This is a genomic window from Paenibacillus koleovorans NBRC 103111 (assembly GCF_004000845.1).
Classification (GTDB): Bacteria; Bacillota; Bacilli; order Paenibacillales; family NBRC-103111; genus Paenibacillus_AA; species Paenibacillus_AA koleovorans.
Genome location: NZ_BIMA01000048.1, coordinates 1 through 51,364 on the forward strand (window position 1 = coordinate 1; position 51,364 = coordinate 51,364).

Consider the following 51,364-nt stretch of genomic DNA (forward strand, 5'->3'; position numbering starts at 1 on the left):
GCCTTGAAGACGGATTCCTTGTCAACCTGTCCCCAGTCCCCGAACGCCATAACCACTGGATGCAGTCCGAAAAAGTCGGACTGCAAGGCCGCTCCTAGGCAGATTAGGCTCCTCAGTCCGAGTTTGCCGAATTGGAGCGGGGGTTTCTGTAAGAGGTGCGTAATAACGCCTCTGTAAATGGGTAAACTCGGACTGGAGCACCCTTACATTTAGCGGATGCCTCCCATAGTCAGGAAAAGTCGGACTACATCACAATGGACAATGGAGGCCGTTGTCTCCGTCCCTAAAGAGGGAAACCTTTGGGTTCGCCCCAAAAAACTTATACTTTCTTAATGAAACCATAAAAAAAGGCCCCGAAGGGCCTTCCTTGCCTAACGTCCTTACAAAATCTTAAAGTCCCGCAGCCGCGAACACCTTGTCGAAGCCCGCCTTGGAGCGGCTGAGCAGCTCTTCGGCCGGCGCTGTCGGCGGCGACTGGGTCAAGATCTCCTGCGAGATCGGCCCGGAGTAGCCTGTGCGCTGGAGCGCCTGCAGGAACGCCGGCAAATCGATTACGCCTTCGCCCGGATAAAGCCGGCCGTTGTCGAGCGCTTCCTCCACCGGCACATCCGGCGCATCGTTGATGTGGACGTGCACGATTTGGTCCGCGCGCAGAGCGGCGAGCTCGTCGGCTGTCTGTCCCGTCGTGTACCAGTGGTACGAATCGAGCAGCAGGCCGACGTTCGGCGCGCCGATCGCGTCGATCCAGTCGTTCGTCTGGTCGAGCGTCCAGACGAACGGATTCGCCCAGCGCGTGCGCAGGTGATGCGGCCCTACATACTCGAGGCCGAAGCGGATGCCGTAGGCGCCGAGAATGTCGGCGCATGTACGCAGCCGCCGCGTGGCCAGCGCCATGAAGTGCGCCGCGTTCAAGTCCGTCGCCGGCAGCACATACGTGCAGCAGCGCGTGCAGCCTAACTCGGCCGCCGCCGCCGCCGTAGCGGCCAGCTTCGTCAAGTCGCTGCGGAACCGCTCCTCGGTCGAGCGCCACTCGACCGGCAAGCCGATCGAGCCGATGGCTACGCCAGTCTCCGCCAAAACAGCAAGCGCCGTTTCTTTGCCTTCCGCCTCGACCCAGCCCAATACGTCATTCAGATCCACCGCCTGAAAGCCGTACTCCCGTGCCAGCTTGACGAACCGCTCATTCGACCCGACATCGCCCAGTCCCATTCTTGTCAATCCTCTTGTCAGCGCCATATCCTGCCTCAGCCTCCTATTCGCTTAGTAGCTCCAGTCCAGCTTCACTTCATTGCCCGTACGGGATGACTCGTAGATCGCTCCAAGAATCAGGTTGTTCGTGAAACCCGTCATCACATCGGTAAGCGGCTTTTTGCCATTTTGTACGCAATCGAGGAAATGCTGCGTCAACCGGGTGCGAGAGCCTGCGTCGTTCGTTGGAGCATTCAGCTCGACTTCCAATGGCTGGTCGAATTTCTCTGTGAGGAACTTGCCCTTCGACCCGTGCAGCGCCACGCCGCCTTCCGTCCCCATCAGGTGAATGAACGGCGTATTGTCCGTATCCATATGAACTGCCCAGCTCACTTCCAGCGTTAAGGAAGAACCGTCCTCCATGCGGATGAAAGCAGTCGCCAGGTCCTCTACATCATAATAGCCGTCCCAGTTCGGCTTGCCCCAAGTGCCGATCCCTTTGCGATTCGGTCCGAACTCGGAATAAGTAGCTCCGGAGACCGCAACCGGTTTCGGGCTTCCCATCAAGTGCAGCGACAGGTCGAGCATGTGTACGCCGATATCGATCAGCGGACCGCCGCCGGCTTCCGACATTTTCGTAAACCAGGTGCCCCAGCCCGGGATACCCTTGCGGCGATACCAGCCGGCTTTGGCGGTGTAGATGCGGCCCAGCTCGCCTTTGTCCACTTGCTCCTTGATTTGCAGAGCCAGCGGCTCCCAGCGCATCTGATGCGCTACCATCAGCGTCATGCCGGTCTTCTCCTGGGTGCGGACAATACCTCGTGCAGCATCGGCGCTAATTCCCATCGGCTTCTCGAGCAGCACATGTTTGCCCGCTTCCATCGCGCTGACGGCCAGCGGAGCATGGAAAGCATTCGGCACGCAGATGACGACCGCGTCAATATCCGGGCTAGCGATCATCTCTTCCGGGCTTTCGTATACTTTAGCAATGCCATATTGCTCCGCACGGCTCTTGGCGAGCGGCAGGAACGTATCCGTAACGCCGACTACCTCGCACAGCTCCGTTTCCTTCACGAACCCCGCCAAATGCACATTGCCGATATTGCCTGCTCCGATAACGCCTACGCGAATTCTGCTTGCGCTCATAATGAGATGACCTCCAATGATTATAGGAAAATTGGGTTGGAAAGCTAGTTCATCAACTCTATCGCCTATGATAAAATGAATCGAACCCAAGTGCACGACATTTTTTACGGAAAGCACCCCAAAAATTACGGCCGCCAGAACCGGAAGGAGAATCGACAAATGACCGTTTTCCCTACATATCTACGTTTACACCGGAACGGCGAAAGAGAGCTGCCTTTGCACTTCAGCATTCATACGATTCTTCGCGGGTATGCGGCACATCGGCACGATTTTCTGGAGTGCTCCTATGTGCTCGAGGGCTCGGGCTGGGAGTGGATCAACGGCATCCGGTACCGCAAAGAACCAGGCAGCTTCACCTTCGTGCTTCCTTATCAGGTGCATGAATTTCAGACGGATCCGGGCTCTTGCCTGAAACTGTACAATGCCGAATTCGCCATGAGCCTATTGATGGGACCCGATCCGGCCTACGGCCTCCGCGATCTGTTGATCGGCGACTCCAGCACCCTTCCGTCCTATGTGCAGTTTCACGGCCAAGCCCAGCTCAGAATGAGGCGTCTGCTGGACGAGCTGATGGAAGAATTCCATACCGAGGGGCTATGGAAAAATGCGATGGTGAGGGCCAAGCTGATGGAGGTGCTCGTCCATTTCGACCGGCAGCGCCGCTCGGACAATCCGCAGCTGGCCGGTTCAGCTTCGCCCGTCATCCCTTCGGGCAATCCGGTTCACGGTGAGCGCGCCTTGTGGAACGTCATTCAGTACATTCACATGCACTATCAGGAGGAGCTTTCTTTGCCCGGACTTTGCGCGACGTTCCATATTAGTGTGTCCCACTTGAGCGAAATGTTCAAACGGCATGCCGGCCAAACGTTCCTCCAGGTGCTGCACGACGTAAGAATTCGGCATGCTTGCGCCCTGCTCGCTTCTACCGACATGACGATGGAGCAAGTGGCGCTCGAAGTCGGATACGGCTCTTACAAGACGTTCGCCCGGCTGTTCAAGCAACGCAAAGGCATGCCGCCAAGCGACTTCCGGCAAACCGCCTTCACCGAGGAAGCTTACCCCTGACAGCACCGATCCCGCAAGAGGAGCATATGATGATTTCATGATAATCTTAACATTTTACGTCTTGTGCACTGGATCAATCAAAGGTTATACTAGATGGGTCCCATGGACTTGTACTTTTTCTCACAAAGCACCATCACTAATCGTATCATTCGCCAAGAATGGAACCAAAGGAGGAAGCGCCGCATGGACGGAGACCGACCCAAGCCGACCCATAAACTGCTTAGAGCAGGACGTTCGACCGCTGCGTGCGCCTCGTCAGTCTTCTTTGGCCTTACCCGCTACTGACTGAAGTTCGCTTGCGATGCCCCTCGCGGTTTCACCACAGTCCCTCTATAGCAGTTTAGTGCCGACATGGCACTGCTTGCATCGGTTGCAGCATGATGCGCCCCGGATGAATGTCGAGATCCGCGAGAGCGCGTGATGCTTATTTCCAATTTTCTGCTGAAACCGATCCTATTGGGGGAAACTGCTAAGGGGGGATTGAACGATGAAAGTACGCCTCGTACAAAACGGCTTATTCACACCGATCGAAGACACACTGCAAATGCTCATCCCGCCGGAAAACGGCTTTTATTGGATCGACGCGGACGTGGAGGACCTGGAGATGCTCCAGCCTCTGTTCAACCTGCATGATCTTGCCGTCGAGGACTGCTTGTCCGAAGAGGGCCAGCGGCCGAAGATCGAAATTTATGACTCGCACTATTTTATTGTGATTAACAGCATCCGGTATGACGACGAGGAAATTTTCCTGCGCGCCCTGAACATCTTCCTGTTCAAACATGCCATCATCACCGTCACCCGCAAAAAAATCAACGAGATTCGCTCAATCAAACCGGTTCTATGGGATGAGGAAGTGAATTCGGCCGACCGATTCCTGTATCATCTCGTCGATATGGTCGTGGACAATTACTTCAGCGTCGGCGACCGGATCGAGAATAAGATCGAGCTGCTCGAGGAAGATATTTTGATTCATACGAAGAAATCCCATCTGAACGAAATCGTCGGGCTGCGCAGCGAAATCCTGTGGCTGAAGAAAATGCTCGTGCCGCAAAAGGACGTCATCTGGACGCTCAACAAAAAGGAACTCAAGTTGATCGACGATCAATTGCAAAAGTATTTCAGCGACATCTACGAGAACGCCGTGAAAATTACGGAGACATTCGAGACGTTCCGCGATCTCGTCGGGAACTTGCGGGAAGCTTACCAGTCCTCGGTTGCGAACCGCGCGAACGAAATTATGCGCATCTTCACCGCGCTGACGACGATTTTCATGCCGCTGACCATTATCACCGGAATCTATGGGATGAACTTCGAACATATGCCGGAGCTGCAAACGCGTTTCGGATACTTTATGGTGCTGGGCTTTATGGTGCTGACCGGCGGCTCGATGTTTTATTTCTTCAAGCGCAAGGACTGGTTCTGAATCCGCCACCTGTCCGCTGCAGATTAGCGACAAAACGGACTAATTCCCGTGCAAACACTGTTCCCGAGCCGAATTAGTCCAAAATTGGACCAACACCCGCTCAACCTGCTGCTCACGTGCCGAATTAGCACCAGTCTTTCCTTATTTTTACTGCCCGCGACCACCCATGGTCGCGGGTTTTCCATTATGCTCATTCCCCCTTTCACATATACACTGCTGCTATCCCCCATCATCCCCCCATTCCATTAGTCTGCCACTGCAATTGCCACCGTCATCGTCAACCGAATTAAGCCGACTGCTCCGCAGTCAGCGACCCTAGCGGGGCCTTTCCCGCAGCTACTCCTGCTGTTCCTGCGGCTCCTGCCGCTTGCGCCTGCGCGCCCGATGCCCCGCCGGCCGCCACCGCCCGGCGGTAGCGGAGCCGCAGCAGCCGCAGCCACTCGTAAGTCCGCTCCAGCTGGGCGCCTGACAGCTCGTGCTCCGCCCCGTACAGCCGCGTCACGATCGGCTTCAGGAACCGGTCTCCGGCTTCGCCGAACGCCTGCCAAGCCTGCTCCCGCTCTGCCTGCGGAACGCCGCGCAGGGCGGAATCGATGAGCGGCTCCATGTCGTAGCCCTCCTTGTCCAGCTCCTCGATGCGCGAGAGCAGCTCCCGCGACGGCAAGCTCAGCCGCTGCTGCACCGCAGCCAGCTCGAGCCCTTCCGCCGCGGCCTCCAGCAGCCGCAGCCGCGCTTCCCGGCGCTCAGCCTCGCTCCTCGCGCGCAGGTCCCACTGCTGCCGCAGCCAATCCTCGAAGCCGGCCGGGTCGATCCGGTCCGCGACCCAATCGAGCGGGAACAGCGTATCCCGCTCAACAACCGCCGTCAGCCGCATAATCGGCTCGGCGTACAAGCCGGTCTTGTACTCGCCGAAGCCCGGCACCATGCGCAGCTCCTCGACCGTACGCGGCACGAACGCGCTCAGCATCCGCAGCATCCGGTTCGAAGCGATGATGAACGGCGACTTGCTCTCCTTGGCCGCCTGCTCATTTCGCCACTTGCGCAGCTCTTGGAACAGCTCCTCGCGGCTGTTCAGCTCGCTGTAATACTGGAGCATCTGCAGCGTCCTCGTTTTGCCGCCCGCCAGGAAGCTATACTCGCCCGTCGCTTCCACCATCGCCCGGAACCCTTCGCTCCGCTTCGCCTGCAACTGGCTGCGGAACTGCTGCATCATCTCGCTCCAATTCGAGCCGGTATACCAGCAAATGCGGGTCGGATTCAAATCTCCGCCCATCTCGTGCCAATCGACCGACCATTCGCCCCCTTGCTCGGAAATAGACACCTGCGCGGATGTGACGCTTTTGTCCTCCCCCTGCTTCTCGAAGCTGTTCAGAAACACTAAATTCATAACTCGCTCGCCTCCCGGGCCTAATTTATACCATCCGCCAGACGCAAAAAAGCACCCCTCCTACGTCACGTAGAAGAGGTGCTTCCCCTTTGGTTGATGATTACGACCAATATACCATATTCCTCCATCCCTTACAAGGGGCAGGACGCCGATCATTCGACTCTTTTCGGAAATGTGCGACAACTGGCGTAGACAGCAGACATGCCCTGCCGGTTGCCTAGACCGTCTGCATTATGGTAACATAAATTGATTATTAAGAGCAGGCGAAATGGCGGAATGCATATGAGTACGATGCGACGGTACACGGACAATCGCATATGGCGCAAAAAATTGAAGATCTTCAACCTACCCGGTTGAAGATTTTTTGTTTCCTTAGGGAAATAATGATGGCAGGGGGAACAAATTGTGCAGGCAGAAAAGAAACAGTCTTGGCTGGCCATCTGGCTTAGTCTGATCAGCAATCTTCTACTTACCTTCATTAAAATAATCATCGGCGTCACGTTCAAAAGTCAAGTGCTGATCGCCGATGGCATCCATAACGCCGGGGATGTCATCGCTTCGGCCGCCGCCTTCGGCGCGATGCGCATTTCCAACCAGCCTGCGGACGACGACCACCCTTACGGGCATGGCAAAGCCGAGGTGCTCGGGGCCAGCTTCGTAGCCGTCATCCTGGCGCTCGCCGCGATCTGGACCGGCTATCACTCCGTCGCCGCCCTGCTCGGCCCGGCTCCGGAAGCGCATTGGCTCGCATTGGTCGCCGCCGTCGTCTCGCTCGTCTGGAAGCAAGGGCTGTATTTGTACACGCTGCGAATAGGCAAGTCCGTCAACAGCAAAAGCCTGCTCGCCACCGCCTACGATCATCTGGCGGACGTGTATGCTTCCTTGGCCGCCGTCATCGGGATCGGGCTTGCACTCATCGGCGAAGCTTACGAACTGCCCTACCTCGTCTATGGCGACCCGGCTGCCGGTATTATCGTCTCGATCCTCGTGATGAAGCTGGCCGTTGATATGGGTCGAGAAGCGGTCGACGTCTTGATGGAGAAAAATGTGAAGCAGGAGCAAATCGAGCGATACACCAGCCTGATCCAGGCGATTCCGGAGGTGAAGCGAATCGATCGCCTGCGGGCGAGAGAGCATGGACACTACGTGCTGGTCGATCTGCGAGTGAGCATCCCAGGCGAAATGTCGATCCAGGAAGGCCACGACGTCAGCCGCAAAATCAAACGCGCCGTCATGGATGCCGATTCCCAGGTGGACGAAGTGCTGATTCACATCAACCCTTGGTACAACGAGTGAGCCTGCTTTCCTTTGCCGATCGGACCCGCATCATGTATAATCAAGAGCATGTTTGACTAGGAGGGGCTCGCGATGTCTGCCGAATTCGATTTTTTATATGATCATAGAGAAGATACGATTACCCGCTTCGTCTGCTTCGTCGGGGAGTCGCTGCAGCGGTTCGATCTCGCCATTACGTCGACCAACCGGTTTTACGGCAAAAAGCTCGTTACCGACATCCAGTCCGGGCGCACGGCCATTCTCGGACCGGACGATCTGGAGGAGCCGGGATACCTGGAACACGTATACAGGCTAAACGAGGAGCAAGCGGAGGAGCTTCGCTCGTTTCTGGTGGAAGTCATCGGCATGATTCATTTTACGGATATTTAGGATGGCAATAGTTAAACGAGGCTCCACCGGTGGGTGGGGCTTCTTTTTTTCACGGAAATGTTACATAACGACAGGCGGGCTGTGGCAAACTAGCAAACAGGACCCAATCGGCAGAAAGCGAGGAACCCCTATGCACGAAGAAGAGGAGCAAATGCAGCCGCACGCGGAGGTAGAGGAAGGTTTTCTATACGAGGAGCGAGATGCCTATTCGGATTTGGCGACGGTAGAATCGCAGCGGAACGATTTGGCGGTTGAGGAATTTCCCGAAGGGCCTTTTGGCAGCAGCATCATTTCCAAGACGCTCGGGAAAAGCACGCCATGGAGGCGCGGCCAACGTTCGACCAGCGCTTTCACGTATGAGAACCGGGAGCTGCACGAAGGATTGGACCGCGGAGGGTACCCCGGGGAGCACGATACGCACGACGACGAATAATGGCAAGACTCTGTAGTCCGAATCGCCCGAATTAGAGCGGCATTTTCCAGAGGGAGCGTGCGGAACCGGCCCTGCAACTGGGAAAATTCGGACTAGAGACCGCTTCACCCTTCGCTCCCCCCACGCAGTCCGAATAAATCGGACTAGGGTCAGACCAATAACGCTCTCGCGTAACGCTATTTCGCCGTTCCGGCGCTGTTGCGGCCCAATAGCGTTACCCCCGCCATACCGTTATTGGGGGTCGGAACCACCATTTCTGGGGTTGCGGGTGCAATAGCATGATCCCGGATCCCCGAGTGTTGCACTTATAGTTTCTTTACTATCCAAAGAGACAGCATCGCTGCTGTCTCCCCATCCTCATGCCTGCGGCTGAGGCTTTTCTTTTGTCCGTTTCGCGGTGTTCCCGGCGGTGGCGGCGGCAGAATTCGAAGCGGCATCGAACCGCTTGCGCTCCGTCCGTTCGATCTGCACGATCCGGCCGTCATGCACGACGATTTGGACCGTACCGTACTCCAACCCATTGACGCTTTGGACGATTCGATCCGCCCAGTGCTCGTCGATTTCCAACGGTTTCGCCATTTCCAACTCCTCCTCGCTTATATATGGACCGGCATCGGGTCGATCTTCAATCCATTTTCCTGCATGACATGCCCGTTCTGATTGAACAAATAAATCCGATGGATCAGTACCCGCACCTCGTCGCCCGCTTGCAGCACCGGCAGCTCCATCGAGCGGTAAGCGAACAGGCGGCTGCCGCCGGCTTCTACCTCTACCTGCCAATTCGTGCCGCGAAAATACACGTTGCGCACCGTCCCTAACTCGGATGCAGTGGCTAGCGAAACCTCGTTCGGCCGACCTACCTCGATAAACTCGGGGCGGATCATCGCCTTGGCGTTCGTCAGCTGCGGCTGCTCGAAGCCTTTCAACCGAGACGGCTCCTCTACCTGATTCGACTCCCCGATAAAGCCGGCCACGAACGGGGTCTCCGGATGCGAATAAATCTCGAGCGGAGTCCCTTGCTGCTCCAATCGCCCGGCGTTGATGATCATAATCTCGTCGGCCACCTCTACCGCTTCCTCCTGATCGTGCGTGACGAAGATCGTCGTAATGCCGACCCGATCAATCATGTCCTTCAGCCAAGTGCGAAGCTCCTTGCGCACCTTGGCGTCGATCGCCGCGAACGGCTCGTCGAGCAGCAACAGCTGCGGCTCCGGAGCAATCGCTCTGGCGAAGGCGACCCGTTGGCGCTGTCCGCCGGACAGCTGATGCGGCAGCCGCTTCTCGAAGCCTTTCAGCCCGGTCAGCTCGATCAGCTCGTTCACGCGAGCCTTGGTCTGCTCCTTCGTCCGCTTCTGCACCTGCAGCCCGAAGGCGATATTTTCGAACACGGTCATATGGCGGAACAAGGCGTAGTTCTGGAACACGAACCCGATGCCCCGCTGCTGAGGAGGCAGGTCATTGACCCGTTTGCCGTGGAACAGGATATCGCCCGAATCGGGCTGCTCCAAGCCGGCGAGCAAACGCAGCACTGTTGTCTTTCCCCCGCCGCTCGGACCGAGCAGGCCGATCAGCTTTCCTTTCTCAATGCCGAAGCTGATATCCTTCGTAGCTTGGAAATGGCCAAAGCTTTTCGTCAAGTGTTTGGCTTCGATATGCATGGCGGGTTACTCCTTCTCGCGGCTATGCCGGTCTTGAAATTTCCACTCGACAATACTTTTCACTACCAGGGTCACAACGGCAAGCAGCACGAGCAGGGATGCCATCGCGAACGCCCCGGCGAAATTATATTCGTTATACACGATTTGAATATGCAGCGGTACCGTATTGGTCGAGCCGCGGATATGTCCCGAAACGACGGAGACGGCACCGAACTCTCCCATCGCTCTCGCGTTACAGAGGATCACACCGTAGAGCAGCCCCCATTTGATATTGGGCAGAGTGACTCGCCAGAAGATGCGCCAGCCCTTCGCACCGAGCGTGACGGCGGCCTCCTCCTCCTGCGTCCCCTGAGCCTGCATGAGCGGGATCAGCTCCCGGGCCACGAACGGGAAGGTCACGAAGATCGTAGCCAGCACAATACCCGGCAACGCGAAGATGACTTTGATGTCGTGAGCCGCAAGCCAAGGGCCGAACCAGCCATGGGCGCCGAACAGCAGCACGTAGATGAGGCCCGCGATTACGGGTGAGACGGCATACGGCAGATCGATTAGCGTAATCAGTACGTTTTTGCCTTTGAAGCGGAACTTCGTGATCGCCCATGCGGCCGCGATGCCGAATATCAAGTTCGCGGGCACCGCGATCGCCGCAACGGTGAGCGTCAGCCGAATCGCGGCGGCTGCATCTGTTTCAACGAGCGCCGCCATATACACTTCCACACCTTTGCGGAACGCCTCTGCGAAGATGCTCACAAGCGGCAGGATAAGCAGAAATCCAAGAAACAGCAGAGCTATGGTAATTAGCAGGACGCGGACCAACCGCGGCTCCGTCGTATGTGTAATTGTGGACTTGTGAAGCTTGGGACCTGAAGCGTTCTTGGGAACTGTCGTCACATAACCGGCCATTGTCGACTCGCCCCCTATACCGTCACGGCGTGACGATTCGTCCGCCATTGCAGGAAGTTGATGATCAAGAGCAGGATGAACGAGATGATGAGCATGACCATCGCGATCGCCGTCGCTCCCAGATAGTCGTATTGCTCCAGCTTCGTCATAATGAGCAGCGGCGCAATCTCCGTCTTCATCGGCATGTTGCCCGAGATGAAGACGACCGAGCCGTACTCGCCTACGCCTCTGGCGAATGCAAGCGCGAAGCCCGTCAGCAGCGCCGGAAGCAATTGCGGGAACAGGACGCGACGGAATGTTCTCCATCGATTCGCGCCGAGGCTGACCGCCGCTTCCTCGACTTCCTTCTCCAGCTCTTCAATGACCGGCTGCAGCGTCCGCACGACGAACGGCAGGCCGATGAATGTCAAGGCGAGCATGATGCCGAGCGGCGTGAACGCCACCTTGAAGCCGAGCGGCTCCAGCAGCTTGCCGACCCAGCCGTTCTGCGAATAGATCGTTGTCAGTGCAATCCCTGCAACTGCTGTAGGTAAGGCAAACGGGAGGTCGACCATGGCGTCGATCAGCTTTTTGCCGGGAAATGTGTACCGCACGAGCACCCACGCAACGATAAAGCCGAATATGGAATTTACCAGCGCGGCACCGAACGCCGTCCCGAAGCTGATTTTATACGCCGCAATGACTCGAGGATCGGTCACCGTAACCCAAAACTTTTCCCAGCCCATACCGGACGTCTTGATAAAAATCGCAGAAATCGGCACGAGCACGATCAAACTCAGGTATAGGATCGTGAACCCCATCGATATGCCGAATCCAGGAATAATGCTGCGCTTGCGAGCCAATCTGGCCATAAGTACGTTCTCCCCGCTTCAAGAATCCCCACGCGGGACGGTTGACCGCCGATTTGCTGCCAGTAAGTGTCGCTTGTCTCTGGCTCGCGCTGGTCGCCGTCCCGTCCGCAGAATCCCGCTTTGTTTAGCCTCTCTGGTTTATCCTTAAGGCTTGTAAATTTGGTCAAACACGCCGCCGTCCGAGAAATGCGTCTTCTGAGCTTTCGTCCAGCCGCCGAAGAGCGGATCGTCGATCGTCAGCAGGTTCAGCTTCTTGAATTGCGCTTCATACTTCTTGGCCACCGACTCGAGGCGAGGACGATAGTAGTTTTTAGCCGCGATATTTTGGCCTTCTTCCGTGTACAGGTACTCCAGATAGGCTTGCGCTACCTCGCGCGTCCCCTTCTTGTCGACGACTTTATCTACAATTGTGACAGGTGGCTCTGCAAGGATACTGACCGATGGGTAGACGATCTCGAATTTGTCTTTGCCGAACTCGTTGATCGAGAGGAACGCCTCGTTCTCCCAAGCGAGCAATACGTCGCCGATTCCGCGTTGCACGAACGTCGTCGTGGAATCCCGTGCGCCCGAATCGAGCACCGGCACGTTTTTGAACAGCTTTTGCAGGGACTCCTTGGCCTTCGCCTCGTCCTTGCCGTTCTTGTCGTAGAAGTATCCATAGGCCGCCAAGTAGTTCCAGCGCGCGCCGCCCGATGTTTTCGGGTTCGGGGTGATGACTTGCACGCCTGATTTCACGAGATCGTCCCAGTCTTTGATTCCTTTCGGGTTGCCCTTCTTCACCAGAAAGACGATCGTCGATGTGTACGGAGAGCTGTTGTTCTTAAGCTCGCCTTGCCAGCCGCTCTGGATCAGCCCGGCGGTTTGAATCGCGTCGATGTCGTACGCTAGTGCCAGCGTCACGACGTCCGCCTCCAGCCCGTCGATGACGGAGCGTCCTTGTTTGCCGGAGCCGCCGTGCGATTGTTTGATCGTGACGACTTGGTTCTTCTTCTCTTTCCAGTACTTCGCGAAGGATATATTGAATTCTTGGTATAGTTCACGAGTAGGGTCGTAGGACACATTCAGCAGCTCTACAGGCTTCAGTTCAGGCGCCGCGCTGCCGCCGGATGCGTTGGTTTTGGAGCCGGCGGTTCCGCCTCCGCCGCAGGCGGTCAGCCCGACGAGCGAGGCGACCAGGGCGGTCGTAATCGACCATTTGCGAATAGACCGGAGCACTTGGTTGGATGTGGAGCTGGATGTTGGATTCGAATAACTCATAATGATAACTCTCCCTTTAGATAAGAATTGATTATAAATCCACGTCAGTTTATCGATCCAATTCTACGTTTGAGCGTGCTCCGGCTGTCCGGTAGACAATCAATATTATTCCGATAAACTTACTATGTTATTGAGTATATTAGCACCGCCCGTATTTTGTGTCAATCGGGTATTTGGGAATTTTACGGGAAAATACCGGATCTCTGCGTATAGAATGATGAAGGGGACGCATTCTCAAGGAATGTGTCCCCTTTATTTCCGCTATTTTCGCCTATCATTCGAGATGCCGCTATCTCCCTCCAACTTGCAGTCCAAGCCGTTTGACCCATTCCCACCTCACGGAACAAACCGATACACCGGCTGAAGCTCCTTCACGGTAGCCCCGTTCTCCTCCCACAGCAGCAGCATATCGCTCATATATTGCTGCCACTTCACATTCGCGGGATGCTCCGCCAACCGATCCATCGCTTCGCTGAAATTGTCTGCAACCATATGCGCGAACAGCAGTCCCTCGTGAAAATAAATGTGATACGCGCGAATGCCGACCAGCCGGAACTGCTCCTCCAGCTCGGGATCGACCCGCTCATGGCGGCGCCTGTACTCCTCATAATCCTCCGGACGAATCTTCAGCATGAACGATGCGTATTCCATAGCCGATGACCGCTCCCTTCTCTGATTAAAGCGTGACATGAGCGCAAGGCAGCAGTTGGGCCACCTTGACGAACAGAGAAGCATTGTGTCCGATCGACATCGCGCAATGATGCGTCGGCGCTTCGGCGAACCAGCGCTCCATGTACGTGTCCGGGTCGACGCGGAAACGGACAGGCGTCTGCGTATTGCCGATGCGCATAATCGGACCGTCCGTCGACTCCGCCTCGCTGCTGATCAGCTTCAGCTTGCCGTCGCCGGTCTGGGTGACGTTCAGCGTCGTGATCGGGCCGGTCTTCACCTTGGCCTCGACGGAGACGCCGGTGCCTTGTTTGCCGTGGTATAGCCCCATCCCGCGCAGAATCGGCTTGCCCTCCGAGATCGCCACATGGAACGGGCCATCGTGTCCGAGCAAGATCGTCCCGTCGACGTAATCGACCACGACGATCTCGGAGAAGCTGCCCCCTCGGCCGGCAATGTCGGCGATCTTCATCGCGACCGCGGTCTTCAGATCGCCTTCGCCGGAGCACGGGATACCCCGCGCGGTGAGCAGCGAATGCCCGACGATGAAGCCGCCCTGGATGCGCTCGTATTCGTAGTCCGGCGCGCCGTGGTAGTAGTAGCTCAGCGCGTCGAGATCGAATTCGCGCACAAGCTTCTCCTGCGCCACGGCGACGCGGCACGCCCATTCGAGCTGCTCCGCAGTCGGCTTGCGCGCGATCGGATCGGACGGCGAATCGCCGCTGATCTGGAACATCGCATGCACCTCCTCCAGCTTGGCCGCCGTCTCCTGCGGCGTGACGGCCTGGAACAGCCGGTGCAGGTCGCACATCTCCAGCACCTCCACATGCAGCCCGAGCTGGGCTTGCAGCATCGTGAAGTCGCTGTACATGTCCAGCATGCCGCTGTACGTATTGCCGAGGAAGCCGAACCGGCTATGCCGCAAGGTGCGAACGACCGAAGCGGCTCGGATCCATTCCTCGATCGCCGTCCAGGCGCGGCGGGCTTCCGCCCGTTCCGCGGTCACTTCGTTCGTCAGCGAGATGGCCGGCGTATAGCTCAACCCGAGCAGGCCGTTGATAACGCGGAACGGAATGCCCGCCCGGTTGAAGGCGTTCGACAGCTCCGGCACCGGGCAAGCTCCGCAATGCGCCAGCCATTCGCCGGTCGTCGTCTGCTCGTAGTTGATGCGCTCCGTCGGCTGCAGGTTGAGAATGACCGCAGGCGCCTTGCAAATCTGGTGCACCGGCAGCACGGTCGAGCTCGTCGAATAAGTGGCCGAGTGGCAGAACACGAGATCGACGTTGCGCGCGTTCAGCCACTCGCCGGCACAGCGCCCTTCCGCCTCCGTATCGACGAGGCCGAAATTGTACACTTCCGCGCCGAGCCGCGCCATCTCCTTTTCCAGAAATCGGCCGTACTCCTCCAGCCGCTCCTTCAACCCCGGAAACTGGCTCCAGTACGCCCGCAAGCCGATGGAATACAAGCCGATTCTAGCTTTTCTCGCCGGTTTGATCGGATCCCACATGCTCCGCTCCCCATCCTTTCTCCCCCTACAAATATGCCAATCGTGATATAATCATCGCACAGGCAGGAGAAGGCGGGATACGAGTATCATGTGCAAAAATATCAATATATTGCTATCCATGAAAGCGGTGACAAAATGAGCCCAAACGACAACGGCGGCTATTATGTGCAAGCGGAGCTGGACTATAGCGAGGACTCGATTCGGCTGATCCACACCCCGAGCCCCCAGGCGAAATCGATGTTCTACTATGTGCAGGAAATTGGGCATTTTCGGACGCGCGCTCAGTACTATACAGAGAGACGGAAACTTCAATCGCTTCTCATCGTATATACGGTCGCGGGCAGAGGGCATCTGCACTATCGAGGCGTCGACCATATCCTGACGGCGGGACAGGTGTTCTTCATCGACTGCATGGAATATCAAACATACCGGACCGATCCCGATCCGGGTCAGCTATGGGAGCTGCTCTGGGTGCACGTGAGCGGCGAGTCCGCGGCACGATACTTCGCCTCGTTCCTGGAGCAGAACGGCGGGTCGCCTGTCATGGACCTGCCGACCGGCTCGCCCATCGCCGACCACTTGAGGGAGCTGCTGGAGCTGCACCGGACGAAACATGCGCTCACCGAGCTGCTCGGCTCCAGCCTCATCGTGCAGCTGCTTACGCAGCTGCTCCTGCATGCTCACTCCGACCGTGCGGCGGCTCACGGGGCGGCTTTCGGCGGCTTCACCGTGCCGGAGTCGGTTGCAGGAGTGGCGGAGTTTCTGAACGCCCGCTACCAGGAGCCGGTCACACTCGATTTGCTGGCCCGGACGTTCAGCATCAGCAAGTACCATCTGGCCCGCGAGTTCAAGAAGGCGTATGGCCTCACGCCGAACGACTACGTGCTGGCGGTTCGCATCAACCAAGCGAAGGCATGGCTGCGCGACACCGACCGACCTGTCTCTTGGGTGGCCGGGCAGAGCGGCTTCGACTATGTGTCGCATTTCATCCAGACGTTCAAGAAGCTCGAAGGGATTACGCCCCTGGCGTTTCGCAAGCAGTGGCGGTCCGGCGGCGAAGGCTAGCGGGGGCTGGAACGGTTGCTCGGGGAACGCAGAATCGTTAATAAACAATCGCTATTCCTTGAGCGACCCCAGCATGGCGCCTTTGACGAAGTATTTCTGAATAAACGGATACACAATCAGGATCGGGAGCGTCGCGAACAGCACAATCCCTGCCTTCATCATCTCCGGGGTCACCGAGATCGATTCGAGCGTACTGGCGCCTGCGAGCGAGCTGAGCTGGTCGTTCATCACCGTGTTGCGCAGCACGACCTGGATCGGCATCAAATTCTTTTTCCGGATAAAGATGAGCGCCGAGAAATATGAATTCCACATCGCTACCGCATGGAACAGCGCAACCGTAGCGACAACCGGCAACGACAAGGGCAGCGCCATTCGGGCGAAGTTGCCGTACTCGCTGCAGCCGTCGATTTTGGCGGCGTCGTAGAGCTCCTGCGACAGGTTTTGGAAAAACGTTTTCATCAAAATAACATTAAACGCCCCCAGCGCCCCCGGAATCATTAGCGCCCACAGCGTGTTGTCCAGCCCGACCGCCTTGACAACCAGGAAATTCGGAATCAAAGACGCATGGAAAATGAAAGTGACGATGATACCTTTCAGCACCCAGCCCCGCCCTCTCATCTGCGGCCGCGACAGCGCATAGGCGAGAGTCGACGTCAGCGCCAAACAAATCAGCGTCCCGACAACCGTAATGTACACGCTGACCCCCATCGCCCGCCACAGCGTCTCCATGCCGAACAGCGAATTGTACACGCCGAGATGAAACCCTTTGGGCCACAAATAGACGAGCTTCGCCTCCGCATACACCGAGCTGCTGAGCGACACGGCGGCGAGATGGAGCATCGGGAGCACCATGGTGACGGAGAGAAGCAGGAGCAGCGTATTGTTGAAAATGTGAAACATCCGATCGGACTTGTAGCTTGGCAAACGAGCCTCCTCCTTCCGCTAGTAGATGCTTTCGCCCGTCAGCTTCTTGCTGAGCCGATTCATAAGGATGACGAGCAGCAAGCCGATGACCGACTTGAACATGCCGATCGCGGTCGTGTAGCTGAACTGGGAGCTGAGCAGCCCGACCCGGTACACATAGGTGTCGATGACCTCCCCAGTCTCTCGGACGAGCGGGTTCAGGAATACCAGCACCTGCTCCACGTTGGAATCGAGCACATTGCCGATGCGCAGCAGGAACAGCACGACGATCGCCGGCAGGAGCGAAGGCAGCGTGATCGACCACATCCGGCGCCAGCGGCCCGCTCCATCCACCATGGCGGCCTCATACAGCTGCGGGTTGATGCCCGCGATTGCTGCGAGATAGATGATCATGCCCCAGCCGACTTCCTTCCAGATGCCGATCGACACGAGCACCGTCCGGAACAGCCCCGGCTCCGTCAAATAATCGACCGGCTTCACGCCGAGCCCTTGCAGCATGATGCCCAACACCCCGTCGATCGAGAGCACATTGATGAACAACCCGCCCACGATGACCCACGACAAAAAATGGGGCAAATAAAGCAGCGTCTGCACCGGGCGCTTCACCCAGCCGAGGCGAACCTCATTCAGCAGCAGAGCCAGCAGGAGAGGCGCCGGGAAGCCGAAGACGATCGAATACAGGCTAAGCAGCAGCGTGTTGCGCAGCGTCTGGTAAAACTCCGCATAAGTGAACATGCGCACGAAGTGGTCGAAGCCTACCCAGTCGCTGTCGAGAATGCCTTTGAACATGCTGTAATTCTGGAAGGCAATGAGATTGCCCCCCAGAGGAATGTACTTGAAGATGAGGAAGTGCAAAATGCCGGGCAATGCGATGATCCACAGGGCAATCGCATCGGAGCTTTGCCATTTTTTCAGCATGTTGTCTCTCGCCCTTCGGCCGGTTTATTTTTTGTTCGTCTTGTTGTACCAAGCGGTCGCTTCCTTCATCGCCTCGTCGCCGCCGCGCTTCTTCCACTCGGCCACGAACTTGTCGAACGCCGGATCGAGCTCTTCCTTGCCGGTGACGACCTTCGCGAACATGTCGAGGAACAGGGTGCCTCCAGCGAGCGGCCCAGGCATAATGTTGATCTCCGGCCGCGTCTTGAACGCTTCGAGAATCGGCATGTTCAAGCTGGCATGGTCGACCGCGGTCGATTCGGCGAGCTTCATCGCCGCCTTCACTTTATCCGGCTCCGGGCCGGCGTCGACGATCTTCGTCAGCATCCGGCCGTCTCCGCGAGGGTTCAGAATGAGGCGGTGGAAGGAGAAGGCGTTTTTGTTCTTGTTGATCGGCAACTCCGAATCGTACTTGACTTGCCCGTTCTCTTCAGTGTAGTTGGACCCTTTTACGCCGAACGAGAGGAAATTTTCCACTTCATCGGACCAGGCCCAGTTGAGGAATTTGATGACCTCCTCCGGATTTTTCGTTTTGGACGGGATCACCCAGACGAAGTAGATGCCGTCGTTTTTGCCCACGAGGCCGGAGCCCTTCGGTCCTTTCGGAGGCGCGATCATGCTGACCTTGGCGCCCGGCTGAGTCGGGAACTGCGCCGCCAGGTACCCGGTCGTGTAGTTCGGCACTTCATGCGCCCAGAGGCCGCCTTTGCCCTTCTTGATGTCCGCCGACCAGTCCGTCGCTTTTTTCGTGAACATGTCGGGATTGACATATCCTTTGTCGTACAGCATCTTCCAGAACTTGATCGCTTCCTTGATTTCCGGCATGATGATGCCCGGGGTCATTTGGCCGTTTTTCATTTGCCACAGGTCCGGATTGACGCCCACCGCGTTGAAAAACAGATCGGAGAACTGCAAATTTTCCCGCACGTAGAAGCCGTATTCGTCCTTCTTGCCGTTGCCGTCCATATCATTGTTTTTGACCGCTTCGAAAAAGGCCAAGTAGTCGTCCACCGTCACCGGCGTCTTCATGTTCAGCTTGTCGAGCCAGTCCTGGCGGATCATGACCACTCTGGAGTTGGTCATGGCGGTCATCGCGGGAATGCCGAAAATTTTGCCGTCCTTGCTTACCTTGGAGCTTTCCCAGGCTTCCTTCGGAATGCTCTTCTTCAGGTTCGGCCCGTATTTGTCGATGAGCGGCCCCAAGTCGGTAAATGCGCCTTGCTCGAGCGCGCCCGGGTGAATCGTCGAGTTGATGCTGTCCGTGCGGACCAAATCGGCCAGCTCGCCGGAGGCGAAACGAACGGTCAGCTGCTGGGCATAGGCGTCGCCGTGGTTCAGAATCTCTACATTCAGATTGTAGCCGGACAGGCGGGACATTTCCTTCACATACGGATCGTCCTTGCCCTTGTACTCCTCCTGCGCGTAGGCGTTGCCGGCGTGGGACAAGATGATGCTAATGTCCTTCTTCACCGGTTCGCCGCTCTTGGCACCCGAGTCGCCTGTCGTGATCTCCGGATCGCTGCCTCCGCATGCGGATAGGATCATGCCTGCTGCGAGCGTCGTGACGGTGACGGCGGCCCATGTTTGGACTCTTCTGCTCATTGTTCGTTTGGTCCCCTTTCAACTATTGGAATTGATACCGCTTACACCACTCAATGTAATAGAGCCGATGTTAACCGGCAATGCTCCTTTGCTATTCGGCGCTGCAAGCGAGGATACAGGGGCTTCGCCTGCAGATACTTTCCTTGCGTGGCGCGGGTTGGCGGATATGCAGGATGTCGGCCTGGGAGCAGCGGAAAGGGGCTTGCGGGCTGTTAGGCGTCGTTTCGCCGTTCTTGCATCCGTTTGCGGTATTCCCCGGGTGGCACGCCGAACGTCTGCTTGAAAATACGCGAGAAATTTTGCACCGTCGAGTAGCGAAGCCGTTCTGCGATATGCTGCAGGGGGACATCGGACGCTTCGAGCATTTCCTTGGCGCGCCCCATCCGGTAATGCGTCACATAGTCGCTGAACGTCGTACCGGTCTCCTCCTTGAACACCCGGCTCAGATAGGAGACGGACAGCCGGACGCTGTCGGCCGCTTGCTGGAGAGTGACGTCCTGCTCGATCTCGCGGTGGATGTAGGCAAGCACCTGCTCGACCCATATTTTCTGCTTGGAGGCTTGGTCGAGCCTCAGCTCGCGGACCCGCTCCTCGGTGAGCAGCTTGTTTGGTCCGAGCGACACTTTGTAGGCGAGCAGCGCCTCGGCTTCCTGCAGGCTGGCGGGGAGCTGCGTGAAGTCGCTCTTCGGCGCGGCGAGGGCGGCGCTGATCGTGAACGGGTACGCCTGCTCCACGCTCCGCTGCCAGCCTTGCGCCGTCTCGAGCGCGTGCCTCCAGTCGGCGGTGCCGAGCAGCGCGGCGATCCGGCCGTTCGGCTGGACCGCGGCAAGGCAAGGCGTCCCCGGCGCGCACCGCTCGGTCAGCCGGAGGCTCAGCTCGCGCATCGTCGCCTGCCGTACGGCCGTATCGGTGAGCGCCCACTGCGGATCGCGCGCCTCCTCGTCGATCGTGACGAGCGCCAGCACATAGGCGGCCGGCTCCGCGGGGAACCCGAGCTGCGTGAGGAGACGCCGCACATCCTCGCGCGAGTCGCCGGCCTGCAGCAGCCGATGCAGCACTCCCTCCCGCGTGAACGGCAGCTGCTCGCGCAGCTGGTTGTTCAATTGCTGGAACGGCACGCTCATCCGTCTGGAGCCGATCCAGGCGACGAGACACCAGAGCAAAGCCATCCCTCCGGCGAACAGCCAAGTCGTGCGGCGGATTTCGTCGGACTTGGAGGTCAGCTCGGCCATCGGCGTCATGATCATGAGCGTCCAGCCGTCCTCGCCGCTCGCGGGCCGCGCCGACAACCGATAGGGCGAACCGTTCCAGGACACGGTATCGATCACGCTGCCTCGGCGCTGCCAGAGCTCGTACAGGCTGCTCGTCGAGCTCAGCTCCCGACCGATCTCGTCCTCGCTGCGGCCCATCACGATGCGTCCCCGCGCATCGACGATGTAGATCAAGCTGTTGCCGCCGAGCGGCAGCTTCTCCAGGAATTGCGCGGCCTTGCGCGCGCTGATGTGGATCACGACCGCCCCGTCGGAGTAGCTCGAGTACAGCGGCACCGGCCGGAACAGCAGCAGCTCGGTCTGCCGCGGATACGTCTGCGGCGCAATCCAGAACGGGGCGTTGAATTTGGGCTGCGCCTGCTCCAGCATCGGCTTGAAGGCCGAGTCGCCGTAGCTCGACGAGGAATAGGCGCTGGAGTAGACATAATCGTATTTCTTATAGATGAGGGAGACTTCATATTTGACGGTCGAGAAGCTGGTCAGCTTGGACAGCGTCTCCTTCAGCCGGAACCGCTCGGTCGGGTCGCTCAGCGAAGGACCGTTGCGGATCGAGGCTTCGACGACCGGGTCGGACGCCACGGCGATCGAGGCCAGCTGCGCGTTCGCCATAAATTGGTCGAGCTGTCCCTGGATTTGACCGAGCGCCGTCAGATGGTTGCGGTCGACCTCCTGCTGCATGCTGCGCGACACGATGTAGGAGGCGAACAAGCCGAACGCCAGCACCGGCGTAATGCTGATCAGCAGCGAGTAGACGAACCATTTGCGCTTATGGGACCATCGTGCGAGCAGCCTGGCGATCATGGGCGTTCCTCCTTTGGTATACGCTTTCATTATAGTCAAGCGCGGTGCATCCGTATTTGTCGAAAGCGCCGAAGGATTTGTCTGGAACGCGATCCTCATATAAGCCTGTTCATGCGCTCGAACCAAATCCAGAAGCTCCACCCATTCGCAACTTCCATAGTTCCTAACCAACACAAAGCCTCCCGCACATCCCCGGGGAACGGGAACGTGCGGGAGGCAGGCTATTGCTATTGATTGATCGCTATTGCACGGAAACGGTAATCGTCGAGCTCGCCGTAAAGCCGGCAGTGTTGGCCAGCTCGGCGCGGTACACGTAAGTGCCCGGAGCTTTTCCCGTGATTCGGGTCACGGCGGACTGGGCGTTCGGCGAGTTAGCGGAGAGCGGCTTCGTATCGATCAGCACTCCGTTCTCGTACAACCGGTACGTCGTGCCGTTCGTTCCCCACCACATGTTCATCGTCACGTTGTACTCGCCGTTGCGGTCCCAGTTGTCGTGCGACAATACCGGGGTTCCCGGCGTGGCGTTCGACACGGTTACGGTGAGCGGCGAGCAGGAGGTCACGCCAAACGAATTGATCAACTGGCAACTGTACACATACGTTCCATTTGGCTTGCCGCTGATGCTCGTTTGCACCTGCTGACCGCCAGGGCTGAGATCCCGCAATGCCTTTGTCTCGATCAGCACTCCATTTTCATATAGCTTGTAAGCCGTCGCGTTGTTGCCCCACCACAAGTTCATCGTAACCGTATAGCTGCCGTCCTTCAGCCCATTGTTGTGCCCGTTGTTGTGGGACAAAACCGGGGTTCCAGGCGCGCCAGTGGCCAGTATCAATTCCGCGCGAGTGACCGCGATTGTGTACGTCTTGGACGCGTTCCCGTTAGGGGAGGTGACGACTACCGGGATAACATTGGTGCCGACCGACAGCGGAATTGTCGCCGACGAGCCAGGCTGACCGCCGATCGTCACCGACGCCCCCGGAGTGTATACCGACGCCGTTACCGTCGTTGTGCTCACGCCATTGGCAACAGATTGCGAGTACTGTAGCTTGTATGGGTCGAAAGCGGGTGACAGCATGCCGGAACTGGTAGTAAGAGAACTGAGATCGGCTACCCCTGCAGAAAGCACCGACAGCTGCTCGCCCAGCCAGCCGAAGCTGCCGCTGACGCGATGCTCCCACGCCCATTTACGCAAAGGATTGACCCGGAAGCTCGTGTTCACTGAATTGCTCGCTTGCGGACGAATCCAGAAGTTGACGCCGTTGTCGTAGCCTTCGTACAGCTCACGGATCGCCTGCAGCATCGTACCGTTCGGCGCGCCGCCTTGCTGCTGATTGAAGTATTCCGACCAGAGCAGAGCCATCGCGACCTCGAGATTATGCTCGATGCCCGTGCCTCCGAACGGATTGCTCGCGCTCCCCCTTCCTCCTACTTCCGCATCCGGGGTTCCGTCGATCTTGGACAAATAATCGGGATAACGCAGAGGGCCCGGATATAGATCGTATTGATGATACGGATCGACATCCGTCGCGCTGACGATGAAGTTGCCTAACCGCTTCACGAAATTGGCGATATCGGTGCTTTCCGTTACCGCATAGGCGCGCACCATCGCATCCGCGCTCAGGACCGACATCCATGGAGAGGCGATGAAGTCGGTGGCGACGCCTTCGAAATGCTGGCTGCCCAAGTGGTACAGCCCGCCATCTACTCTCTCGACCGGGATCGCTCCGTCGGCGCCGTTCTGATGCCAGATGTAGTCGCCGGTTTGCGTCTGCACGTTCGTTTTGTACGCGCTGTCGCCGGTCACCTCATAAGCGATCACATTGGCCAGCAGCCGGAAAGCGGTATGCCGCTCCGTCCACCCGTTCAGGCTTGGCGACCAGCGGTTCGTCCCCGCGTTTTTCTCATGGGCGTTCACCACCCAAGGGATGTACTCGAGCACATTGTTGTCGCCCGTCAGCCAGTAGCTGTAAGCAAGCGGCTCGTTGTAGCTGTACATGGAGCCGTTGCCGCCGCCCCTGTTGTTCGGATCCGGGGTTTTCAGCTTGAACAAGCCGACCGCTTCGACCGGAACGGTATCTCCTCTGTACAATTGGGACTTGTAATAGTCGGTGCTTCGGACCGCCTCGCGAAGCGCTTTCAACGAGCCGTTCCGCATATACAAGGTAAACATAGTGGAAGATCGGTCGTACAGCCATGTATCGTAAGCGGTCGAGACTTCTCCGAGCTTGTACCTTGTCCGGTTGGCGGCCGATACGTTCGGGTTGTCTTCATTGATCATTGTGTAAAAATTGTTCTTGAACGCATGCTCCATCTCCGTGAAGCCCGGCCAATGCTCGGTCGCGTCCATAACGGCCGGATCGGAGCGGGTCTCGCTCACGCTGTCGTCCAAAGGCGTCATGCGCGTCCCCTTCAGTACGCCTTGGGCCAGAAACGCCTTAGGCAGCACCGCGTACACATCCGGCTCCCATACATTGTCGGCCGCGACGAATGTGCCGCTCGTCACCTGATGCCAGGCGCTGCGAGGATCGGCGAGGGTCGGGATGGTTTTCGTGCGACTGGTGGTGCCCCACTCTACGGTAATGGTTTCCGCATTAGGGTATGCGGCGGTAAACGTATACTGGATCTGGATGCGGGCGATCCGGACGGAAGCGCCGTCGAGCGTCGCATTCGTCAGATGCCGCCAAGGGGTCTGCATTTCCACATAGGCGGGGATTTCCACGCCTCCCTTGAGCACGCGGATTTTGGCGATGTCCGCCGGAGCGACGGAACCGCGGGGAAAAGGAACCCCGAATGTGACCAGCTTCGTGTCGCCGGCATTCACGTTTTCCATCGGGTAAAGCGCTACGTCTACGCTGCCCGAAGTCGTCGCCGGAGCGAAGAAGGGCTGGACGCCGCCGGACGCCGTCTCGCCGGAGACGAGGGCCGGGAACAAGGAGGACAACATCGCTAAGACAAGAACGAGAGACAACCACTTTCTGGATAGGAACTGCATAAGTCAACACCTTTCATCAAAGGTTTGGCTAGCTCACGTAGAATCATATAGCAGATTAGCTTGTCCCGCCTTACCGATATTGCTAGGATTTCAGATTCCCGACATATATTGTGGGTCACTATGTTCAGTTGTTCACGGTTTGTTCGGTTGCTTAACAAAAAGTGATAAATCGAAAAAGCCGACTAACCGGCCTTCAGATGCAAAAGACCGTCCATGAGGACGGCCGTAGGGGCGTTGCTGAAAATAAGGTGATGTCGTATCGTTATTGGAGCGAAAGGCTGCTGCTGCGGGAAAATAAGGTGATGCCTGTATCGTTATTGGCTCGGAAACGCATCGCGTAGTGACTTTTTAGTCGGAATAAGGTGATGCCATATCGCTATTTGGGCGGAAAAGTGGCGGATGTGCGAAATAAGGTGTTTTCGTAGCGTTATCGCTTTGCAAGTCGGTCAATTGGCAGCCAGCAAGCCGCTCCCCGGACGAATAGCGACCACCCGCGAGCCCTCAGAGAGCCCTCCGAGATCCCTACGAGATCCCTCCGAGAGCCCTCCGAGAGTCCTCCGAGAGCTTACTCCCCAATCGTCTGCCGGTCGGGAGCGGAGTAGGTGATGATCATGCGGCAGGGCTCCCAGCTTGTCGCGGTTGCATTGTGCGGCACTCCCCGCGGAATGCGCAGCATCATGCCCGGCTCCAAGTGGAACACCTCGTCGCCGAGCGTATGGTCGCACTCCCCCGTTAGTACGAAGATGAGCTCCTCACAGTTCGGATGAGTATGCCTCGGATTGCTCTGTCCCGCATGGATGTACACCATGCCGAATGTCATCTCGCTCTCGGGGTCGATCTCCTGGCCGCACAGCCATTGGATTTTGCCCCAATCCATCTCGAGCAGACGGGAAGGGTCTTGTTGACGCAAATCGGTTATGGTTGCCATGTGTGTATACACGCTCCTTTGTTTACTCGTTCACTACCGCATACGTACCTGCCGGCGTCCCCCGGTACACTTCGAGCAGCTTGGCGATTTCCAGCGAATCGTCGAGCGTCCCTTTTTGCGGCGGCTGGCCGGTTAACACACTCTCACAGAAATGCAGCACCTCCGGCACATAGCCCAAGTAGAAAATGTTCTTGTTGTACAGCTGCCCGAGCGAAAACTCCGGCTCCCAGTATAAAGGCGCCTCCTCGTCCGCGACGAGAAAGCTCGCCGACCGGCCGTAAGCAGGACGGGCCGCTCTGCGGTAATACGTCAGCTTGACCCCATTCTCGACGATGACGTTCGCTCCTTCGCCGATGATCTCGAGCCGCTCCAGCGGGCTGCTGCCCGAAGCGCCGGCCGCCATATGCAGCGTCCCCACCGCACCGGACAGGAAGCGGAAGCTGCTGATCGAGCCGCCGTTGAACGGCTCCCATTCGTAGCTCATTTGGCCGACCTTGCCCATCATGTAGTGCAGGATCGCGCCGGGGTGAAAAATATGGTCCACTAGGCTCGTGACCCGATTCAGCTGCGCGCGCTCCTCGAAGGGCGGCATGCCCTGCGGATAGCGGATATAGATCTGGGATGGACGACCGAATTCGGGACTGCTAATTATGTCTCGAGCCTTGACTATAGCGGGAAAAAACAGCTTCTTGAGCCCCGTCATCACGAAGCGTCCGCTCGACTCGCTCGCCGCCATCAGCTGCCGCACTTCCTCGCAGCACGCCGCCGTCGGCTTCTCCATCCAGACATGGACGCCGAGCTTGAGCGCATCCAGCGCGAGATCCGTGGCCTGTACGCGGCCGTCGGGATGATAGGCGGTGACGATGAAGACCGCGTCCGGCTTTTCTTTCTCCAGCATCTCGATGTGGTCCGTGTAATGGGCCTTGGCACCGAATTGCCGCGCATACTCGGCCGCCCGCTCGCCGTTCCGGTCGCAGATCGCCACCAGATCGACCGGAGCATACTGGAACGTCGGATACACGTTGCGGTAAGAATGGCCGCCCGCGCCAATGAAACAAATCCGGAGCTTGCGCTCATACTCGAAGTTGTACTGGATTCTTTCGTTCATAGAACCGTACTCCTCTCCTTCAATGCTAATTAATATTGTTTCATATCGTTCAACTATGTTGAATAATACTATCCTACATGATTTCCTCCGCTCCGGCAATGTATTTCTTAGTTGATGTACCGGCGTGATATACAAGAAAAGGAGCCAAGCGGGTTCAAGCCGCTTGGCTCCTTTGAGTCGTATTATCACGGAGCTTTAAATGTGTTAGTTAATGATGCGCGTTACAAGCTCGCCAATCATCTTGGCCGACTCGGCGCGTGTCGCATTCCCTTGCGGGTCAAACAGGCCGTTGTCTTTGCCGTTGATAATTCCGGATTGCTGCAGGCTCGTTACCGCATCCTTCGCGTAACCCGAAATTTGACCTGCATCTTTAAACGACTCTGCGGCATTGGACTGCGTCAAGCTTATGTTCAAAGTACTTGCGAACCTGTGCACGAACGTCGCCATTTGCTCACGGGTGATGTACTCATCGATCCCGAACACTCCTGGCGCCAAGCCCAACGTCACACCGTTTTTAACTGCCCAGTTAATCGGTTGCTCATATACGCTTCCTGCGATGACGTCGCTGAAGCTTTGACCGTTCAATCCATCAAGCTTCACAGCATCAAACGCGTAAGTAAGCATCTTCAAAAATTGAGCTCTGGTTACATTTTGGCTAGGTTCAAACTTCCCGCCGCCTACACCGTCAATAACGCCTCTCGACGCAAGGAACGAAATATAAGGCTTGGACCAGTCGTTGGCTACATCCGTAAATGTCAACCCTTTATAGGCAACCGCATACTTGCTCAGATGATTGAGCTTGATGGTCATTACTTTTGAAACTGGATCATAACCGGAGGCCTTAACGACCTCAACGGAACCATCGTCCTTCACGTAGGCTGCAAAAAGTGCATTGGCATCTTCGACTGAATTGGCATCATAAGGAATGCTAATGGTCAACGGATAGCCTTCGCCGAAGCTGTTCACTTTTACTCCGTTTACAGTTAAGTTAACATCGATAACAGGTCTGTCTCCTATGGCTGCTTTCGCCGCCTCGGATAGATCTCCTGCTGCAACCTGGGAAATGGACATAGCTACGGTGTCGCCTTTATTCACTTGAATGTTCTTAAGGGCTCCCGTGTCCATGTTCAGTGTGCCTTGAGGAGAGCTTACCTTAAATACGTCAGCCCCGCTCGCCAGGATCATGTTCAGCACCTGGTCGGATAGTTGAACTTCGTATGCCTCTACGCCATCAACCGCTACGAGATTGATTTCGACCGCTTTAGGCTTGCTGGAAGAACCTTGCCCGCTAATGGTCTTTTGAATCGCGTCCGCCATTTGCTCGGTAATCGCAACCGTTGCGGATTTACCATCAACAACCGGCTTAGCAATCGTTAATGTCGCTCCGTTCGATTGACCTGCATCGACCGAATAATCATTGTTACCGGTATTTCCATTGCCTACAGGAATGCTGCCGCCACTGCCGTTACCGCCGCCATTGTCAATAATCGGTTTGACCTTGCCGAAGGCGCCAATGGAAAGTTTCCCAACATCCTCGCGTGTTGAAATTGCCCTATTCGTTGGATTAACCGCATCATAAGCAACGCTCATCAACGGATTCGGGAATTCGTTATCCTGGTTATCCGTAGGCACTGGCAACCCGACATAAGTGCTCATATCGTATCCAGCGGTCGGCCATGGAACAGGATAGTCATACAACGTATTGTGCCAGTCACCCCAAGTAGCGACGGTTTGGTTAATGCCAATACCTGCCCCTGCTAACGGGCTGCTGTCAGTGAGCTTGAAGTTTTTCACAGCAGCGCTGACATCGATGAAGCCCGGATTCGACCCTGTAATTGTGCCTTTCCATTCACTCTGATCAGGGACACCTAGTGCATCGGTTTGAACCCAGTTATTCGCTCCCGTTACCTGTCTGCTGCCGGATGCCCAATTCGCCATATTGATTGACGTAGGGTCCGTATTTTCCGAGACGATGATCATCGGTCTGCCTTCCGGCTTATAGAACACGTTGTTGTACATTTCAACGCTCTCTACGCCAAATTCAATGCGGATCGCCTGCATCGGCGTAGTTGTTGCATCTGTATCGTTCATGTAATGAACAAACGTGTTGTTTACAAAACGATATCGTCCATAAGTTTGGCCGAAGGACGGTCCGACTTTGCTTGTATACTCGGATAAATCCGATGTCCCGTCGCCGCCTACACGAACGAGCGAGCCTTGGGTATGAACAATAACGTTGCCCACGACATCCGAATCTTCCCTCTGGAACAGCTCTCCATATTCAGAGTTCGTCTTTCTTAGTTCTTCAGCGGATTTGAAGGAGTACTTTTCAACCCCGCCGTCCGTGATCTTGCCAAAGTCCGGATCAGGACCGATAAGCTCCAAGCTTTGATAGAAGTTGTTCTCAAACCAGTTGAAGTACACTTCGTTGCGGAGTGCCCTTGTTTTCAGACCGTTCCCTGTATTCGAGTCATGAATATAGTTATATTGCACTCTCGCTACGGAGTCCGGATGAAGGGCCTCATCGGCGGCCAAATACAAGTTATGATGGCCCCCGTTTGTTCCATTGCGGTATACTTCGTTGTATTCCACCGTAATGCTGCCCGATCCGAAGTCGGCTCCCAATATGCCCATTCTGGCGTCGTGGATCACGCTGTTTCGGACAACCAGATTGTCGGCCTTGTGGAAGATGGCGCGATATACGGTTTGATTGGAAATATTCGTTCTTACCGTGCCTGTCTGCGACATAATGTTGTCGTATTGAACGCCTGGGAATCTCGTCAGTACTTCGGCCAAATTGCCGATCACTTCAAAGTTATCGAATACAACGTTGTCGGCACCGATCTCAACCATATTAAGCGCGTTCAAGGTTTTGAGGACCGGTTTTTTGCCATTTTGGGTCAAGCCTCTGATCGTAACCGGTTGTTCTTTCGTTCCCTTGTTCCCTTGGCCAATAAATATCGGAGCCGGGTAAACCGCATCCCCATCGACTTCTACGATGTCCCCCGGCTGCAACAGCGCCACGACATCCTGCACCTTCTTGAATTTGTGCGTCGGGCCTACGGAGTATACGTTGACTCCATCGACGACAGCTGGGTTATTCTGCTCGTTCATTCCAATCTTGTCGTTGTCTACGAGTCCGATCAGCTTCTCGCTGAAGTTCGTCACATTGAAGCTGCCTTCAAGGGCAACAACACCCATGACGCCGACATTATTATTTACTAATGCCGCATTGCTGCGGAAAACGTAATTATCGGCAAGAGGTTGACCATCGACCTTAGCGCTATACTTTTTAGTGGCCGTGTCGATCGTCACTTCAAAATGATAAGTCCGATCCTTGACGTACGGAATATCATAAACGGCCGATGTTACTGTATTGTTGTTGGCTGAGATTTTGCCGTTCGTTCCGAGTATCATGTTAATTCTGCGATCTCCAGAGAAGCTCATGACGGAATTCGCCGAGTTGAACGCTATATGTCCACTCACATTGTCTGCAAGCGGCGTAACGTCAAACTCCAGTTGTACAATCCCCGTTTTCGGTTCTGCAAATGCATATGTCGTAACAGGCGCATCAGGCGTATAAGGTACATGAGCGTAATTATTGCCGTTTGGAAACCTGCCGCCCATTTGCTCCATAATCCAAGAGAACTGGCCTGTCGTCCTCAGCTGCCAGCTGTATTTGCGAGGTGGAGTTACCCTGAAAACGTATGTTCCCGGATGAGCGCTTAAAGGAAGAATCCAATAATTAATTCCGATTTCGTAAGTATTGTACAACCTGTTTGCAAGCCTTACTAGATCATGGTCTGGGGTTCCCGACATTTTCGAGAAATATGCAGCCCATGCTACGGCGCCGGCCACATCGATCGCGTGCTCCACGTCATCCGACCAACGAAGATTGCTTGTCCCATCGATATTCGTCATGTAATCGGGGAATATAAGCGCTCCCGGATGTACGCTTGAATAACTATGCGGACTAGTTGCATACGGCGGATTTTCAGCCCAAACATCGCCTGTTGCCGTAGTCTTGCTTGCAACCTTTAAGAAATTGGCCAGCCGTATTACAAACTGCGGAATATCTTGTCTTTCAGTGAAGGCATAAGCACGAACTACCGCGTCATTGATAAATACAGACATCCATGGAGAGGCAATCGTTCCAGGCATCCCTTCACTATGCTGCGCGGCTGTGTGGTACAATCCGCCGTCCACACGATCGGCTGGAATTTGTCCGTCCGCTCCATTTTGATGCCAGATCAGCGAATCCACAATATCCTGCATCGTGTCTTTATATGCCGCGTCTCCCAACACTTCATAAGCAACAACGTTGGCCAGTAGCTTCAGACCGACGATCCGTTCCGTCCAGAAGCCTAACTCAGGGCTCCATTTATGAGCGGATCCGTTATAAGCGTTTACAATTTTGGCAATGTCGCCTCGCGTAACGTTATCCCCTGTAAGCCAGTGCGAGTATGCAAGATTTTCATTGGTGCTGTACATAGCGCTTGTCCGCAAAGAAAACGTTCCGTTCGAGTTTAGTTTCGTCCGGTAAAATTCCGTGCTGCGAACCGCTTCGCGCAACATTTTGAACGACCCGCTGCGCATATAAGTTACAAACATGGTCGACGAACGATCAAAAAGCCATACGTCTCCCACCGTTTTGTAATTCATTAAACGGGTTTCTTTCGGATCATCTTCGTTGATAGCCGTATAAAAATTGTTAACGGAAGAATGATCATAGGCAAAATATTCATCCATTTGAAGCTGCGATTTCACCGTCAGCGGATCTTGTCTCGTTAACGGGACGCTGTCAGCCATAGGGGTCATCAGATGCGGCCTTATCGCTCCATCGCTCATGATGTCCTTAGGCAGCACCGCATAAACATCAGGCTCGAGAACGTTATCCGCTTCTATAAAGGTCCCTGCTGTGACTTTATGCCACGCGGTACGCGGATCTTCGAAAGCGCTTACGTTTAATTGGCGCGGCTGAAGTCCCCATTCGACTGTAATTTCTTCATAGCCGGGATACACTTCAGCGAACGTGTAATGAATCTGAATACGGGCAATCCGCACGGATTCATTATCGATATTAGAAGCAGTAGCATGACGCCATGGAGTGAGCTGCTCTACATAGGCAGGAATTTCCACCCCGTTTTTCAATACTCTCACTTGATCAAGCTGCTGTTCTTTCACCGAACCCCTTGTAAACGGAATACCGAAAGTAACTAGAGTTGACGTTCCTGCCCCTACAACTTCTGTTGGATGTAGCTTCACTGTCATGCTGCCTGAACTTTGAGCAGGGGCAAAAAAATCTTGTACGCCTGCTGGCTCCGAAGCGGCCGAAGCTTCTTCCGTCATAACCGGCAAAACACTGAGCATCATCGAAAATATCAACATGACGGACAATAGCCAGCTAAACGTCGATTTGCCTTTTTGGAAAACTTTGTACATGCTGCGATTCCTCCTTTTTGTATTTTATGTGAGTCATTCATTATCTTATTTGTTGATAACGTTGTAGTATATGATCGGAATTTGCACTTTTTCATCATTTTTAAGTAATGAAGAGATTCGGAAAAAGAGTGAACTTTCGAAAGATTCATGAATATGAAAAACCTGATCGGCAAGACACCGATCAGGTCCTCTGGCGTATGTGTTCTGTTGGGGCGGGGAGTGCAGGAAGAGGGGTTCCGACCGTTGTTGAAAGCATGGCCCTTGATTAGGTTTTATTGGAGGTGGGGCCAAGATTTCAAAGGCGGACGCTTCGCTTCTCCACTCCCTCTTCCTGCCCCCTCGGTTCTGCTTTCGTTCATGGCGTTACTTTCGGAAGCGAAGCCAGATCCTGTGCGGACACAGAGGACCTTATTTCCTCCAATGCGGGCTCTACCCCTTTCTTGGCGGACTCAGATGCCCTTATTTGTTCCATTTTGCCTTCCACTACTCTCTTTTCCGCAAAATAAGGGCTTCTGTGTCCGCAAACATGGTGAGAAGCTCACTTTGTTCACAATTAGCGCATCTATTGGCCGGCAACGAATGTTTACTATTCAAACTGTTCTCTGGCTGCTGATGCACGTATGCCAGAAGAACTTATACTCTCTAATCAAATCACAAAACCGTCCTAGAGGACGGTTCCACAAGGCTGTTTCCCATGCCATTTCGGATTCCATTTTATCCCGGTCTTGTGTCGGGGCTTAGCTTCATGACATTGCCCAACTAAGTGCCTATCGATTAATCTCTGCTTTCTACCGCTTGCCTTCGCTCGCCTCCGCCCACCTTCGCCTGCGTGAACACCGCGATGTACTTGACCTCGTCGGTAATCGGCTGCAAGGAATGCTTCTCTATGGAATCGAAATATAGGCTGTCCCCGGGCTGCAGCGTGAACTCGCTCTGGCCGACCTTGTAGCGCATCTCGCCTTCCAGCAGGAAAATAAATTCCTCCCCGTCATGGCTGTACGTATTCCGGCTATCGTTCTCCTCCCGGCGCGAGACGAACAGGAACGGCTGCATCAGCTTGTCCTCTCGCTCGACGGCGAACGGGAAAAACGAGTACCCTTTCTCCGTCTTCGTCAACCCGGCCGCTACCCGATCCCGCGTCGTATGAATCGTGCCCGCCTGACGCTGATCATCCAGCAGGATCGACACCTTCGTGCCTAGCGCATCCGCGATTTTCATCAGCGTGGCGATCGGCGGGATCGTTTTGCCGTTTTCGATTTTGGAGAGCAGGCTCTTCGAAAAGCCGCACACGTCGGCTATATCCGCCAAGCTTCGGTTTTGCTCCGTTCGAAGCTTCTTGATTTTGTTGCCTAAGTCGATCATAACCGGTTCCCTCATTTTTCATCGCATTCAATAAGGTTTATTGTAGCGAAACGGGATAAGTCGGTCAATGAATTGCTAGTTTAACTCAGTGGGAGTGTAGAATTCGCAATCCAATTTACGAAAATCTTTATCCCATGTAAGGACCGGGATTTTCAAGCTTTTCGAGCGAACAGACAGATAGGCATCAAGGATGTCCACATTTTTTTCGGCAAACCGTTCAAGCGCCTCTTCTATATAAGAATCCTCATTCATCACTTCATCCGATTGCAAAAAAGCCAGCAATGCTTTAGCAATGGCGCTGCTCGGAATTTGATAGCGTGATTTCAACACCCAACAGGATTCAATGACGACAAAAGGAGTAACCACGAGATTTATTTTTCCGGTATCTAGTAGATTGACGAGTTCGCCTAGTTGCTTTAAATCGTCTTGCACGAGCAATCGAACAATAACGTTGGTGTCGACCAAAACATTCATTTATTGATTCTCCATGGATCGAATATAGTTCTCCAGAACATGCTTTTTTACCGCTTTATTTTCTTCACTCAGGTCCAATTGAAGCCGGGGATCCGTCTCATCTCTCAGAATACCGATGACATCTTTCAACGGCCGCTTTTTTCTCGGTTTAATGGATGAAATGTTCCCCTCTTCGTCAAGCTCAAATTCCAGCCTGTCACCTTCCTCGAGGTTGAGACTGTTTCTTAGTTCTACAGGTATGGTCAACTGACCTTTGCTTGTTAACTTGCCTGATACCAGTTTGGACATGCGAGTAATTCCTCCTTATCCATGTATTACATTGCAATCGTAATGTATTACCTCTGAAGAGTCAACTTAAATGGTCACGAAAACAAATAACCTCATTCCGCCGATCGGGTCGTTTTGCCCGTAGACGAAAGGAGGTTATACATGGGCTAAATGGCTCTCATCCTTACCGCGGCCACCTCTTCTCCACCGTAGGCAAAACGGGGAACGGGTTATGCGGCTCCATCTGATACCAGTACGCTACGGACGAAACGTCGTCAGATCGCTCGAACAGCCGACTATGGTCATGGCCGATTTGCTGAATCGTGACGCGCAGATCGCTCTCGAACCGGATCGGGTCGGGCAGATGCCAGCGATACATGCCGTGCAGCGGTACTTGGTGACCGTACCAAGGGTCGATCTCCGTCGTTTCTTTATAGTACTTGTACCCGAGGTACGCGGTCGAATACGATTCGGGCTCGCCCGTCCGCGTGTTGGCGAAACACCAGGCGCCGCCTACGTAATCCTCCGTGCCGGTGCCGCAAATCGTCGGCCACTCCTCGTCGCCGTCCATGAAGAACTTGATTTCGCCTTCGCCCCACCAGTTCCGCTCCAGCGCCGCCCAGGCCAAGTACGTGCCGATATACTGGCCCGCCCCTTTGATCTGATCGACAATGGTATAGTCCTTGCCCAGCTCCGTTACCGCTTCGCGGCGCCACTGCGCATGGAAGTAGGCGGCGTTGTCCGGCAGCTCGTCGACGAGCGTGTAGTTGAACGTGTAGAAAAATCCGCCGATGTCCACCGCGTGCTGGTTCTCGATCGTAATTCGCGCCGACTTCCGGAACGGCATCGGAATGTAGCAGTTCATCCCGCCGGTTGGCAGCACCGTGATCGGCAACGAGCTTACATTGGTGCGGATCCCGAAGCCGTTGCAAAAGAAATCGCCAAGCGGCACTTCGACCGAAGGCTCCGCCTCGCCGTCCCAGTACATGCGGAGCACCAGATCGCGCAGCACGTATTGACCGGGGAATCCTTTGCCGGTCTTATCGGTCACGGTGATCCAGAAATGCTGAATCACTCCCGGTCCGTCAATATCCACCAGCACCACTTCCTCGCCGGACTTCAACGTAATGCACGGCCTCCCCTTGCGGGCGACGCCTAAATTGCTGGCTTCCTTGCCGCCTTGCCCCTTCTCGCCTTTCGGGTTCTCCGCCGATATCGAACGGCTCCGCGCACTCGTCACGAGCGGCGCCGAAGACAAGCCCAGTCCAAGCCCTTGCTGATGCAGCATAACACCCACCTCAACTCTCCTATTATTGTGAACTCTGAACCTAGTATATAATGGGGAGAGCGCATAACGATTACCTCATGTTGCGAATTTGTTTATCAATTATTGCTGAGGTGGCTAAGCATGCATATCAATCAACTATCCCCCTACATCCGATTGGCGATAGATAGCGTTTTGGATCCTTCATGGACGGTGCCCGAGCGTGTCATTTGGGATTATGAGCTGCTATACCTGATGGAAGGACAGCTCGAGGTTAGGATCGAGAGCTGCAACTATATCGGAATCGCCGGCGACTTTTTCTTTTTCCAACCTGGCCAGCGACATTCGATTCGCGTCCATGGAGACGTGTCCCGCATCCGCCAGCCGCATGTGCACTTCGATCTGTATGAGCAGGCGGACAGCCCGGAGGTCGGCATTTCGTTCAAGACGCCTGACCGGATGACGGCCAAGGAGCGCGGCTGGTTCCGCCCCGTCGAGCTGGACAAGGAGCCGTACCGCATCCCGCCGCATTTCCGCCCGGCCGACCCGCTCCCCCTGGAGCAAGCTTTGTTCGAGCTGATCCGTGAATTCGAGACCAAACCTCCCTATTACGAGCTTCGGGTCAAAAGCGTGCTGCTCGATCTCCTCGCCCAGCTGATGCGGGAGCAATATTACGGCAGCAAAATAAAAAGCGAGGGGCAGTTGGAGCTCCTCTCGCAAATTCGCACCTATATCGATCACAACGTGCATCGCAGCCTGAAGCTGGATGAGCTTGCCGACCGGTTCCACATCAGCAAGTTTTATTTGATTCACCTATACAAGCAGATGTTCCAGTTGACGCCGATCCAGTACCACCAGCAGCTCCGGATGGAACGCGCCAAGCTGATGCTGCAGTCCCCCTACCATTCCGTGCAGGACATCGCCGACCAGCTCGGCTATTCGACGATTCATGCGTTCAGCCGGGCGTTCAAAGGGTACGCGAAATGCAGTCCTACGGCGTTTCGAATCCAATCGGAATGACTTGATGCTCCCGAGCGCTCTCATAGGTGGCGAAAATCAATTGCAGCGTCCGCAAATTGTCCTCGCCGCTCGTCTGGAACGCGGTACCGTCGTTCAAGCAGGAGATGAAATGGGACTGCAGCCGGTAATGGCTCTCCTCATGATCCAATTCCGTGCTTTCCGCCACGACGGACACAGCGCCTTCGTTGTCGATGACGGTGATTTGACCCGAGGCGCCGTACCTTATCGTCCCCTTATCCCCTTCGATCAGGAACGATTCCTTATGATTCGCCTTCACCTCGTCGCCCGGAGTGCCTTGCAGCTCGCGCCGGGTCGACCAGCTCATATCGAGCGTCCCGTAGAAATGCTCATGCCCCAAAGTCACGACGCCGCCGTCTTCCCCCACGACATAAGGGCTGACCGACGTCAAAACCGCATACAGCCGACTCGGCTCACCGAACAGGAACCGCCACGTATCGAACCAATGCGCCCCCATCTCATAGAAAAGCAAATGCGGCATAGCGCGGAAAAAAGGTTGAGGAATCGACTTGTCCGGCGCCATGCGCGTCGTGTAGAAATCCGAATGCATATAACGCGCTGTATGAATCCGGCCGAGCGTGCCCGATTCGATGACATGTTTTATCGTTTGAAAAGGCTGCAGCCACCGCCAATTTTCCGTGACCATCAAGCGCACGCCTGCCTTTTTGGTGACCGACACCATCCTCTCGGCCTCCTCGAGCGAACGAGCGAAAGGCTTTTGGCACATGATATGTTTGCCTGCGGCCGACGCTTTCTCCACAAACTCCAGATGCGTCTCCGGTCCGGTGACGATGTCGACGATATCCAGCTCCGCCTCCGCCAGCATCGCATCGATGCTCGTATAACAGGCACTTTCCGGGATGCCGAATGCTTGGGCGCGATCCAGCATTTTCCCTACGGAGCGGTTGCACAGCGCGACAACTTGAACGCCCGGAATACGCCGCCACGCGTGCAGATGTTTCTCCGACCAATAGCCGGTGCCTACTAGGCCGACTTTCCACATAGCCCAATCCCTCCTTCCTTATCCAGCTTGAATCGACAGCCGGTACACTTGCAAAGCCGCTTTGAACAGCACCCAGTCCTGCTCTTCCGGCGTTAGGCCGCTCGTGCGGATCTTGGCCAGCTCCGTGCCCGTATTGTCCGCATGATCGGTGCCGAACAGAAACCGGTGAGCGCCGAGCTCGTGAATCCAGTGGCGCAGCAGGAATCCTCCGGTCCAAGTGATGTCGGCGTACACATTGTCGTAATCCTTCATCGTAATGTAAGTCTCCCCCGCCATGATCATCATCCCGCAGTGCGCGAGAATGATCTTCACGTCCGGGAACCGCTGCGCGACCGGAATTAGATTGCTAGGGTTGGCGAACGGAATGCCTGCTCCGGTATGGACCATCACCGGTACGTCCAGCTTACGAGCCAGCTCGAACACCCGCAGGCCGTCTCTTCCGGCCGGACTAACCGCATGCGCCGACGTATGGATTTTGATGCCGACGAAACCAAGCTCTTCCACGCAGCGACGCACTTCCCGCTCGTAAGCGGCATCCGGCAAATGCGGGTTCGGATTGGCCATGCCTGCGAATCGGTCGGGGTGCTTGCGGCAAAGCGCGGCGATGTCGTCATGCTGCCGGACCACTTCCTCGAGCGTATGCACGAGCGCGGGTTGCACGATCGTAAAGTCGATGCCGAACTGCTCCTTCTTGTCCCATTGCTCCCGCTCCGTGAAATCCTCGTCGAACACCCGGTCATAGCCCATATGCGCATGAACGTCGATAATCATCGTGCGGGCTCCTTCCCCGGGTTCAGCATCAGCCGGATTTGCTCCTTCACGCTGTCCGGCTCGAACAACGCATTCCATCCGTCCTTCAGCCAATAGCCTCGGCCGTATTCCATAGCCACCTGACAGGCGTCCGAGAACGGATTGCCCGCTTCCCCGAAGGCTATCGCCAGCTCGATGTTGATATGGCCGAGCATGAAGTCGCGAGCGGCCTCCGGCGGAACACCTCGCCTTACAGCCTCGTCCATGGCGGACTTCAGAAACATTGCCGCCGCCGCCCCGATCGTCTCCGCCATCGTCGGCTCCAGAATCGCCATCTGCTCGACCGTAATCCGATGCGAACGGAGAACAGGCCCGTACATGCGGACGGCGATCGTTTCCCCCTTCGCATAATCGGCCTCAGGACCTTGCATCAAGGCGCATACGATCGCTTGTTTGGCCTGTATCCCCCCGAAGAAATCCCGCTTCGCTTCCAGCGTCGTCTCGTCGTTGAAGACGGGCGGATGGCAAGGATGGGTGACAAAATACGTCACGTCGCTGCGTTCAGGCAGCTGTCCCAGATGCGCCGCCGCCGGATCGAGCACGATCACCATAGCGCCCGGCTTCAGCTGCGGGACGATGTCTGCGGCAATTCGGCCGATCAGCACGTCGGGAACGGCCAGCACGACAGCGTCCGCGATGCGGAGCGCCTCGTTTTGCGGAGTGGCAGCCAGTCCTTTCTCCTGTAGACGCTGCAGACCTTTTTCCGAAACCTCCACATAGCTCAGCCGGAACTCGGAATTTCTTAAGTTGTCGGTAATGCGGCCGCCCATCTTGCCGCCGGCGCCGATCAAGGCAATGTTCATCTTGTACCTCTCCTTTACTAAGCTCCACCCTGCAGCACTCGAATGAAATAGTCGAACCTCCCGACTTGTCCGCCCTTCAACGCAAGCTCGATTCCGTCGAAATGCGGATGGTCGGAATACCCTTTGCACAGCGGACCGCCGGGAGCGATCGGAATGATCGTCTCCAGCGCGAACACGCCCAATTCCTTCGTCACATAACCGGATGTATCGCCTCCGGCGACCAACACCCTGCGTATACTCAGTTCTTCAACGAGCTCGCGGCACAACAAACCGAGCTGGATGCCGATCTTCCTGCTGCTTTCCGATTCGGCCAAGCCTTCCCGCTTCAAGTAATCCTTTACAGCGGCGATCGAGTCGTCATGCGGTCCTAATGCCGTGTACACAACAACGCTCCCGCCTGCACTCAGCAAAGCGGAAGCCTCCTCGAACAATCGGGCTCGCTCCAGCCGGGCCGTATCGGGATCCATCAGCTTGACGGCATCCGCCTGAAGCCCGGTGAATCCATGATCCATCGCGTATTCCAGCTGCTGCCGGGTTACGGGAGAACAACTGCCCGATAAGGCCAGCATCGCGTCTGCAGGGCCGGGGGCTCCCGCCTCAGCGAACGCCGCCTTCCTCTCGATCCGCCCTTCCGACTGCCAGTGCGCGCCGAGTGCGTACTCGACGCCGGAGGAGCCAACGGTGAACAGCGGCTTGTCTTGGGCGGCATGCCAGATCAGCTCGCCCGTCTTCAGCAAACTTTCCTCATCCAGCACGTCGAACAACACGATTTCCGCTCCGTCCTGAACAAGCCGATCCGTCTTCATCTTCACTTCGCCGCCATCTGCCTGAAGCGCGATAATATCGACAAGCCCGGATTTCCGTGATGTTTGCCTGCCAAGCAGCAGCAGCAAATCCGAATCGTCCATCGGCGTGAGCGGGTGTTCGGACATGACCGGATGGCGGTCGAGCCGATAAGCCGTGTCCCCGATCGAGGCGAAATGATGCCCGAACAGCGTATACCGTTTCAACGCCGGCGCCCCCACAAGCAAGGGCACGAACGGACCGTCAAACGTTTCGCAGCCGATGTCGATTGCCAGGCCGATGCTGCCGATTTCCGGCGATGAATCGAAGGTCGAGCACATTTTGTAATGGACGATCGGGGTTCGGAGCTCGGCCAGCTTGCGGAATAAAGGGCAAAGCTCCCGCTCCATCTCCACCGGCGCAAGCGAGCGGCTGATGCCGGCGACGCCGATCGCCCGGACATCCGGGAATCGTTCCGCTATGATGTCTCGCGGCGGCACATCCAGGAATAAAACAGTCTTAACTCCATGCAGGGCCAGCGCCTCCATGGAGTCGGTAGATCCGGTAAAATCGTCGCCGTAAAAGCTAAGCAACCATTGCGACATGCGCATCTTCTCCTTGCCTTACTGCTTCTTGAATTTGAGAAACGCGCTCTGCAGCTCCGGATGGGTAAGCGCATAGGTTTCCGCGGGTATACCCAACATCGCGGCTTCCCAGCCTTGCTTCATGCTGAGGACGCCGGCACGAGCGCCTTGAGGATGCGCCAGTATGCCGCCCCCGGCAATGTTCATCAGGTCGTATGTGCCGAGTGTGCGATAAGTAGGCTCCGCCGTGAGGGCGGATTGGCCGGAAGACAGCACCGGCATGGCGAGGTTCCCTCCGAACAGCGGCTGCTTCATCGCCTTCACCGAGCGAATGACCGATTCGTTGCTCTCGTAGAACTTGCTGTTCAGCGCATTGACATGCAGATGGTCGGCGCCGGCCAATCGAGCCAGCAGCTGATACACCTTGAACTCCATGCCGAGCAGCGGCGAGCGGGTCAGCATGCCGAACTGATTGCGATGTCCATGGATGGGCAGCGCGCAATACTTGCGCAGATGGGCCAGTCCGGCGAACCCGATGCTATTCAGGCTGACCATCACGCAGGTCCCCCCGTGCTTCGCGACCAGCTCGTGATGCCGCTCCATTTCGTCGATATCGCCCGTAATGTTGAAGGCATACATCGCTTTTGTGCCCGTACGGTCCGCCACTTTCTCGACCGCCTGCATCACCGCCTTGACCTTGAGCTCCAGCGGCGCATAGGGAGGATTGGCATTGAGCTCGTCATCCTTGATAAAATCGAGACCGGCGAGCGCCAATTCCTCGACTAGCGAACTGAGCTCCTCTATGGATAGCCCGATGCTGGGCTTGACTATCGTACCGATAATCGGGCGGCCGTGGACACCAGCCAGTCTGCGCGTGCCGTCGATCCCGAACTGAGGTCCCTTGTAAGCGAAGGCGAACGCTTCAGGCAGCTCCAAGTCGATCAGGCGCAGCCCGGAAAATTCCTGCAGCTCGTACAAATTCCCCGCCACCGCAGCGAGCAAGTTCGGAATCGACGGACCGAAGTTATGGAGCGGGAACGATAAAGTCACCTCGCCTCGCCGATATCGCCCGTCATGGCCTTGAGGCGGCTTTGCCCCCGGGAGGGCGGGCCGGTCGTAAACGTCCAGCTCCTCGATGTGCAACACCTGCGCGCCAAACTTCCGCTTTAGCTCCGGCGTCTCCCCCGGCACCGCCACGAACGTGCCCGTGGACTGCTCGCCGGCCATCACCTCCGCCGCATGCTCCAGTGTGTAAGGGGTTTCAATCAAATATTTGGCTATCACCGCGTCAAACGTACCCATCTCGTCCCTTCCACCTCTACCGAAATTCATCTGCCGCTATCGTCAATCCGGATTGCCACTTTCCCGATATCCTTGCCCTCGTGAGCTTGGCGCATCGCCTCGGGAACCTCTTCTAGCGAAATGATTCGATCTACAAGTCGGCTAACCGGCAGGCGGCCGCTGGCGATCAACCGGATTGCCCGGGAAAAATGCCAATCGGTCGCGAGCACGCCCCGCACTTCCAGCTCGCCGAACACCAGATGATGCAGGTCGAGCGGCAGCTTCCCTTCCGGCAGCCCGCCCAGCACGCAGCGTCCTTGGCTCCGCGTGGCGGACAGCGCATCCTGGATCGCGCCGGCCGTGCCGACGCATTCGATCACTACATCGCTGCCGCGCCCTTCCGTAAGCTCGCGTACATAGTCACCTACCGAACGCTCGATCGGCGAGACCGTATGCCGGATGCCCATGGCGCGAAGCTTCTCCCGCTTGGCCGGCACCGGCTCGGAGACGATGATCTCTGCCGCGGGCGAGGCGTGGAGCAGCGTCAGCGCCACGAACTGGCCGATCGCGCCGCCGCCGATAATCGTGACCGTGTCGCCGCACTTCAGCGCGGCCTTGTCGACGAAGTTCAAGGCGCAGGCCAGCGGCTCCGCCATCGCGCCCTCCAGATCGCCGACCTCGTCCGGCAGCGGGTACAACCGCGTTGCGGGAGCGGTGAACTTGTCTGCGAAGCAGCCGTCCCGCCACAAGCCGAGATGCGACAACTTCGGGCAGATCATATACTGCCCTCTGGCGCAGCTCTCGCAGCTCAGGCATGGAATCAGCGGATCGACGGCCACCCGGTCTCCCACACGGATGGGGCGATCGGTGAACGGATACCGCTCCACGCCCGCTCCCAGCGCCTCGATGACGCCGGAGCATTCGTGTCCCATCACCAGCTTCCCGTTCGCGTCATCCTTTTCGCCGCTCGACCGGTACAGCTTATGAAGATCGGAGGCGCACAGCCCGGCGTATCGCGCACGCACCAGCACCTCACCCGGCCCGGCAACCGGATCGGAGAGGTCGACCAGCACGGCCCGACCTAGACCTTGCTTCTGAATGGCTCTCATAAGGCCCTCCTCGTTCGCTTCGTTGGCTTATCGTTTGCCTGAATCTCGAAGCTGAATTACATCCCGCAGCTTCTCTCCAGTCAATTCCTTGTCACCGTAACGCGCTTCGTAATAGAGCGGGATCAGCGCTTTCCATGCCGGTATCGACGCTTCCTTGCGCCATCTCTCGACATCCGAGCCAACCTCGCCCGGCGTCTTCGCCGATTCGAAACGGTAGCCCTCGCCCATAAACTCCTGCAGCTTCATCCGGTAGAGAAACCTTACACGTTCGCGGTTGTCCTTCAACTGCTCCCACTTCGGCTCGCGATCGAACAGCTTCTTCCAGCCGCTCTTGGCCGAGTCGCTCCACTGCTTCTTAAGGGCGTCCCAATCGAACACATTCGACTTCTCATCCACGAAACCGCCGTCGTTGTCATCGCCGCGCCTGTTCATCCGCTCGGACATCCAGGCTACCAAACGTTTGATCCACTTTCTCAGCAACCGGATGCCCAGATAGAGGATGAAGATGACGGCTCCGATTAAGATGGCGGCCACCACGTAATAGCCCATTTTTTGCAAAAACAGCACGAATGCCGAAGGATCCGTTTCTTCCGCCGTAATCTGGCCGATCTCCAGCGCCGAGCCTGTCGGCATCTCCGAAACCCCGCCCGAAGGTTTGTTCGGTATGATCCGGTCGATCAGACTCTGGTATAGCGCGATGATCTTCTCCTTCAGAGCCGTAACCGCTCCGGCCAGCGCCTTCCAAGAGCCGATCAACATAACGAGCGCGAGCGCAAGCAGGATCAGGATACGGTTTTTCCAAACGACGCCACGGGACAGCTTCGCTTCGCGCGAGCCGGACAACGTCTCGTTCTTCAAATTCATCTCGTTGGAGACGAGCAGCGCTACGGCAAGAGCCGCAAAGCCCAGCAAATACACCGTCGTCTTGTAGCCGCTCAGCGAATCGAAGGAAGGAAAGGCGATCGACCCATAGGCGTAAGTCACCAATCCAAACCAATAAAAACGGATCGGGAACGTGATGTTCCAAGGCAGCTGCGACATCCGAGAGCCCCGGTAGTACAGCAGCGCTCCGATCGCGAAGCCCGATACCAGCGCCAGCATGCTGCCGCTTGAGAAAACATAGCTCAGTCCGCCGACGATAACGACTCCCAGTGCAGTAAGGCCGAACCGGGTTTCAATGCGCCACAGCGAGCGAAGCGTATATCCGGCCACATAGTAGATAGGCAAGGTGAACCACCATAAGAACAGGCCGTCGTCAGGGACGGTCAGAACGCCCAGTTGGATCAGGAGCGGCGCATACAGCAGTAGCTCGACGCAGCCCCGGAATCCCGCGAGTACGATCGCTTTCAGCTTGCCCATGTGTCCATCCCCTCCTTGTCTGTCTGTCCGTTTGCCGGGCTAAGTTCATCATGCGCCTTCTCCTGTGTCAGCGGCACGATCTCTACCGCATTGCCTTGCAGGCGCAGCCGGTCGATCAGCCCTTGCATCTCGTCGCTGACAAACGCCGTAATGACGATGATGTCCATGTTGCTGACACCGCTGTTCACGTCCTGCTCGAGGAACTGGCCGATCGAATCGCTGCGGACCATAATCAGCTTGGCCATCGTCTCGAACAGATCGGTCAGATGCGTCGGACCCGACTGCGCCGCTACCCGCACCGGCTGCTTGGGCGCATCGATCAAGGAGCCGTTGCAGCCGAAGCCCGTCGGGATGCCTTGGGACACCGCATTCTCCGCGATCGAAGCGGCGTAGGCGATCCCCCGCTCCACCAGCTCCGGATCGGTAATGGCGTTCCACATAGTCTCCGTCACGTCGAAATTGACATAGATCATCAACCGATGGTCGGCCGTGAAGTCGCGCTGCTGTACCTGCAGCCTGCTGCTGCGCGCCGTAGCCTTCCAGTTGATCATGTTCATCGTGTCGCCGTACCGGTAATCGCGCACGCCTTGAATCATAAACGGATCTTCCATGATCCAGCGGCGCACGGTAATATCGCCTTGCCACGAATGCGAGGGCAGCGGAATTTCCTCGAACGGCACCGGCTTCGGGTACACGATCAGCTCGGCGCCCATCTGCACCTTCGTGGCCGTCTTATGCAGCCCGAGCATGTCGCCGCATGTCATCGACACGGTTTCCATCCGGTAGCAGCCGCGTTTGCGCGCCACGATTTTATGCCGTCTAACTACCTGCCCGTATGGAAGCAAGGAGAACAAGCTCTTGTGATTCTGCATCGTCTCGCTGCCGCTGATCTCGAGCTGGCGCTGGCTGACGAAGGCGAGCGAGGCGTCGAACAACGCCTCCAGCCGGAGCCACGGGAGCGGCAGCGGCTTGCGATTGACGATCCGCTCCACCATCTCGAGCTCTTCTCCCGCATAACACGATTTGACGCTGAACTGCCGGTGATACGCGATTTTGGACAGTCCCCATCGCTTGAACAGCTTCCCCTGCAGGTAGGCGATCAGGAAAGCCAGGAAGATGAACCAATGAATGCCCATAGCGTTACCCTCGGACCAATTGCTGCTCGGACGGAACCGGAATCTCCTTGAGCAGAGCGTCCAGCACGGCCTCCGCCTTGTTCTTCGCCTGCGACGATTGCCTCATGACCATCCGATGCGCGAGCACGGGCTTCGCCATCTGCTTGATATCGTCCGGCGAGACGAAGTCGCGTCCTTGCAGAGTCGCTTTCACCTGAACGGCACGCAGCAGCGATTGCGAACCGCGCGGACTGACGCCGATCGCCACATCCGGATGGTTGCGCGTCCGTTCCACCAGCTCTATCAAATACACGTACAAGTCGTCGCTCACGGAAACCCGCGTATAGCTGTCCTGCGCATCCACCAGCTCATCAATACCGACTACGCCTTGAATCGTTTCAAGCGGACTTTGCTCTTTGAACCGCTTCAGGATGGAGATCCCATCGGCGGCATTCGGGTAACCCATGCGGATTTTCAGCAGGAAGCGGTCCAGCTGTGCTTCCGGCAATGGGAAAGTGCCCATATTCTCGACCGGATTTTGCGTAGCGATAACGAGGAAAGGGCGGTCCAGCTTGCGGGTCACGCCGTCGATACTGATCTGCCGCTCCTCCATACATTCCAGCAAGCTGGATTGGGTACGCGGCGTTGCGCGGTTGATTTCGTCGGCCAGCAATATATTCGTGAAGATCGGACCCGGACGGAACTCGAATTCCGATTGTTTTTGATTGAAGAAGTTAATGCCGCTCAGATCGCTCGGCAGCAAGTCCGGCGTGAACTGAATCCGCTTGAACCCGCATTGCAGCGAGGCGGCTAACGTCTTGGCAAGCAATGTCTTGCCTGTGCCCGGAACATCCTCCAGCAGCACGTGACCGGAAGAAAGCAATGAAATGAGCAGCTGCTCGACGACCTCATCCTTGCCTACGATGACTTTGCTTATGTTTTCTTTCACTTGTTGTGCCATCTTGCGAATTTGCTGAAGCTCCATGACCGATCCCTCTTTCGTTATGTTGTGTTAGTCGTGACATTGCAGCTTGATGACTTGCGGCTGGGACCTCTGACGGTCCAGCAAGGACAGCCGCCACACATCCGTGGCCCCCACCCGCTCCAGCGATCCGACCCGGCAGCCGGTTGCAGCCGACAGCTCCAATTGCCGCTTGCTGTATATATAGACGGCACCGGATTCCGCGCCGGCTGCTGTCAGCTCCAGCTCGACACTGTCGGCGTTCGCGCGGAACGCTCCGATCTCCGCCGCTCCCATCGAGATGTGGAGGGTAGATCCCACGATCAGCGGCTCCCCTGGCGCCGACCATGGTGTCGCCCTCAGCAAAGCGGGCTCATGCGGCGCCAGCTCCACGGAATGATCGGCGTCGACCACGCCCAAGTACGTTTCGTTCCAGAACGACCACAGGTGGAACTGCTCTCCTACCTGACCGGTCGCCGCTGTAGTCAGCTCCAATCGCCTGGTTGCCTGCTCCGGGTTCCACAGCAGGAACGAGGCGAACTTGCCCCACGTCCGTTCGGCCGTAAAGCCGAAACGAGTATGGTTCTTGTCGACGCCGCCTTGGAGCGATACGCCCTTCTCCGGTGCTGGCGGATTCAGAATTTCCATCATCCGCACCGCTTGGGGCGTGCGGCAATCCGCCTTCTCGAGCGGATCGGAGGTGATGGCGAGTCCGCCGGCCAAGCCGACGAAGCTATGCCACGTACGCAGCTCGCTCTCGTGCATCGCCCGACCCCAGCGTTCTTCGCCGCCCGGCGGATCGACTTGCTCGCGCACCCGCACGTAGGTCACGTCCGGATCGGTAGCGAGCAGCAAGCCGTTGGCTGCCGCGTTCATGCCCGTCGCGCGGATCGCTTCCAGCAGCGTGCACGGATGCGCGTGGCTCCAGATCGGGCAGGAATCGGGTCCGATGCGCACGGCATCCGCATACCCGAGCACCCCGCGGTTGAAGCCCCAGCAAGAGAGCAGATAGGATTGTTCGCCGATCGCTTCCCGGTACAGGCGATACAGCTCGCGATGCACCTGCAGCCGAGTCTTCTTGGAATCGTAGAAGCGGCACCCGCCCCCGATCGTATTGAAATCGATCTTGAAGTAGGTGAATCCTTCGTTCCGCATATCCGTCATTAACTGCCGCAGCCAAGCTTCTACGCCGGGATTGGTCGGATCGAGCCAGTGCGAAGTCGCTCCCCAATTATGAGCCTGTCCGCTGATCTCGCCTTGCCGGTCCCGCTGCAGCCAATCCGGATGTTCGGCGAACAGCTCGGTCGTGTTATGGATGGCCAGCGGCGCCAGCCAAATGCCCGCTTCGGCTCCCGTCCCGCGGATCGCACCTACGACGGTCGACCAGTCTTCGCCGGGGAACTTGTCGTTCCGGCGCCAATCGCCGACCTGCCGCTGAAAGCCGTCGTCGATCTGAATCACATCGAACGGGCAGCTCTCGCTTCTGTCGCGAATTTCCGCCACGGTTGCCAGCACGGTTTCTTCGGTAATCTTATCCATCAGATCGTACCAGCTGCACCAGCCGAACTTCGCGCCTTGCTGCGTCCGCTGCCCGTGCGTCGCTGCGAGCCAGCGGAACACGGTCTCCGACACCTCGGCGTAAGCTCCGCCTAGGACGAGCACCTCTTGCGCCTGCCGCACCTCGCCCGGGTCGACTACGATATCCGTCATCTGGCTCGTGATCCGAAGTGCCATCGCGCCGTCGTCCACGCAGCACTCGAATCCCACATCCGCACGCGGCGGGCCTACGGCCGCCCAAGTGATCCCTTTGTTCCCTTGGTCGGTGTAGAGTGTAAGGAAATCGCTGTAGAAACGGTAGCGGCCATCCGTGTTTTTCGCATCCTCCGACAGCTTGAACGGGACCGGCATGTTGTAGCCCTTCCACCGCTCGATGATGCAGTCGTTCAAGCTCGGCAACGTCTCGCCCATGGTGCCGATACGGGTCTCGTGGGCCATCGAGGAGAGGAACCAATCGCTCGGCTCTCCCTCGCAACGGACCCCGCCTGCCGGCGCGGCCAGCAAGGTGAAGCTGCGCAGCCTTACCGGTTCGTTCGACCCGTTGGTGAAGCTGCCGCGCACGGTAAAGCCGGGTACTCCCTTCAGCTCCGTGACGATCCATTGGAATAGGAAACCCGACGGCTCGCTCCAGATCCAGCTATGCTCCACGCCTTCGCCGCCCGGCGTCGTCACCGGGGATTGGTCGTACTTGGCGGAGCCGGTGCCAGTATCGGTACCTGCGAACGGTTTCCAGACGTATTCCGTCTCTTCCGTTCCGACCAGGATCATCGCTTCCGGCACCCCGCCTGCCAGCTTGACTCCATGGCTTTCGAACGATAACGCTCCTTCCGCTGCATGAAGCGTCATTTTTGCTGTTTTTTCCACATTCGTCGTCGACCCTATGGATTCCGTTTGTCTGTTCATCCCGTTACCCCTTCAGCGAGCCTACTGTGAGGCCCTTTACGAAATACCTTTGGAAAAACGGGAAGATGAACATCATCGGTCCGCCGGCCAATACGGCAAGCGCCATCCGGATCGGCTCTCCCGGCATATCCTTCATGGAGATCAATTGCCCCGGTATGCTGTTGTCGCCGGTCGAATGAATGCTCGCCAGGATGAACTCGATGGAGTGCAGTACGCGTACGAGCAGCAATTGCAGCGGGATGAAGGCCGGATTGTCGATGTAGAGCAAGCCGTTCATCCATTCGTTCCAGTAGCCGAAAGCCGTGAACAGACCGATCGTGGCCATGACCGGCGCGGACAGCGGAACGATGATCTGGAAGAAGATGCGGAATTCGCCTGCACCGTCCACCTTGGCCGATTCGATGATTTCATAGGGCATTTTGGTCAGGAAGCCCTTGATGATCAGAATATGGAACGAGCTGACCAACCCGGGCAAAATGAGTGCGAACAGCGTGTCCTTCAAATGCAAATATTTGGTGACGAGAATGTAAGTCGGGACCAGTCCCCCGTGAAAGAACATCGGGATCAGGAACAGAATGACGATAAACCGGCGGTAAGCAAAATCCGGACGGCTGACGGAATAGCCGATCATTGTCACGAGCAGTACCGCGGCAATGGTGCCGATTACGGTTACGAAGACCGTTACTCCGTACGCCCGTACGACCGCATCCGGCGATCCGAGCAAGTAGCGGTAGGCATCTACGCTCCATTTCTCCGGCAGGAATGTGTATCCGTTCATCAGCAGCGATTGCTGATCGGTCAACGAGACGATAACTACTAGCAACATCGGTACGACGAATCCAATGCTCAGCAGGATGAAGAAGATGTTGTTGAAAATATCGAACAGCGTGACGTTCTTGTTCGGTTGCGACATGTCGCTCCTCCTCTCTTTTGGCGAATCAGAACAACGATTTCTCTTCGTCCAGCTTGCGTACGATCAGGTTGACGATGACGATCAGCACGAGGCCGACGAACGATTGGTAGAACCCTACGGCGGAAGCCATCCCGAAGTTGCCTAGACCGCCGATGGCGCGAAGGACGAACGTATCGATGACATCCGTCGTCGGGTACGTGAATGTCGAGACTTGCTGGTTCGGCACGAAATAGTGAAGCCCGAAGTCCCCGTGAATGATGCCGCCGAGCGACAGGATCAGCAGGATGGAGATGAGCGGCGCGATCATCGGGATGGTCACTTTCGTCGCGATTTGGAAGCGGGAGGCGCCGTCGATTTTGGCGGCGTCGTAATATTCCGGATTCACCCCGATGATGGCCGCGTAGTAGAGCAGCGCCGAGAACCCGACTCCTTTCCACAGATGCACGATGTTGAGGATGTACGGCCACACGTACGTTTCTTTGTACCACGATATCGGCGGCAAACCGGCCTTGATCAGCATCACGTTGGCGAACCCATGGCTATGCTCCAGGAACGCGTAGGCCACATACCCGACGAGAATCCAGGACAAGAAATGCGGCAGGAACATGGTCGTCTGATGAAACTTGACGGAGCGGCGGCTCAGCTCGTTCATCAGCACCGCGATCGCTAAAGCGCAAATGGTCGTGAGGATTAGATAGCTGAGATTGTATAAAATCGTATTTCGCGTAATTCGCCAGGCGTATTCCGTTTTGAACAAAAACTCGAAGTTATCGAACCCTACCCACTCGCTACCCCAGATCCCCTTGTCGTACCGAAATTCTTTAAAGGCGATGATGACTCCGTACATCGGAATGTACGCAAAGATGAGTTTGTAAATAATAGCGGGCAAAGCGAGAATCAGCAGCTCTTTGTTTTTTAGCAGTTGCAGGAAGCGGGGCTTGCCCGCGGGTTTGCCTGTCGACGTCCGCATGCTCGGCGGAGCGGGGGGACTGGCTGCTTGGTTTCGCTCGGAGTCCATTCGTTGTCACCTCTTCTATCGTTTGATGACCCTATCATTCCATAAACGAACGGGCCAAGTAAGTGCAAAATCCGTACTTTGCTCGACTCCGGCAGGGGCAATTGTTGCGCCATGTGCGCTTCTGTCGGGGAATGAGGCGAGGGTGTACACTTGGTGTGTGGGCGGTGCAAAATATGTCGGCGGAGGTGTTCAGTTGGTGCATGGGGAGGACAGGTCGGAGTTGGAGCGAGGCTGGTTGCGGGCGTGGGTGTTGAGTTGGTGCGGGGGAGGGCAGGTCGCTGGGTTCCGATAGAGTACAGAATGGATACTGGCGTGGGTGTTCTGATAGTGCGTGGGGAGGGCAGGTCGGGGTTGGAGCGAGGCTGGTTGCGGGCGTGGGTGTTGAGTTGGTGCGGGGGAGGGCAGGTCGGAGTTGGAGCGAGGCTGGTTGCGGGCGTGGGTGTTTAGTTGGTGCGGGGGGAGGACAGGCAGCTGGGTTCCGATCGCTCTTAAAATCTTGTGCCTTGGATGGAAGCCGGCTGAGGTTGGCACAAGATTTT

41 protein-coding genes are annotated in these 51,364 nt (G+C 56.6%); 7 read left to right on the top strand and 34 right to left on the bottom strand.

What is annotated here, in order from left to right:
- Window positions 1–390 precede the first annotated feature (390 nt).
- Window positions 391–1,230: a sugar phosphate isomerase/epimerase family protein gene (locus tag PKO02S_RS16910; protein WP_127585036.1), complete on the bottom strand. Its 840-nt coding sequence runs from the start codon at window positions 1,228–1,230 to the stop codon at window positions 391–393.
- Window positions 1,231–1,260: 30 nt separating this feature from the next.
- Window positions 1,261–2,334, bottom strand: coding sequence for a Gfo/Idh/MocA family protein (locus PKO02S_RS16915; RefSeq protein WP_127584959.1), 1,074 nt, complete (start codon window positions 2,332–2,334; stop codon window positions 1,261–1,263).
- 159 nt (window positions 2,335–2,493) lie between these two features.
- On the opposite strand from PKO02S_RS16915, the gene PKO02S_RS16920 reads away from it, so the two are divergent.
- Window positions 2,494–3,399, top strand: a complete 906-nt coding sequence (locus tag PKO02S_RS16920; RefSeq protein WP_164821504.1) for a helix-turn-helix domain-containing protein — start codon at window positions 2,494–2,496, stop codon at window positions 3,397–3,399.
- A gap of 487 nt (window positions 3,400–3,886) precedes the next feature.
- On the top strand, window positions 3,887–4,822 hold the full coding sequence (corA, locus tag PKO02S_RS16925) for a magnesium/cobalt transporter CorA (RefSeq protein ID WP_127584963.1): 936 nt from the start codon (window positions 3,887–3,889) through the stop codon (window positions 4,820–4,822).
- 286 nt (window positions 4,823–5,108) lie between these two features.
- On the opposite strand, the gene PKO02S_RS16930 is transcribed toward corA, so the two are convergent.
- A complete protein-coding gene (locus tag PKO02S_RS16930) occupies window positions 5,109–6,209 on the bottom strand; it encodes an HRDC domain-containing protein (protein WP_127584965.1) in 1,101 nt (366 codons plus the stop codon).
- Between the two features lie 405 nt (window positions 6,210–6,614).
- On the opposite strand from PKO02S_RS16930, the gene PKO02S_RS16935 reads away from it, so the two are divergent.
- From PKO02S_RS16935 to PKO02S_RS16945, 3 genes are all read left to right on the top strand, one after another.
- Complete coding sequence (locus PKO02S_RS16935) at window positions 6,615–7,505, top strand: cation diffusion facilitator family transporter (protein WP_127584967.1); 891 nt, start codon at window positions 6,615–6,617, stop codon at window positions 7,503–7,505.
- A gap of 72 nt (window positions 7,506–7,577) precedes the next feature.
- Window positions 7,578–7,874, top strand: a complete 297-nt coding sequence (locus PKO02S_RS16940) for a DUF3055 domain-containing protein (protein ID WP_127584969.1) — start codon at window positions 7,578–7,580, stop codon at window positions 7,872–7,874.
- Window positions 7,875–8,025: 151 nt separating this feature from the next.
- The gene (locus PKO02S_RS16945) at window positions 8,026–8,307 is read left to right on the top strand and encodes a hypothetical protein (protein ID WP_127585038.1); all 282 of its coding nucleotides are present in this window, start codon (window positions 8,026–8,028) and stop codon (window positions 8,305–8,307) included.
- A gap of 357 nt (window positions 8,308–8,664) precedes the next feature.
- Here the strand turns inward: PKO02S_RS16945 and PKO02S_RS16950 are convergent, their stop codons facing one another.
- The 7 genes from PKO02S_RS16950 to PKO02S_RS33300 form a co-directional block, all read right to left on the bottom strand.
- The gene (locus PKO02S_RS16950; protein ID WP_127584971.1) at window positions 8,665–8,886 is read right to left on the bottom strand and encodes a YezD family protein; all 222 of its coding nucleotides are present in this window, start codon (window positions 8,884–8,886) and stop codon (window positions 8,665–8,667) included.
- 17 nt (window positions 8,887–8,903) lie between these two features.
- Window positions 8,904–9,965, bottom strand: a complete 1,062-nt coding sequence (locus PKO02S_RS16955; protein WP_127584973.1) for an ABC transporter ATP-binding protein — start codon at window positions 9,963–9,965, stop codon at window positions 8,904–8,906.
- A 6-nt stretch (window positions 9,966–9,971) separates the two neighbouring features.
- Complete coding sequence (cysW, locus tag PKO02S_RS16960; RefSeq protein ID WP_127584975.1) at window positions 9,972–10,868, bottom strand: sulfate ABC transporter permease subunit CysW; 897 nt, start codon at window positions 10,866–10,868, stop codon at window positions 9,972–9,974.
- 14 nt (window positions 10,869–10,882) lie between these two features.
- Window positions 10,883–11,719: a sulfate ABC transporter permease subunit CysT gene (cysT, locus tag PKO02S_RS16965; RefSeq protein ID WP_127584977.1), complete on the bottom strand. Its 837-nt coding sequence runs from the start codon at window positions 11,717–11,719 to the stop codon at window positions 10,883–10,885.
- Window positions 11,720–11,863: 144 nt separating this feature from the next.
- Window positions 11,864–12,976: a sulfate ABC transporter substrate-binding protein gene (locus PKO02S_RS16970; protein ID WP_127584979.1), complete on the bottom strand. Its 1,113-nt coding sequence runs from the start codon at window positions 12,974–12,976 to the stop codon at window positions 11,864–11,866.
- 336 nt (window positions 12,977–13,312) lie between these two features.
- Window positions 13,313–13,627, bottom strand: coding sequence for an L-rhamnose mutarotase (locus PKO02S_RS16975; protein ID WP_164821505.1), 315 nt, complete (start codon window positions 13,625–13,627; stop codon window positions 13,313–13,315).
- Window positions 13,628–13,652: 25 nt separating this feature from the next.
- Window positions 13,653–15,152 carry an L-fucose/L-arabinose isomerase family protein gene (locus PKO02S_RS33300; RefSeq protein WP_127584984.1) on the bottom strand — a complete coding sequence of 500 codons (1,500 nt, stop codon included), beginning with the start codon at window positions 15,150–15,152 and terminating at the stop codon, window positions 13,653–13,655.
- A gap of 135 nt (window positions 15,153–15,287) precedes the next feature.
- On the opposite strand from PKO02S_RS33300, the gene PKO02S_RS16985 reads away from it, so the two are divergent.
- On the top strand, window positions 15,288–16,217 hold the full coding sequence (locus PKO02S_RS16985) for an AraC family transcriptional regulator (RefSeq protein WP_127584986.1): 930 nt from the start codon (window positions 15,288–15,290) through the stop codon (window positions 16,215–16,217).
- Between the two features lie 51 nt (window positions 16,218–16,268).
- On the opposite strand, the gene PKO02S_RS16990 is transcribed toward PKO02S_RS16985, so the two are convergent.
- The 12 genes from PKO02S_RS16990 to PKO02S_RS17045 form a co-directional block, all read right to left on the bottom strand.
- A complete protein-coding gene (locus PKO02S_RS16990; protein WP_127584988.1) occupies window positions 16,269–17,141 on the bottom strand; it encodes a carbohydrate ABC transporter permease in 873 nt (290 codons plus the stop codon).
- Window positions 17,142–17,159: 18 nt separating this feature from the next.
- Window positions 17,160–18,059, bottom strand: coding sequence for an ABC transporter permease (locus PKO02S_RS16995; protein ID WP_127584990.1), 900 nt, complete (start codon window positions 18,057–18,059; stop codon window positions 17,160–17,162).
- A gap of 24 nt (window positions 18,060–18,083) precedes the next feature.
- Entirely contained in the window at window positions 18,084–19,679 is a 1,596-nt protein-coding gene (locus PKO02S_RS17000) for an extracellular solute-binding protein (protein WP_127584992.1), read from the bottom strand.
- Window positions 19,680–19,891: 212 nt separating this feature from the next.
- Window positions 19,892–21,751, bottom strand: coding sequence for a helix-turn-helix domain-containing protein (locus PKO02S_RS17005; protein ID WP_164821506.1), 1,860 nt, complete (start codon window positions 21,749–21,751; stop codon window positions 19,892–19,894).
- 241 nt (window positions 21,752–21,992) lie between these two features.
- The gene (locus PKO02S_RS17010; RefSeq protein WP_127584996.1) at window positions 21,993–24,743 is read right to left on the bottom strand and encodes a cadherin-like beta sandwich domain-containing protein; all 2,751 of its coding nucleotides are present in this window, start codon (window positions 24,741–24,743) and stop codon (window positions 21,993–21,995) included.
- A 565-nt stretch (window positions 24,744–25,308) separates the two neighbouring features.
- A complete protein-coding gene (locus PKO02S_RS17015; RefSeq protein ID WP_127584998.1) occupies window positions 25,309–25,671 on the bottom strand; it encodes a cupin domain-containing protein in 363 nt (120 codons plus the stop codon).
- A 22-nt stretch (window positions 25,672–25,693) separates the two neighbouring features.
- Complete coding sequence (locus PKO02S_RS17020; protein WP_127585000.1) at window positions 25,694–26,779, bottom strand: Gfo/Idh/MocA family protein; 1,086 nt, start codon at window positions 26,777–26,779, stop codon at window positions 25,694–25,696.
- 204 nt (window positions 26,780–26,983) lie between these two features.
- Window positions 26,984–32,221, bottom strand: coding sequence for an S-layer homology domain-containing protein (locus PKO02S_RS17025; RefSeq protein WP_127585002.1), 5,238 nt, complete (start codon window positions 32,219–32,221; stop codon window positions 26,984–26,986).
- A gap of 774 nt (window positions 32,222–32,995) precedes the next feature.
- Complete coding sequence (locus PKO02S_RS17030) at window positions 32,996–33,583, bottom strand: helix-turn-helix domain-containing protein (protein ID WP_246067094.1); 588 nt, start codon at window positions 33,581–33,583, stop codon at window positions 32,996–32,998.
- A gap of 75 nt (window positions 33,584–33,658) precedes the next feature.
- The gene (locus tag PKO02S_RS17035; protein WP_127585005.1) at window positions 33,659–34,057 is read right to left on the bottom strand and encodes a type II toxin-antitoxin system VapC family toxin; all 399 of its coding nucleotides are present in this window, start codon (window positions 34,055–34,057) and stop codon (window positions 33,659–33,661) included.
- The gene (locus tag PKO02S_RS17040) at window positions 34,058–34,345 is read right to left on the bottom strand and encodes an AbrB/MazE/SpoVT family DNA-binding domain-containing protein (protein ID WP_127585007.1); all 288 of its coding nucleotides are present in this window, start codon (window positions 34,343–34,345) and stop codon (window positions 34,058–34,060) included. It abuts the gene before it with no gap.
- Window positions 34,346–34,508: 163 nt separating this feature from the next.
- Window positions 34,509–35,612 carry a glycoside hydrolase family 172 protein gene (locus tag PKO02S_RS17045; protein ID WP_127585009.1) on the bottom strand — a complete coding sequence of 368 codons (1,104 nt, stop codon included), beginning with the start codon at window positions 35,610–35,612 and terminating at the stop codon, window positions 34,509–34,511.
- Between the two features lie 120 nt (window positions 35,613–35,732).
- On the opposite strand from PKO02S_RS17045, the gene PKO02S_RS17050 reads away from it, so the two are divergent.
- On the top strand, window positions 35,733–36,608 hold the full coding sequence (locus PKO02S_RS17050; protein ID WP_127585011.1) for a helix-turn-helix transcriptional regulator: 876 nt from the start codon (window positions 35,733–35,735) through the stop codon (window positions 36,606–36,608).
- Here the strand turns inward: PKO02S_RS17050 and PKO02S_RS17055 are convergent.
- From PKO02S_RS17055 to PKO02S_RS17110, 12 genes are read right to left on the bottom strand one after another with little or no spacing between them, the layout of a single operon-like run.
- Window positions 36,580–37,629, bottom strand: a complete 1,050-nt coding sequence (locus PKO02S_RS17055) for a Gfo/Idh/MocA family protein (RefSeq protein ID WP_127585013.1) — start codon at window positions 37,627–37,629, stop codon at window positions 36,580–36,582. The genes PKO02S_RS17050 and PKO02S_RS17055 overlap by 29 nt on opposite strands.
- An 18-nt stretch (window positions 37,630–37,647) precedes the next feature.
- Window positions 37,648–38,400, bottom strand: a complete 753-nt coding sequence (locus PKO02S_RS17060; RefSeq protein ID WP_127585015.1) for an amidohydrolase family protein — start codon at window positions 38,398–38,400, stop codon at window positions 37,648–37,650.
- Window positions 38,397–39,242 (bottom strand): phosphogluconate dehydrogenase C-terminal domain-containing protein, encoded by an 846-nt coding sequence (locus tag PKO02S_RS17065; RefSeq protein ID WP_127585017.1) that lies wholly within the window; start codon window positions 39,240–39,242, stop codon window positions 38,397–38,399. The genes PKO02S_RS17060 and PKO02S_RS17065 overlap by 4 nt, the downstream gene beginning before the upstream one ends.
- A 17-nt stretch (window positions 39,243–39,259) precedes the next feature.
- Complete coding sequence (locus tag PKO02S_RS17070; RefSeq protein WP_246067096.1) at window positions 39,260–40,630, bottom strand: four-carbon acid sugar kinase family protein; 1,371 nt, start codon at window positions 40,628–40,630, stop codon at window positions 39,260–39,262.
- An 18-nt stretch (window positions 40,631–40,648) separates the two neighbouring features.
- Complete coding sequence (locus PKO02S_RS17075; protein WP_127585021.1) at window positions 40,649–41,911, bottom strand: ribulose-bisphosphate carboxylase large subunit family protein; 1,263 nt, start codon at window positions 41,909–41,911, stop codon at window positions 40,649–40,651.
- Window positions 41,912–41,937: 26 nt separating this feature from the next.
- Window positions 41,938–42,999 (bottom strand): zinc-dependent alcohol dehydrogenase, encoded by a 1,062-nt coding sequence (locus PKO02S_RS17080; RefSeq protein WP_127585023.1) that lies wholly within the window; start codon window positions 42,997–42,999, stop codon window positions 41,938–41,940.
- Window positions 43,000–43,026: 27 nt separating this feature from the next.
- Window positions 43,027–44,358 (bottom strand): hypothetical protein, encoded by a 1,332-nt coding sequence (locus PKO02S_RS17085; protein ID WP_127585025.1) that lies wholly within the window; start codon window positions 44,356–44,358, stop codon window positions 43,027–43,029.
- A complete protein-coding gene (locus PKO02S_RS17090; RefSeq protein WP_127585027.1) occupies window positions 44,346–45,494 on the bottom strand; it encodes a DUF58 domain-containing protein in 1,149 nt (382 codons plus the stop codon). Before PKO02S_RS17090 ends, PKO02S_RS17085 begins: the two co-directional genes overlap by 13 nt.
- Window positions 45,495–45,498: 4 nt before the next feature.
- Window positions 45,499–46,458 carry an AAA family ATPase gene (locus tag PKO02S_RS17095; RefSeq protein ID WP_127585028.1) on the bottom strand — a complete coding sequence of 320 codons (960 nt, stop codon included), beginning with the start codon at window positions 46,456–46,458 and terminating at the stop codon, window positions 45,499–45,501.
- 27 nt (window positions 46,459–46,485) lie between these two features.
- Window positions 46,486–48,894 (bottom strand): glycoside hydrolase family 36 protein, encoded by a 2,409-nt coding sequence (locus tag PKO02S_RS17100; protein WP_127585030.1) that lies wholly within the window; start codon window positions 48,892–48,894, stop codon window positions 46,486–46,488.
- A gap of 4 nt (window positions 48,895–48,898) precedes the next feature.
- Window positions 48,899–49,807, bottom strand: coding sequence for a carbohydrate ABC transporter permease (locus tag PKO02S_RS17105; RefSeq protein ID WP_127585032.1), 909 nt, complete (start codon window positions 49,805–49,807; stop codon window positions 48,899–48,901).
- Between the two features lie 25 nt (window positions 49,808–49,832).
- Entirely contained in the window at window positions 49,833–50,825 is a 993-nt protein-coding gene (locus PKO02S_RS17110) for an ABC transporter permease (protein WP_127585034.1), read from the bottom strand.
- Window positions 50,826–51,364: the final 539 nt, after the last annotated feature.

Bases quoted from the DNA above. Each gene is read 5' to 3' on its own strand.
- PKO02S_RS17045 (WP_127585009.1), bottom strand. From the start codon at position 35,612: ATGCTGCATCAGCAAGGGCTTGGACTGGGCTTGTCTTCGGCGCCGCTC.
- PKO02S_RS17090 (WP_127585027.1), bottom strand. From the start codon at position 45,494: ATGGGCATTCATTGGTTCATCTTCCTGGCTTTCCTGATCGCCTACCTG.
- PKO02S_RS16930 (WP_127584965.1), bottom strand. From the start codon at position 6,209: ATGAATTTAGTGTTTCTGAACAGCTTCGAGAAGCAGGGGGAGGACAAA.
- PKO02S_RS17100 (WP_127585030.1), bottom strand. From the start codon at position 48,894: ATGAACAGACAAACGGAATCCATAGGGTCGACGACGAATGTGGAAAAA.
- PKO02S_RS16940 (WP_127584969.1), top strand. From the start codon at position 7,578: ATGTCTGCCGAATTCGATTTTTTATATGATCATAGAGAAGATACGATT.
- PKO02S_RS17080 (WP_127585023.1), bottom strand. From the start codon at position 42,999: ATGAGAGCCATTCAGAAGCAAGGTCTAGGTCGGGCCGTGCTGGTCGAC.
- PKO02S_RS17105 (WP_127585032.1), bottom strand. From the start codon at position 49,807: ATGTCGCAACCGAACAAGAACGTCACGCTGTTCGATATTTTCAACAAC.
- PKO02S_RS17055 (WP_127585013.1), bottom strand. From the start codon at position 37,629: ATGTGGAAAGTCGGCCTAGTAGGCACCGGCTATTGGTCGGAGAAACAT.
- PKO02S_RS33300 (WP_127584984.1), bottom strand. From the start codon at position 15,152: ATGTGGGATCCGATCAAACCGGCGAGAAAAGCTAGAATCGGCTTGTAT.
- PKO02S_RS17020 (WP_127585000.1), bottom strand. From the start codon at position 26,779: ATGAACGAAAGAATCCAGTACAACTTCGAGTATGAGCGCAAGCTCCGG.
- PKO02S_RS17040 (WP_127585007.1), bottom strand. From the start codon at position 34,345: ATGTCCAAACTGGTATCAGGCAAGTTAACAAGCAAAGGTCAGTTGACC.
- PKO02S_RS16920 (WP_164821504.1), top strand. From the start codon at position 2,494: ATGACCGTTTTCCCTACATATCTACGTTTACACCGGAACGGCGAAAGA.
- PKO02S_RS16985 (WP_127584986.1), top strand. From the start codon at position 15,288: ATGAGCCCAAACGACAACGGCGGCTATTATGTGCAAGCGGAGCTGGAC.
- cysT (WP_127584977.1), bottom strand. From the start codon at position 11,719: ATGGCCAGATTGGCTCGCAAGCGCAGCATTATTCCTGGATTCGGCATA.
- PKO02S_RS16945 (WP_127585038.1), top strand. From the start codon at position 8,026: ATGCAGCCGCACGCGGAGGTAGAGGAAGGTTTTCTATACGAGGAGCGA.
- PKO02S_RS17050 (WP_127585011.1), top strand. From the start codon at position 35,733: ATGCATATCAATCAACTATCCCCCTACATCCGATTGGCGATAGATAGC.
- PKO02S_RS16970 (WP_127584979.1), bottom strand. From the start codon at position 12,976: ATGAGTTATTCGAATCCAACATCCAGCTCCACATCCAACCAAGTGCTC.
- PKO02S_RS17030 (WP_246067094.1), bottom strand. From the start codon at position 33,583: ATGATCGACTTAGGCAACAAAATCAAGAAGCTTCGAACGGAGCAAAAC.
- PKO02S_RS16915 (WP_127584959.1), bottom strand. From the start codon at position 2,334: ATGAGCGCAAGCAGAATTCGCGTAGGCGTTATCGGAGCAGGCAATATC.
- PKO02S_RS17005 (WP_164821506.1), bottom strand. From the start codon at position 21,751: ATGATCGCCAGGCTGCTCGCACGATGGTCCCATAAGCGCAAATGGTTC.
- PKO02S_RS17000 (WP_127584992.1), bottom strand. From the start codon at position 19,679: ATGAGCAGAAGAGTCCAAACATGGGCCGCCGTCACCGTCACGACGCTC.
- PKO02S_RS17025 (WP_127585002.1), bottom strand. From the start codon at position 32,221: ATGTACAAAGTTTTCCAAAAAGGCAAATCGACGTTTAGCTGGCTATTG.
- PKO02S_RS17065 (WP_127585017.1), bottom strand. From the start codon at position 39,242: ATGAACATTGCCTTGATCGGCGCCGGCGGCAAGATGGGCGGCCGCATT.
- PKO02S_RS17060 (WP_127585015.1), bottom strand. From the start codon at position 38,400: ATGATTATCGACGTTCATGCGCATATGGGCTATGACCGGGTGTTCGAC.
- PKO02S_RS17035 (WP_127585005.1), bottom strand. From the start codon at position 34,057: ATGAATGTTTTGGTCGACACCAACGTTATTGTTCGATTGCTCGTGCAA.
- corA (WP_127584963.1), top strand. From the start codon at position 3,887: ATGAAAGTACGCCTCGTACAAAACGGCTTATTCACACCGATCGAAGAC.
- PKO02S_RS16995 (WP_127584990.1), bottom strand. From the start codon at position 18,059: ATGCTGAAAAAATGGCAAAGCTCCGATGCGATTGCCCTGTGGATCATC.
- cysW (WP_127584975.1), bottom strand. From the start codon at position 10,868: ATGGCCGGTTATGTGACGACAGTTCCCAAGAACGCTTCAGGTCCCAAG.
- PKO02S_RS16975 (WP_164821505.1), bottom strand. From the start codon at position 13,627: ATGGAATACGCATCGTTCATGCTGAAGATTCGTCCGGAGGATTATGAG.
- PKO02S_RS16950 (WP_127584971.1), bottom strand. From the start codon at position 8,886: ATGGCGAAACCGTTGGAAATCGACGAGCACTGGGCGGATCGAATCGTC.
- PKO02S_RS17085 (WP_127585025.1), bottom strand. From the start codon at position 44,358: ATGGGCAAGCTGAAAGCGATCGTACTCGCGGGATTCCGGGGCTGCGTC.
- PKO02S_RS17110 (WP_127585034.1), bottom strand. From the start codon at position 50,825: ATGGACTCCGAGCGAAACCAAGCAGCCAGTCCCCCCGCTCCGCCGAGC.
- PKO02S_RS17010 (WP_127584996.1), bottom strand. From the start codon at position 24,743: ATGCAGTTCCTATCCAGAAAGTGGTTGTCTCTCGTTCTTGTCTTAGCG.
- PKO02S_RS17075 (WP_127585021.1), bottom strand. From the start codon at position 41,911: ATGGGTACGTTTGACGCGGTGATAGCCAAATATTTGATTGAAACCCCT.
- PKO02S_RS17015 (WP_127584998.1), bottom strand. From the start codon at position 25,671: ATGGCAACCATAACCGATTTGCGTCAACAAGACCCTTCCCGTCTGCTC.
- PKO02S_RS17070 (WP_246067096.1), bottom strand. From the start codon at position 40,630: ATGTCGCAATGGTTGCTTAGCTTTTACGGCGACGATTTTACCGGATCT.
- PKO02S_RS16955 (WP_127584973.1), bottom strand. From the start codon at position 9,965: ATGCATATCGAAGCCAAACACTTGACGAAAAGCTTTGGCCATTTCCAA.
- PKO02S_RS17095 (WP_127585028.1), bottom strand. From the start codon at position 46,458: ATGGAGCTTCAGCAAATTCGCAAGATGGCACAACAAGTGAAAGAAAAC.